A 55,126-nucleotide genomic window follows, 5' to 3' on the forward strand; every position below is an offset into this window, starting at 1 on the left:
GGATGCCCACCGCGTAGACGAGGAGCGCGTCCAGGCGCCAGGCGCCGTAGCGGCCCAGGGGGTCGAAGAGCGCGGGGATGTCGTACCGCTCCCGTGAGATCAGGTAGTAGTCGACGAGGTTGATCGCCGACCACGGCGTGAAGAACGTCAGCAGGAACAGCAGGAAGTCCTTGAAGGACGTCAGGAAACTGTCCTTGCCCAGGAGCGCCACCGCTGTCCCCGCCACCATGATCAGCGCGATGTACGCGGTCCTGCCGCGCTGCGACAGCGTCCTCTGGCCCCGGAATCCGCTGATGCCGGTCACCATCGACATGAAGCCGCCGTAGGTGTTCAGCACGTTGATGGTCAGCTTTCCGAGCGCGATCGAGAAGTAGAGGAACGAGGCGATCAGCCCCGCACCGCCCAGACCGACCACGTACCCGACCTGGTCCGCGAGGAAGGCCTCCCCCGAACTCGCCGCCACGAGCACCCCGAACGTCATCGACCACTGCGAGCCGACGGCCGACCCCGAGAGGGTCCACCAGAAGGTGGCCCGCCCCGACGTCGTACGCGGCAGATAGCGCGAGTAGTCCGCGACGTACGGCCCGAAGGCGAGCTGCCAGGATGCCGAGAGCGACACCGCGAGCAGGAACACCGGCAGGTCGAAGTGGGCGTCACCGAGCAGCGCCGACAGGTCCACGCGGTCCAGGAGGCGGATGCCCAGGTAGACGAAGGCGAGCGCGCAGACCACGCTGGCCACCCGTCCCAGGACGTGGATCACGCGGTAGCCCACGGCCGCCGCGACGGCGGTGACGAGGGCGAACGCGATGATGCCGGTGGCGTCGTCCGTGTGCGTGAGCCGGGCGGTCGCCTGGCCGGCGAGGACGCTGCCGCTCGCGAAGAAGCCCACGTACATGAGGATGACCAGGAGGAGCGGGACGACCGCGCCGCGCACCCCGAACTGGGCCCGGGACTGGATCATCTGGGGCAGGCCGAGCTTCGGACCCTGCGCGGAGTGCAGGGCCATGACGGCGCCGCCGAGCAGATTGCCCAGCAGCAGGCCCACCACCGACCACACCACGTCCCCGCCGAAGACGACGGCGAGGGCGCCCGTGACGACCGCGGTGATCTGGAGGTTGGCGCCGAGCCAGAGGGTGAACTGACTGAACGCGGACCCGTGCCGTTCGTCGTCCGGGACGACATCGATGGAGCGTCGCTCCACCAGGTCTTCAGCTGCCATGACTCGGTTACCCGGCCTCTCGGTGGTGTGTCGTGCCGTTCGGTCCTGCGGTGGCTACTTCTTCTTGATCCCGTGCTTCGCCGCCCAGTCGTACGCGACGTCCTCGGGGTCCTTGCGGTCCTTGTCCACCAGGCGGTTCAGCTCGGTGAGGTCCTTCGTCGTCAGCGCGTTGCCGAGCCCCGCCAGTGCCTTGCGGACCGTCGAGTCGGCCTTGCGGTCGGCGATGAGGGGGACGACGTGCTGGCCGGGGATCAGGTTCTTGGGGTCGGTGAGCACGACCCAGCCCTCGGCGACGATGTCGGTGTCGGTGGTGAAGAGGTTCGCGACGTCGACATCGCCCTTCTTCAGGGCGCCCTTGACCAGCGGCCCCGAGGAGTCGAGCGACTTGAACTCCTTGAACTCCACGCCGTACACGTCCTTGAGGCCCACCGCGCCCACCGCCCGCTTCTTGACCTCGGGCGCCGCGCCGATGACCAGCTTGCCGTTGTGCGCGGCCAGGTCGGCGAGGGACTTCAGGCCGTAGGCGTCGGCCGTCTTCCGGGTGACGACGAAGGCGTCGGAGTCCTCGGCCTCGCCGTAGGGGAGGATCTGGAGGCCGCGCGGCAGGGCCATGGCGAGGGCGTTCTGCATCGCGCCCTCCTCGGTGGCGGTGGCCTCGGCGTCGAGGTAGTGCAGCAGTGCGCCCTGGTATTCGGGCAGGAGGTCGATGTCGCCGCCCTTGAGAGCGGGGATGAGGATCTCGCGGGTGCCGAGATTGGGACGGACCGTGGTCTTCACCCCGGCCGCTTCGAGCGCGGCCGCGTAGAGGTACCCCAGCACCTGGTTCTCGGTGAAGTTGGCGGTGCCGATGGTGACACCGCTCTCGCTGGAGCCTCCGCCGCCGGCGCCGGAACCCTGCCCGTCCAGCGAGGTGATGCCGCTGCTGCAGGAGGCGAGGGCGGGGACGGTCGCGGCGGCGAGGAGTCCGCCGAGGAGGTTTCTGCGGTTCATCGTGCTTGCTCCTGGGCTTGCTGGGCGGGACGGTGCCGGAAGAGGACGCGCTGGAGTGCGGAGAGCGCGAGGTCGAGGACGACGGCGACGAGCGCCACGAGCACGGCACCGCCGAGCACCTGCACGAGGTCGCGCTGGGCGAGGCCGTCGAAGACGTACCGGCCGAGCCCTCCGAAGGAGACGTACGCGGCGATGGTGGCCGTCGCGACGACCTGGATGAGCGCGAGCCGGAGCCCGGTCATGATCAGGGGGAGCGCGAGGGGCAGTTCGACCTGGAGGAGCACCTGGTGCCAGCGCATCCCCTGGCCCCGGGCCGCGTCCCGCACCTCCGGGTCGACGGCGGTCATCCCGGCGTACGTGTTGGTGACGACGGAGGGCACGGCCAGCGCCACGAGCGCGATGTAGACGGGCCACATCGACAGTCCGCTCACGAGGAAGACCAGCACGACGAGACCGACCGTGGGCAGCGCCCGCCCGAAACTGGACAGATTGATCGCGAGGAACGCGCCGCGCCCGGTGTGCCCGATGAGCAGGCCGATGGGCAGCGCGATGGCGGCGGCCACGAGGGTGGCGAGCAGCGAGTACTGGAGGTGCTCGGCGAGACGGTGCCCGATGCCGTCGGGGCCGGCCCACTGCTCACCGCTGACCAGCCAGGCGCCGAGTCCCTTGAAGAGTTCGTACATGGTTCAGGCCCCCTGCTTCTGCCTGCGGGTCCAGGGAGTCAGGACGTACTGGAGGGTGACGAGCAGGGCGTCCGCGACGAGCGCGAGGAGCAGCGTCAGGACGACGCCGACGATGACGGGGGTGGGGAAGTTGCGCTGGAACCCGTCGGTGAAGAGCTGGCCCAGTCCGCCGTCGCCGATGTACGTGGCCACGGAGACCAGCGAGATGGCCATCACCGTCGCGATGCGCACGCCCGCCATGATCACCGGGAGGGCGAGGGGCAGTTCGACGGTGAGCAGGGTGCGCAGCGGCCGGGTGCCCATGGCCTTCGCGGCTTCCTTGGTCCTGGCGGGGACCGAGTCGAGGCCCTCGACCGTGTTCCGCAGGAGCACGACCAGCGTGTAGATCGTCAGCCCGATGACGGTGGTCGTGCGGGTGAGCCCGCTGACCGGGAGGAGGAGGACGAACACGGCGATGGACGGGATGGTGAACAGGACGTTCGACAGGCCGAGGAGGAACCCGCGCAGCGGTCGCACGCGGTGCGCGACCACGGCCAGGGGCAGTGAGATCACCAGCCCCAGGAGTACGGCGGTGAGGGCGGCCTGCAGGTGGGAGAGGGACAGGGAGGTGAGATCACCGGTGTGGTCGGCTATCCACGACCATTCGACGGTCATGCGGTCACCGTGCTTGCCTCGCCGTGCGGGTGGCCCGGGTGCCCCGCGTGCAGGTGCCCCGCGTGTACGTGTCCCGCACGGTCGTGGATGTCCTCGCGTGACGTCACGCCCGTGAGGACGCCGTCCGCGTCGACCCGCGCGACCAGGCCGCTGGGCGCGGCTACGGACTCGTTGAGCGCGGAGAGCAGGGAGTCCGTGTCCCGCAGCGCCCGGACGGGGGTCTCCAGGTCCGTCTCGGTGTCGCGCCAGGCCAGCGGCCTGCGGGCGGTGTCGAGGGTCAGCTGCCAGCGGCTGCCCTCGGGTGCGGGCGCCTGCGGGACCTCCGCGAGCGTCGTCAGGGACAGCAGCTTCAGGCCACGCTCCGCGCCGAGGAAGTCGGCCACGAAGGCGTCCGAGGGGCGGGCCAGGAGTTCGGCGGGGCCGGCGCACTGGACGAGATGGCCGCCGGTGCGGAAGACGGCTATGCGGTCCCCCAGCCGTACGGCTTCGTCGATGTCGTGCGTGACGAAGACGATGGTCTTGCTCAACTCCCTCTGGAGACGCAGCAGCTCGTCCTGGAGCTGGGTGCGGACGACGGGGTCGACGGCGCCGAAGGGCTCGTCCATCAGGAGGACCGGCGGGTCCGCGGCGAGCGCCCGGGCCACGCCGACGCGCTGCTGCTGACCGCCGGAGAGCTGATGCGGATAGCGCTTGCCGGCGTCCGCGGAGAGGCCGACCGTCTCCAGGAGCTCCGACGCCCGCGCCCGCGCCTTCCTGCGGCCCCAGCCGAGCAGCAGCGGCACGGTCGCGATGTTGTCCAGGACGGTGCGGTGCGGGAAGAGTCCGGACTGCTGGATCACATAGCCGATGGACCGGCGCAGTTCGGCGGCGTCCTGCTCCAGGACGTCCCTGCCGTTGACCCGGATCGTCCCGGAGGTCGGCTCGACCATCCGGTTGATCATGCGGAGCGTCGTCGTCTTGCCGCAACCGGAGGATCCGACGAGGACGGTCACGCCCCCTTCCGGCATCTCAAGGGTCAGGTCGTGCACCGCGGTTGTGCCGTTCGGGAAGCGCTTGTGGACCGTATCGAATTGGATCATGAGGAGTCCCTTGCCCGGCTGCATATCATCATGCAGAGTTCTCGGTGACTGAATAGGTTGTCAATAGGTGGTCGCCGCTCAGGCGTAAATCCCTGGTTACGAGTGGTCGCAGGGCAAGACGATGCGCCCGATTGAGGAGGGTTTACGAGTGATGTCGTCTCGTATGCTGAACATGGCGGTCGACGACAACGGCGCGGTCGTCGCCCTCGACGGTCGCGGACTGATGGTCGCAGATGTCGTACGCATGGCCGAATCCGCCGCCAGGCCCGTTGCCGCGGCTGACGGGATGAAGCGCGTGGAGGCCTCCTGGACCGCCGCGCGGGAGATCGCCTCGTGGGGCCGCGTCTACGGCCGCTCCACCGGCGTGGGCGCTAACCGGAATGAGTCCGTTCCGACGGAGGCGGCCGCCGACCACGGACTCCGGCTGCTGCGCAGCCACGCCGGAGCGATCGGCGAGGAGCTGCCCGCGCGACAGGTCCGGGCCATGCTCGCCGTCCGCGCCAACCAACTGCTCGCGGGCGGCGCCGGCCTGCGCCCGACCGTCGTCACGGCGCTCTGCGAGGCCCTGGGGACGGGCGCCTACCCGAAGGTCCACGAGTTCGGCTCGGTGGGCACCGGCGACATCGCCGCGCTCGCACAGATGGGACTCGCGCTGGCGGGCGAACACCCCTGGCAGGGCACGGGGGCGGCCCCCGACCCCCAGCCCCTGGACAACAACGACGCACTCGCCCTGATCAGCAGCAACGCTCTCACCCTCGGTCAGTCGGCGCTCGCGGTGCACGAACTCCGGGGGCTGATCGCCGCCACCCAGGTGGTGGCCGCGCTGTCCCTGATGGCGATCGACGGTTCGTACGAGGCGTACGCGCTGCCCGTGCACGAGGCGCGGCGGCACGCCGGTTCGTACGCCGTCGCGGAACGCATGCGGCTGCTGCTCGGCGCGCCCGACCGCCCCACGCCGCCGCTCGGCCGGATCCAGGACCCGTACGGCTTCCGCTGCCTCCCGCAGATCCACGGGCCCGCGCACGACGCGGCGGACGCGCTGGAGGACGTCCTCACGGTCGAGATGAACGCGGCGGCCGAGAATCCGCTGATCTCGGCGGACGACATGGCGGCCTACCACCACGGTGGCTTCTACCTCGCCCAACTCGCCCTGTCCCTGGACCATTTCAGGCTCGCCGTGTCGCAGGTGGCGCGTCTGTCGACCTCACGGCTGTCCTCGCTGAACGAACCGGGCTTCACCCGCCTGCGACCCTTCCTCGCGGACGGCGAGCCGGCGTCCTCGGGTGTGATGATCCTCGAATACGCGGCCGGGGCGGCACTCGGCGACCTGCGGGCCTTCTCCGCGCCCGCGTCGCTCGGTCACGCGGTGCTCTCGCGGGGCGTCGAGGAGCAGGCCAGCTTCGCCTCCCTGGCAGCACGCCAGACCTTGCGGGCCTGCGAGGCCTACCGGCTCGTCGTGGGTTGCGAACTCGTCGCCGCAGTACGTGCGTTGCGCCAGCGCGACATGCGGCTCGACCCCGGGCTGCCCGTCGGCCGCGCCTTCGAGCTGGCGGACGCGGTGCTCGACGCGGAGCTGGCCGACCGGCCGTTGACGGACGACGTGACGGCGGCGGCCGGACTGCTCGACCGGTTCACCGACCTGTGGCTGGGACTCGGATCCACGGATGGAACGGCCTTCGACGGCCGGGGCGCGGTGCGGGACACACTCCCGTAAGGCCCGCGTGTGCGCACGTGGCGGGTTCCGCGGGACGGAACGCCGCGGCGGGCACGGAGCGTGGGAGGCCGTCGGACACGACCGCCCCGGCAGCGCCGGTCCGGTGAGGGACCCGGGCGCGTCCGGGGCGGGGCCGCCGCGTCGGTCCCGTTCAGACGCCGGTCCGCCCGTCGACGAGTTCACGGACGACGTCGAGGTGACCGTTGTGGCGGGAGGTCTCCTCGATCATGTGGAGGATCACCCAGCGCAGGTCCACACGGCGGCCGTCGCCGATGGGACGCTCGGCCTTGGTGTCGAGGTCGGTCCCGGCCACCAGACGCCGGTAGCGGGCGCTCTGCTCCTCGTACTCCGCGAGCAACTGCGCCAACGGGATGTCGGTGGCCAGCCGCATCTCGGGGTCGGGGTCGTCATCGGTCGCCTCGGTGAGCGGACCCACCTGCTTCTCGCCCAGGAACATCACCTGGAACCAGTAGTTCTCGACCCATCGCAGATGGTTGATCAGCCCGCACACCGTCATCATCGGTGAGTCCGGCAGAGGGGCCTTGCGGGCGTTCTCCGCGGACACACCCTCACACTTCGCCCGTGCCGTGGCGCGGGCGTAGTCCAGGAAGGTGGCCAGTTGCGTACGCTCGTCCCACGTGGGAGGCGTATCGGTTCGTTGAGTCATCGCAGGTAGTCTCACCCAGCTCGGAGCAGGTGTCGAGGCATTACCCGAACGGGCCGTCGGGACGGCCCTCAGCGGGCCTGCCGGGTGATCATGGGCAGGGAGACGAAGTCCGCGAGTGCCTGCTGGCCGGCCACGTTGACGTGTATACCGTCACCGGTGTCGTAGGCCGGGTCGATGCTGTTGGGCTTCACCGGGTCCTTCAGCACCTGGTCGAAGTCGATCACACCGTCGCAGGTGCCGGAGCAGTCGCCGCCCTTCTTCACGAAGCCGGCCACCGTGTGCCGTTCCCGGTTCGCGGTGTCGCCGTAGCCCGGGCGCGGCGTTATCGGAGTGACGTACACCTTGATCCCGGCGGCGTGCAGGCGGGCGAACGTCTCGCGGTAGCTGCCGATGATCTGCGCGGCGTCGCATCCCGCCGCGAGGTCGTTGGTCCCGTAGTAGAAGAGCACGCCACGCACCCCGTGCAGGGACAGCACGTCCCGTTCGAGGCGGGCCAGCGAGTCCAGGCCGCGGAACTGGTCGGCGGTACCGGGGCAGTCGGCGTAGCTGGTGGTGCCGATGACGCCGGCGTTGGCGACGGCGAACCGCCGGTCCGCGGGAAGCTCCTGGCCGGCCCGCCGGGCCAGGTCGTCGGTCCAGCGCCGGTTGTTGCCCAGCTCGGTGCAGCCGGGCCCGCAGTTCGTACTCCCGGTGCCGTCCACCACGGAGCTGCCGTAGGCGACGAGCGTGCCCGCGAGCTCCTTGTTGCGTACGTCCACCGCGCTGACCAGATAGGTCGACTCGACCTTCTCGGTGTACGCCGCTCCGCTCTCGTCAGCGGTGCGGTCGCCGGATCCCGGCGCGGAGAGGTAGTTGGTGCGGAAGGCGGCCTCGTGGCGGCCCGCGCCCGCCTCGCCCGACACCGCGAGGGAGACCGCGACATCGCCCTGTGCCCGGGTCGTCAGGGCCACCGTGTCGCTCCAGACCTCACCCCCTGCCGGGACGGTCACCTTTCTCCGCCCGTCGAAGGTGACCGTTCTGGGTTCGCCCGTCAGCGCCGCGTTCGTACCGCTGCTCGGCGCGACCGTGGCGGCGTCCAGGGTCAGCGGGCTCGTGCCGAAGGTGTTCTGCACCCGGATCCGCAGAGCGTCCCCGCCCTGGCTGAGATGGCTGATCATCCGGACCGACTGGTCGCGCAGGGGCGTGGGTGCCAGGCCGTGCGGGGGATTGGCCCATGAGGTGTGCCAGGCGGCGCGCGGGGAGGTCTGAGGTGCGCGGGATTCCTGCGCCCCGGCTGCCGCGACGGTCGCGGTGCAGGTCAGAGCGGCTGCGAGGATCAGTGCCCACGAGGCTCGGGACATGGGTGCTCCTTCGGGGTGGGGTGGAATGGCGGTGGGGCCCGCCCGCCCGGCGCGGCGACCCGCCGGGCGGCGTCGGGACGGGCGGACCCCGGTCGGGTGGATCAGGGCTGCCAGGTGAACGTGGCCACCGCGCCCGCGGGCAGGGTGTACGTCAGCGAGCGGCCGTCGTCCGTGACCGAGAACTGCTGGGCGGACGAGCCCGTGTTCACGGCGTACAGGACGCGTTCGCCGTCCGGGTTCTGGAAGGCGACGTTCTGGATCGTGCCGTCGCCCGTGGAGCCGATGCGGCTCGCGCCCACGTCCACGAACTTCGACAGGTGGCCGAGGGTGTAGTACTCGGCGTTGAGCGTGACGTCACCGCCCGCGATCTCGACCACGCCGTTGCAACGGGTCGAGCAGTTGCCCTGGTGCGGGCCGCCGTTCGCGTCGAGAGCGAGGTTCCAGTCGACGACGGTCTCACCGCCGGAGCGCATGTTCCGTACGACCAGGTTCTCGGCGTGCCACTTCAGGGTGTCCTTGAAGGTGTCGGCGGTGTTCTCGGAGTCGGTGCCCGAGCACTCCGTGAAGAAGACGCGCTTGCCCGCGTCGTGGACCTGCTGCTGGGCCTCCGGGGTTCCTCCGTAGCAGTGGAAGGCGGCACCGATCAGCCGGGACATGCCGGACGTCCGGTCGAAGACGTCGAGCGGGTAGCCCGGGTGGTCCCAGTTGTGGTCGTAGGCCAGGAGGTTGGTGTCCAGACCGTTCTCCGTGAGGGTCCGGTCCAGGACCTTCAGGAAGTCCGCCTGCTCGGAGGAGGACATCGACATGGAGGGGTAACTCGTCTCCAGCTCCGGCTCGTTCTGCGTGGTGAGGTCGGTGAGCTCGATCCCCTCCGCGTCGTACGCCTTGACCGCCTTGACCAGGTAGTCGGCGTAGTCCTGGTAGTGGGCGGGGTCGAGCTTGCCGCCCTTGAGGTCCTTGCCGGTCTTCATCCAGGCCGGTGCGGACCACGGTGTACCCATGAAGCGGATCGAGGGGTTGACCGCCTGGGCCTGTCTGACGACGGGGATGGTCTCCTTCTTGTCGCGGTCGATGGAGAACGCCCCCTGGGTGTCCTCGTACGTCGTGAAGGTCCCGTCGGCGTTGAAGTCGCTGCTGCCGAGCGGCTGGCGCAGGTAATTCAGGCCGATCCCGTCGCCGTCCCGGGAGAAGAGCGACGCGAGCAGGGAGTCCCTCGTCCCGGCCGGAAGCTGCTGGATCAGATGGGCCGAGGCCTCCGTCACCGAGGCGCCCGCGCCGGTGAACCTCTGGCCCGTGGCGGACGGGTCGACCGTGATGTCCGTCGACTGCGGACTGCCGGTGAAGGGGGTGGTTCCGGCGTCCGCCAGCCTGCTGCTGCCGTCCGGAGTGGTGATCCACACATGGGCGGTCTCGGCTGCCGACGCCGGGGGATCGCCGTGGGCGGCGTAGGTCAGGCCCGTGCCGGTGAGGGCGAGAGCGGCCGCGGTGACCGCCGTCCTCGTGGCTCTCGACCGGATACGGGTGCGTGCGTGTGCTCTCATGGTGCGGCTCCTTCGACTGCGGTGGGGCGCGTACGGGCTGTGCCGCCAACTCCTGTCATCTCATGGGTGGTCGGTTCCGGAGGTCGCGATCGCTGCGGTGGGGCGCGTGATGTCCCGGACGCCGGTGATCGTCGGGGTGGAGCCCGACGGACAGAAGGTGCCCATCCTGAAGTGCCGTGCCCGGCAGGCCGGTTGAGGTCCGCCCAAGGCCGGATCTTCGTCCTGTACATGCAGAGTCAGGGACGTCATGGGCGGCATGTAAGCACGCTTACCGAGTACTTAGTAAGTAGGTGTGCACAACTTCTTCTGCCGGGAGCGGGTCCGGCCTAGACTCCGCCGGGTGAGCACCGACAAGGCGGCACCGACCGCACCCCGGGCCGGCCGCAACGGCCGTCGTGAACGCAGTCCCGCCGCACAGGAGCGTCACGACGAGATCCTCGGGATCGCCATGGAGACCTTCGCGGCCCGTGGGTACGGCAAGGCGTCCCTGGCGGAGATAGCCGACCGCGCGGGCCTGACCCAGGCCGGGGTCCTGCACTACTTCCACTCCAAGGCCAACCTGCTGACCGAGGTCCTCGACCTGCGCGACGCCACCGACATCGCCGACCTCGGCCCGGAGCGCCCCCGCGGCCTGGCGTTCCTCCGGCACCTGGTGGACACGGCACGCCGCAACGCCGAGCGTGAGGGCATCATCCGCCTGTACGCGGTGCTGTCGGCGGAGAGCGTCACCGACGACCACCCCGCCCAGTCCTACTTCCGCAACCGTTACGCCGGTCTGCGCGACCTCGTGGCCGAAGCGCTGACGGAGGCATGCGCACAGGGAGAGACCCGCGAGGACCTGGACGTCAGGGGGGCCGCGAGCGCGATCGTCGCCGTCATGGACGGCCTCCAGGTGCAGTGGCTGCTGGAGCCGGGGGCCGTGGACATGGCGGCGTCGACGGACCGGGTGATCGAAGCCCTGCTGGAGAGCATGCGGGAGGGGTGAACCAGGGCGGGTGTGCGGACGCACCGCGCACCCCACCGCCGTCGGAGCGGCTGACGAGGCGCGGTGAGAACGTCTTCTTCGAGCACCGACGGGCCGCCCGCCCGGGCCGTCGTGACGTACGGGCTGCGGCGTGCGCCCCGCGTCAGGCGGAGTCCCCGCGTGCCGCCAGCCAGTCCGCGTACCGGGTGGGGGCGAGCGAGGCGTCGTCCTTGCCCGTGAGGGCGTCCCCGCGCACCACGGCGAACATGCCGGCGGAGTCGTCCGTGACGACCGTACGGCGGTCGGAGCCGGCCGCGAGTGTGATCCTTCCGAGCTCGTCGAGAGGGAAGACCTCGGGGCCCGCGATGTTGTGGATCCCCTGCAGCGGAGGCCCCACGGCGACCTCGGCCACCGCGTCGGCGACCTCCTGGGCGGCGATCGGCTGCATCGGGGTGGCGGGCAGCCGCACGGTGTCACCCTCGGTGGTCCAGCTCATGACGGAGTCGATGAACTCCATGAACTGCGTGGCGCGGACGATGGAGTACGGGATCGGGCCCGCCGCGAGGATCTCCTCCTGGAGGACCTTCGCGCGGTAGTAGTCCAGTTCGGGCACCTGGTCCACGCCGACGATGGACAGGACGACGTAATGGCGCACCCCCGCCTTCCGGCCGGCGTCGAGCAGGTTGTCCATCGACTGCCGGAAGAAGGCGGGGGAGGCCTCGTCGAAGGTCGGCGAGTTGGTCACGTCCACGATGACGTCGACCCCGGCCACCGCGGAGTCCAGGCCCTCGCCGGTGATGATGTCCACGCCGGTCGACTTCGAGTGGGGCACCGCCTCGTGTCCGTCGGCGTCCAGTTCCCGGACGACCTTCGACCCGATCAGTCCTGTGCCGCCGATCACCGCGATCCTCATGACGACTGGTCCTTCCTCCGGGGGACGGCGTACGCGTCCCCGCTGCGGTTCACCCGTCCGTGCAGTCCACCGATCCACTGAAACACGGGCGTCCCCCGACCGCACACGCTCGGCCCTTCGCCCCTGCGGCCGGGCGGCCGACGGACCCGGCGCGCGGCGCACGGGCGCGGCGCCCTGTGACCGACGTCCGGCGGAGGGTGTGCGTGCGCCGCCGACTATCGGGTAGTCGGCAGCGCAAGGCGTAACCGAGCGAAAAGATAGGGGTTGTTCTCCATGTCCTCCTCCCTCGTCGAGACCGTCGACATCAAGGCGCCGGTCAGCGTCACCTGGGCCCTGTGGAGCGATGTGACGCAGTGGCCGAAGTTCCTGAGCCATGTGCGGCGCGTGGATCCGATGGACGAGCGCCGGTTCTCCTGGCAGCTGTCCCTGCCCGGCGCCGACAAGGGCTTCGTCGCGGAGCTCACCGAGGTCGTCCCGCAGGACCGGATCGCCTGGAAGACGATCGAGGGCGTGCACCACGCGGGCGTGGTCACCTTCCACCGGCTGGACGACACCTCCAGCCGGGTCGCCCTGCAGATCGAGTACGACCCCAGCGGGTTCGTGGAGCACCTGGGCGCCCTGACCAACCTCGACTCGGCCCTCGCCAACTACGACCTGGGCGAGTTCCAGAAGCTGGCCGAGACCACGGCGGCGGGCAACGGCCCTCGGGGGCTCTGACCGCGCCGCCCGTACACCGCGCACACGGGAACGGCCCGTACGCACCGTCGAGGTGCGTACGGGCCGTTCCCTTCCGCCGTCGCCGTGGAGCGCCCGGCAGGACGTCAGTGTCGCGACGGCGTGGTGGAGGCGGAGCGGTCGCCGGCGGGCTCGCCCTCGGCGTCCACTCCGCCTTCGTGCGGCGCCCCGTCCGTCCGGCCGGGCGCCTCGTCCGTCTCGCGGGCCTCCGCGGTCTCGCGTGCGGTGCGCAGCGGCGACTGGGTCCATTCGGCGAACCACCAGACGCCGGCCACCACGCACGCCCACAGGAGCCCGCCCCGCACCGCACTCGGCCACGGTGCCTGCTCCGCCCATCGCTCGACGGCGGTCAGCACCACCCAGCCGCTGAGCAGCACGGTCAGAACTCGTACACGCCTATACCTGAACATTCAGGCCCGCTACCCGGTCGGCGAGGGATTACGCAGCGTGATCCCGAAGGATTGTCTCTGCTCGTGGAACGGGGGTTGTCGGCAGTGCCGGGAGCAGGTGGGATGAAGCCATGAAGAAAGCGCTTTCACCGCTCTCCGCCGAACCCCTGGCGCCCTTCGACCACCTGGATCACCGCTACCGCGGCGAGAACCCGGTCCGCACCCTCGGCCATCTCTTCCGCCCCGACCGCGGCCGGCTGGCCCTGGCGGTCCTCATCTTCGTCGTGAAGCACAGCCCCATCTGGCTGCTGCCGCTGATCACCGCCACCGTCCTCGACGTGGTCGTCCAGCACGGTCCCGAATCGGGGATCTGGAAGTCCACCGGCGTCCTGCTGTTCATCCTCGTGATCAACTACCCGCTCCACCAGGTGTACGTGAGGTTCCTCGGCGGCAGCATCCGCCGCATGGGCACGACCCTGCGCTCGGCGCTCTGCCGCCGCATGCAGCAGCTCTCCATCGGCTACCACGCGCGGGTCAGTTCGAGCGTCCTCCAGGCCAAGGTGGTCCGTGACGTCGAGGCCGTGGAACAGATGGTCCAGCAGAGCTCCGACATGGGCCTCGGAGCCGTCGTCACCCTGATCGGCGGACTCGTCGTCATCGGCGTACGGGTGCCCGAGTTCCTGCCGCTCTTCCTCGTCGTGGTGCCCGCGGCCGGTTTCCTCGTGATGAAGCTGCGCAGCCGGCTCCGCAGCCACAACGAGTCCTTCCGCCGCGAGGTCGAGCATCTCTCCTCCCGCGTCGGGGAGATGACCACCCTGATCCCCATCACCCGGGCCCACGGCCTGGAGCGGACCGCGCTCGGCCGGGTCGACGGATCGCTGCGCCAGGTCTTCGCGGCCGGACTGCGGCTCGACATGATCAACGGCCGTTTCGGGTCGCTGGCCTGGGTCATCCTCAACACGCTCGGAGTCCTCTGTCTCTCGGGCTCGGCGCTCGTCGCCTACCACGGCTGGATGCCCATCACCGCCGGGGACGTCGTGATGCTCAGCGCCTTCTTCACCGTGCTGACCGGTTCCGTGACGACCCTGCTGGGCCTGGCCCCCGTCCTCACCAAGGGCCTGGAGTCGGTGCGTTCGGCGGGCGAGGTGCTGCAGGCGCCCGACCTGGAGAACAACTCCGGCAAGGCGCGGGTCGAGCAGGTCGTCGGCCGTATCGACTTCGAGGACGTCGGGTTCGCGTACGAGAACGGGGAGCCGGCGGTCGACGGGTTCACCCTCTCCGCGCGCCCGGGCGAGACCATCGCGCTCGTCGGGGCCTCGGGCGCCGGCAAGTCCACGGTGCTCAACCTGCTCATCGGGTTCATCAGGCCCACCTCGGGCCGCATCCTGCTCGACGGCACCGACATGGCCGGGCTCGATCTGCGGACCTACCGGCGCTTCCTGTCGGTGGTGCCCCAGGAGTCGATCCTCTTCGAGGGCAGCATCCGCGACAACGTCACGTACGGCATGGGGGACACGGACGAGGAGACGCTGATGCGCGCTCTCCGGGACGCCAACGCGCTGGAATTCGTGAACGGTCTGCCGCGCGGACTGGACACGGTCATCGGGGAGCGCGGCGCGCAGCTGTCGGGCGGCCAGAAGCAGCGGCTCGCCATCGCCAGGGCGCTGATCCGCGATCCCAGGGTGCTGGTCCTGGACGAGGCGACCTCCGCGCTGGACAACCGCTCCGAGGCCCTGGTGCAGGAGGCCCTCACCCGGCTCGTGCACGGCCGGACCGTCTTCGTCGTCGCCCACCGGCTCTCCACGATCCAGGGCGCCGACCGCATCGTGGCCATGGAGGGCGGCAGGATCGCCGAGGTGGGGACGCACGAGGAACTGCTGGGCGCGGACGGCGTGTACGCGGGGCTCCAGCCCGCCCGCCCGAGGTGACCCGGCCGCCCGCGACAGGGCGGCCGGAAGGAGCGGGGAGCACCGGAACACCCGGCGCTCCCCGCTTCTTCCGCTCCGTACGCGCCCTCCCTCGGGCCCGCCGGCCCACCCGGCTGATTCGAGCACCTGGACGATGCCCGGTCGTACGTACGGAGTTGGTGGTGGGCGGATTCGGCTGCCCGTGCGAGGCCTCATACCAGAGCGGGACGCCTGGCGGGCAACTTCGACAACTGCACGCCGAGCGCGGGCGATTGACGACTACCGTGTGTGTCCGGTGATCAACGGTGGGCTCATATCGGTCGGGCCTGCTCCAACCGTTGACCCGGGCCTGACCGACCACCGTAGGTGTCACCACACGAATGCCGATTCCTGGTGCCCCACGTACCGAGGACGATGATGTCTCAACTTCGCGCACCCACCGCGCGACCGGAACGCCGCGAAGGCGGGCGGCACGGCCGTCCGGGTGGCCGTTCGCACTCGGCCGCGAGCCGGCCGCGTGCCGCGCAGCCCGCCCCCGACAGCCGGCTGCGACCACAACTGCTGCGTACCGCCCTCCTGCCGACCGTGGCCGCGCTCCTCAGCGGAGCCGCGGCCGTCCTCTTCACCATCCGGTCCTCCGGGGTGCGCCCGTCCGGCAGTCTCCTGGCGGCGCTCGGCGGATCCGGGGCCCTGGCCGTGGCGGCCGTGGCGGCGGCCTTCCTCGGCGCCGGCCGGGTCGCCACCGGGGTGCACGACCGCACGCTCGCGCTCCGGCGCACCGGCGCACAGCACCGGGCCGAGCTCCAGCGCGTGGTGGAGCAACTCCGCGACGGAGAGCCCCTGCCCGCCCGGCCGTCCGCACCGGCGGCCGCCGGCGACGCCGACGCCTTCGACCTCCTCGCCCAGGAGATGGCCCGCTCGCAGGACGACGCGGTGGCGGCCGTCGTCCAGGCCTCGCAGCTGTTCCGCGGCAACGGCAACGAACAGAAGGTCGAGGTCTTCGTCAACCTCGCCCGCCGGCTGCAATCCCTCGTGCACCGCGAGATCCAGATCCTCGACGAGCTGGAGCACGAGGTCGAGGATCCCGACCTGCTCAAGGGCCTCTTCCATGTGGACCACCTCGCCACCCGCATCCGCAGGCACGCCGAGAACCTCGCCGTGCTCGGCGGCGCCGTCTCACGGAGGCAGTGGAGCAACCCCGTCACCGTGACCGAGGTGCTGCGCTCGGCGATCGCCGAGGTCGAGCAGTACCCCCGGGTCAAACTGGTCCCGCCGATCGACGGCACCCTGCGCGGGCACGCGGTCGCCGACGTGATCCACCTCCTCGCCGAACTCGTCGAGAACGCCACGGTGTTCTCCGCCCCGCACACCCAGGTCCTGCTGCGCGCCCAGCGCGTCACCGCCGGGCTCGCCCTGGAGGTGGAGGACCGCGGGCTGGGCATGCCAGGCCCCGAGCAGAAGCGCATGAACACGCTGCTCGCCGACCCCGACCAGGTCAACGTCGCCCACCTGCTGCAGGACGGGCGGATCGGACTGTTCGTGGTCGCCTCGCTGGCCCGGAGACACGGCATCGCCGTACGGCTCCAGAGCAACATCTACGGGGGCACCCAGGCGGTCCTCGTGCTGCCCGAGATCCTGCTGGGCATCGACATCGATGCCACGACGGCTCCCGCCGCGGAGACGGCCCCGCCGGCCGGGGCCCACGGCACACCGCCCGGCGTCCCGCCGCAGGCAGCGGGCCGGCCCCCGCTGCGGCTGGACCGGCCGCCCCGGCAGGACCTGCCGCAGGGCGAGGCCCCGCCGCTCCCGCTCCGTGCCGAACGGGTCGACCGTCCGAACCCGGCCGCGTCCCCGCCCGTCACGGCCGCCGCTCCCGCTCCGCCGGCCGCACCCGCCCCCTCGGTCGAACCCGCCCCGGCCGCCGGGTCCGTCGCGTTCGTCCGGTCCGCCGCCGACGCCGGAGCCCCCGCCGAGGAACCCCCGGCAGCCGTGGCCGGCCCCGAGCGCCCCCAGCTGCCGAGGCGCAGCAACCAGGAGCACCTGGTCCCACAGCTCAGGGAGGCCCCGGTCCCGCGCGCCGAGGACGACAACGCCCTGCACGACCCGGGGCTGATGGCCGCCTTCCGGCGCGGGGTCGACCTCGCCGAGGCGCAGACCGCGGAGGAGCCGGAGACACCGGACGCGTACGGCGCACCGGATGCCGCCGAGCCCGCTCCCCCCGGACCCGCCGTCACCGTCGGGCCGCAGCGGTCACACGGTCTCGCCCCGCTGCCCTTCCGCGGCTCCACGACCACCGCGACAGCCGGTACCGAGCAGGTGGACCCGGGGCACCTGGGCCCGCAGACGCCCGAACCGGATCCACGTACCGAGAACATGTTCAAGGAGTAGATGCACCATGACGACCGAAATGCCGTCCGGTCAGGTCTCGGACCTCGACTGGCTGCTCAGCGGCCTGGTCCAACGCGTGCCCTACACGCGCAGCGCCGTCCTCCTCTCGGCGGACGGCCTGGTGAAATCCGTGCACGGCATGGACGCCGACAGCGCCGATCACATGGCGGCCCTCGCCGCCGGCCTGTACTCGCTCGGCCGGAGCGCCGGTGCCCGGTTCGGTGACAACGGCGACGTACGACAGGTCGTGGTCGAGCTCGACTCGACCCTCCTGTTCGTCTCCACCGCCGGCTCCGGCACCTGTCTCGCCGTCCTCGCGGGCCGCGAGGCCGATGCCGCCGTCCTGGGCTACGAGATGGCCATGCTCGTCAAGAGCGTGCGCCCCTACCTGATGACGCCGCTCCGGCAGCCGGCCGGAGCGCCGTTCACCCCGGGGCTGTGAGGATGCCGGCCCCGCAGGACGGGCCGTTGCTCGACGACGCGGCAGGCCGGCTCATCCGCCCGTACACCGTGAGCAACGGCCGGACCAGGCCGACCACCGTGCTCGACCTGCTCTCCCTGGTGATGGCCACGGGGAGCGAGCCCCAGGTCCACCTCGGCCCGGAACACACCGTGGCCCTGGAGCTCTGCGGCGGACCCACGTCCGTGGCGGAGATCGCCGCCCATCTCCGGCTGCCCGCCGTCATCACCAAGGTCCTCCTGTCCGACCTGGTCGACTGCGGGGCGGTCACCGCGCACGCCCCCGCGTTCCATGACATGCCAACCGACCGATCCCTGCTGGAGGCAGTGCTCGATGGTCTACGACGACAGCTCTGACAGCTCCGGAAGCTCCGAATACTTTCCCGTGGCCCTCAAGGTCCTGGTCGCGGGCGGATTCGGCGTCGGAAAGACGACGTTCGTGGGCGCCGTCAGCGAGATCGCACCGCTGAGCACCGAGGAGCTCCTGACCCAGGTCAGCGCGGCGACCGACAGCCTCGAAGGCATCGAGTCCAAGTCGGCCACCACCGTGGCCATGGACTTCGGCCGGATCACCCTGTCCGAGCAGCATGTGCTCTACCTCTTCGGCACCCCCGGCCAGGAGCGCTTCTGGTTCATGTGGGACGAGCTGTCCAAGGGGGCCCTCGGAGCGATCGTGCTGGCCGACACCCGCCGGCTGGCCGAATGCTTCGCGGCCGTCGACTTCTTCGAGCGCCGTGGCATCGGATTCGTCGTGGCGGTCAACGAGTTCGACGGCGCCTACCGCTACGAACCGGAAGAGGTGCGGGCGGCCCTCGACCTCGGACGCGAGGTGCCGGTCGTCCTCTGCGACGCGAGGATCGCCAGTTCGGGCACCGGGGCACTGGTCACCCTCGTCCAGCACCTCATCAACGCCACGGCCCCGGCGCCGCTCTCGGGTTTCGGAGCCCATCCGTGATCCCGCACGGGACGGGACGGCCGCTGCTCACCCCCGTCGGCCGGGACGGCTCCGGCCGGACCGCACGGCTGCGGAGACTCGGCCGGGGGAGCGGCGCGACGCCTGGTTCGAGCACCATCGAGCTGCCGGCCCGGGAGTCCGTCGTACAGATCGAGTGCCGGGAGGGCCTGCGCCCCTGACCCCGGAGCGCTTCGGAGCGCGTGTTCAGTCCAGCGCGAACGCGTCCGCGAGCAGGTGCAGTTGTGTCGCGAGCAGGGTGTCGCCCCGGTGTCCCATCCCGGCGAACTGTCCCGCCGTCTCCAGCCCGACCGACCCGTGCAGCTGCGCCCATACGAGCACGGCGCCCGCCAGTCCGTACGCCGCGCGGCGCGTGTCCGAGGCGGTGCGCGGGGCATAGCGGGCGACCCACTCGCGGACCCCCGCGTCCGCCGCGAGCCAGGCCTCCATCTCGGCCACCAGCGCGGACACGCTCGCTCCGGGCGATCCGTCCGCGAACAGCGGCAGGAACGGGCCGAGCACCGCCCGGGCACGGTCCCGGGTGTCGTCGGGGGCGACATACCCCGGCACGGGAGCGCCCTGAATCAGCAGGTAGCGGTGCGGCTCCGCAGCCGCCCAGACACGGTAGGCACCGCCCAGCGCGTGCAGCCGGTCGCGTGCGCTCCGCCCCGCCTCCTCCGCTGCCGCCGCCGCATCGGCGACCGCGGTGGCCGCGTCGTCGTACGCGTCCCTGATCAAGGCGCTCAGCAGATCGTCCCGGCCGGCGAAGTACCGGTAGAGCGCCGGGCCCGAGAGGCCCATCTCCTTGGCGATGCGGGTCAGCGCGAGGGCTCCGGCTCCCGATTCGGCCAGCTGCCGCAGAGCCGTGTCCTTGATCTCGGACCGGGTCTGCTCCCGGTACCTGGCGCGGGGGCCTTCCTGGGCCGGTGCCATCGCGGGCTCCTCTTCTCGCTGGGTTCGTTCGGTTCGTCCCGTACGACGGGCGGCCGGCTCGACGACCGCCTGCTAGACGCGCTCACTTCCGTTACGGAGCCTAACAAGGGTGGCCGGAGCGCATTGCTATGGATCATCGCAAGAGTTACTGTCTCTAACAAAAGTAAGGGCGTGTAATTCTCGCTGAGTCGAAGGGGCACACCATGACCACCGCACCCGCACTCCACACCGTTCTCGGCGCCGGACCGGCCGGCACCACGCTGGCCGGGGAGCTCGCCGCCCGCGGCCACCGGGTCCGCCTCGTCGACAGGAAGGGGGAGGGCCCCGAGGTCGGGGGCGTCACCCGGTTCGCGGCGGACGTGGCCACCTTCGAGGGCGCGCGCGAGGCCGTCGAGGGAGCGGCCGTCGTGTACCACTGCGTCAACGTCGGATACCACCTGCAGGTCGAGGTGATGCCCCGCATCCAGGAGGCCGTCCTCGCGGCGGTCGGGGCAGCGGGCGCCCGGCTGGTCGTCCTCGACACGCTCTACCCGTACGGAGAGACGCACGGCGCCGTGATGACCGAGGACACCCCGTGGAACGCGACCAGCAGCAAGGGCGTGATGCGCGCGGAGCTGGACGCCCGCTATCTCGCCGCGCACGCGGAGGGGCGGGTCCGCGTCGTCCTGGGCCGCTCCGCCGACTTCGTCGGACCCGGGGTGCTCAACTCCACGCTGGGCGGTGCCGTCTTCCCCGCGGCGCTCACCGGGGGCCGGGTTCCGGCCCTCGGCGACATCGATCTGCCGCACAGCTACACGTACATCGGTGACGTCGCGGCCGGACTCGCCACCCTCGGCGAGCACCCGGACGGCGACGGACGCGTCTGGCACCTTCCCACGGCTCCCGCGCTCACCACACGGCAGATCCTCGCGATGATCGAGGAGCGGGTCGGCCGCCCCCTGGACCTCACGGTCATCGCCGAGCCGCGCCCGTTCGGCCCCTTCGACGACGTGTTCATGGCGGCGTACGCCGAGATGTTCTACCAGCACACCGAAGGCCAGACCGTCGACTCCTCGGCGATGGAGAAGGCCTACGGACTGGCGCCCACCCCGCTCTCCGACACCCTGGATGCCACCCTCGCCTGGTACCGGGCCTTCCTCGCCGCGCACTGAGCGCCCTCGCCGCCACCGTCAGGGGGATGCGGCGCCCCCGATGCCCGGCCCGTCGAAGCGCAGCCAGTCCACCGTGAACAGATCCGGCCTCTCGCTGCTCCACGCCGGGTTGGTGAACACCACGTACAGCGGCGCGCCGCCGGCGCGGTTCTTCAGCGCGGCCGTCGGTGACACGGCCGCCGCGCGTCCCGTCGCCCGTCCGTCGGCGCCCGGGACGGTCAGCGAGCCGAGGAGGGTGCCGTCAGGGGAGCCGGCTCGGAACTCGACCGTCCCGCCGGTCCCGCAGGGCGTGGCTCCGACCGTCACCGACCGGATGTCCCTCAGGTCCACCGGCTCGAACGCGACCCAGTCCCCGTCCTCGATCTCGGTCAGCGTCCTGCCGCCCGAAGCCCCCGGACGGCTGCCCGTCACCACTCCGCCGTGGGCACCCCCGGTCGAGGTGAACCGCTCCGCCTCCTGGAAGGCCGGACGCAGGGTGAGAGAGGCTGAGCCGGTCAGCTCCGGGACGCCCGGGGCGCCCTTGTCCGTGTACCGCACCGTGACCCGTCGGGGGCCGGACCGGGAGGCGTTGCCGACGGGCGCCATGGTGATCGAGCCCCGGCAGCCCGGTGAGCCGGCGAGGGGGTGCAGCACACCGGTGTCGCCGGTCTGCGAGCGCACGACGATCCGGGAGCAGTCGACCGGGGTGTCCCTCCCGTCCTCGGCGTCCGCCACCTCCACAGTGAAGGCGAGGGCCCCGCCCGGCCGGAAGAAGCCGCCGTCCTGAAGGTGGCGGACCGTGAGCCGGGGCCGGGAGTTGCCGACCGTGATCTCCTGGCCGGCCGTGGCCGTCGTGCCTCCGGGACCGGACACCGTGAGGCGGGCGGTGAACCGCCCTCTCGTGCGATAGGTGTACGAGGGGTTCGCCTCGGTGGAGTCGGTGGCGCCGTCACCGTCGAAGTCCCAGGCGTAGCCGACCGGGCCGCCATGGGGGATCCCGGAGCCGGCCCCGCTGAAGGACACGGTCAGCGGGGCGGGCCCGTTGTCGCGGTCGGTGGCGACGGCGGCGCCGGGCAGCCGGCCGCGGAAGGAGTCGGCCGGGCCCCTCGGGAACGAGGCGGCCGTGACCGAGCCGATGATCAGTGCGAGAAGAGCGACGAGGGCCATGAGGGCGATCGACGCCGGGGGAGCGGCGTGGGACTCGGGGCTCCTGCGTAACGGGCGGCTGCTCATGAGGGCGCTCCCGGTGCGGTGGGGGGGGGGCCGGGCAGGGTAGAAAGCGCTTTCTGATGTGCGTGGTTCAGGTTAGGTACGCGGCAATGCCGGGTCAATGGGCAGGGCGCGGGAATCGGGTTCGTGAGCACCCGGGTAAGTGCGGTATTGTTCTCATGCGCGTTCGGCCAGGGGAAACCCCAGGTCAGACGGGCACCGGGACGTGGCGCAGCTTGGTAGCGCACTTGACTGGGGGTCAAGGGGTCGCAGGTTCAAATCCTGTCGTCCCGACTGGAGACAGTCGTGGCTCAGGGCCGGTATCGGAGCAATCCGATACCGGCCCTGAGTCGTTTCTGGGGGCCAGCGGGGGGCCAGCCTCCTTGACCGGCGTCAGCGGGGTCATGGCGACCGGGCTCGGCGGGGGGCCCGGTGTGCGGAGCGCCGCTGCCGACCTGATCGCCCAGGAGCATGAGGGCGAGGCGGGTCTTCGTCGTCAGGCCGCCACGGGGCCGTCCGGGGGCATGGTCGTCCGGCAGCCGGCAAGGAGTCGGACGACCATGGTCCGCGCGTGCTCACGGTCGTATCCCGGGCCCAGGATGCACAGGTTGCCGACCGCTCGCATCAGTGTGTACGCGGTGACGTCCGGGTCGAGCTCGCCCCGGGCCGTCGCGGCGTCGAGGAGCGAGGCGCAGGCCGGGACCAGTGTGTCGAGCATCAAGGAGTGCAGGCTCTGCAGGCTGGGGTCCTCGGACTGGAGTGCCGCCCCCAGTCCGTGCTTCGTGACGAGGAACTCCACGAACGCGTCCATCCATCGCGACAGGGCCTCGCCCGGCCTCGGCGACCCTGCGAGTTCGGCGGCGAGTTGCGCGCACTCGTCCACCTGGTGCCGGTAGACGGCGACGACCAGCTCCGCCCGGGTGGGGAAGTGGCGGTACACGGTGCCCAGGCCCACGCCGGCCCGGCCGGCGATGTCGCGGATGGGTGCCTGGACGCCTTGCTCGACGAACACCTGCGCCGCGGCCGCGAGCAGGGACTGGCGAGTGCGCTCGGCGCCCGCCGCTCTGGAGCTGGCCGACCGGGACAAGATCTCACCTCTGGTTCGCGGAACGTTGTTCCGCTAATGTGGGCGGAACGTTGTTCCGCCAAGTATGCGGCACGCGCCTTTCCCACAGAAAGTCCGCACATGTTGACTCCTGCGCAATCCCGGACGAAGACCGTCGCGATCAAGCCCATCACCGTTCCCACCGGTGACCGGTCGGTGCCCCTGCAGGTCAAGGTGACCGCACCGGCCGAGGGCCGCGGCCTTCCGGTCATCGTGTTCTCCCACGGCAACGCGTGGTCGATGGACGGCTACGAGCCGCTGGTCGACCGCTGGGCCGCCGCCGGCTTCGTCGTGGTGCAGCCGACCCACCTGGACTCGCGCCGCAACGCCATAGGGTTCGACGATCCGCGCTTCGGCACCATCTGGCGCGTGCGCATCGATGACCTCCACGCGGTGCTGGACCACCTCGACGCCATCCTGGCCGAGGCGGACGACCTGATCGACCGCGCCGACCGGACGAGCGTCGCCCTCGTCGGACACTCCTGGGGAGCCCAGACCGTCGGCACCCTGCTGGGCGCCCGCGTGTTCGACGCCCAGGGCACGGCGGGCGAGGACTTCTCCCACGGCGGAGCGAAGGCGGGTGTGCTCATCGCGGCGACCGGCACGGGCGACTCGCTCACGCCGTTCGCCGCCGGGCACCTGCCCTTCATGAGGCCGGGCTACTCCACCATGACCACGCCGGCACTCGTCATCGCGGGCGACAAGGACCAGTCGACGATGTCCACGCGGGGACCGGACTGGTTCCTCGACGCCTTCGACCTCAGCCCCGCCCCCAAGCGCCTCCTCGTCGTCCCCGGCGGAGAGCACACCCTGGGCGGCATCGCCGGGGAGGCCGTGAGCGAGACCACCGACACGGACGCCGGCCGGGTCGCCCTCGTCGCCGACGCCGTCACCGCGTACCTCCTCGACGCTCTCGACCGCGACCCCGATGCGTGGTCCCGCTTCCGTACCGACACCGAAGCCGTCGAGAAGGCGTCCTTCCAGCACAAGGACTGACCCGGCCCGGTACTGCCCCGGCCCGTCCCGTCGCGCGCCGCACGGCAGCGGCGGGCCGGGAGGCCTCTCGCACGCACCGTGCCGGTAAGAGCTCGTCACGCGATGGTGGTGGGGCGCGGTCTACCCTTGTCGGGGTGTCGTCCCTCGCTGCTGGCCGAGGCTTTTCATGCCCGGAAGCAGATCGTCCCGGGCTGAAGCCGACCACCCTCACCACGGAGTCTCGTGCCAGACATCTCCCTGCGTCGCGCAGACCTTGCCGACAAGCCCACAATTGAACGCCTGTGGCTGATGTTCCGTCATGACATGTCGGAGTTGGAGGGCGACCTGCCCAACCCTGACGGATCCTTCCCGGACGAATGGCTTCACATGGCCTTCTCCGAACCCGATCGGGCCCCGTATCTCCTGACGAGCGGTGACCGGCCCATCGGGTTCGCGTTCGTCCGCGGTCTGAATGGTCCGACGCGCGTGATGAACAGCTTCTTCGTGGTGCGCGGGGCACGACGGGCGGGGACCGGGATGCACGCTGCTCGGGGCATCGTGGCTCGGCATCCGGGGCCGTGGGAGATCGCGTTCCAGGATGCCAACCCGGGCGCGGTGTCGTTCTGGCGTCGCGTCGCCACAGAGATCACCGGCGACGACTGGACCGAGGAGCGCAGACCGGTACCGAACCGGCCTGACCTGGCACCTGACGTCTGGATCTCGTTCCGTACCAAGGCGGGATCAAGCAACGGTCGCCCTGGCGACGACGGCGCGTAGGCGCTTGTCGTCGGCAGGGCGGTTGCACCAGGTGATGTGGCGGCGTCCACGCGCCATCGCCAGCAGGGCAAACGTTGCTCGATGCGGCACTAGCGCTTGATGCCCACGCCCGCCAGCAGGCTGATCTCCGCGTCCGGGATCTCCTCCCCGCCCTCGCCGCGCCAGCGGTGGCAGCAGCAGATGCCGGGCTCGATCAGGTCGAGCCCGTCGAAGAAGCGGCGGACATCGCTGTGCGAGCGGAACTGCACCGGAGTGCCGGAGTTGGTGTAGGCCTCCGCGACGTTGTTCCAGGTCTCGGGGTCGAAGTCGGGCGTGCAGTGGTTCATGGCGAGTGTGCTGCCCGCCGGGAGCGGGTCGAGCAGCCGACGCACGATGGCGTACGGATCGTGAGGGTCGGTGACGAAGTGCATGAGCGCGTTGAGGGTGAGGGCGATGGGCTGGTCGAAGTCCAGGACCTCGGAGTCCTCCACGGCGCTCATCAGCGCGTCGGGGTCGGTGACGTCGGCCTCGATGTAGGCGGTGCGGCCCTGCGTCGTGCTGCGCATCAGGCGCTCGGCGTACTTGAGGACGAGAGGGTCGTTGTCTGCGTACACGACGCGGGCGTCACCGGCGACGGACTGGGCGACCTGGTGCAGGTTGGGCTCGGTCGGGATGCCCGTGCCGATGTCGAGCCACTGGCGGATGCCGTGCTCCTGCGCCAGCACGCGGGTGGCCCGGTGCATGAACGCGCGGTTCTCGCGGGCGGTCACCGGAAGGCCGGGGTGCGCCTTGGCGGCGAGCAGGGCCGCCTCCTTGTCTACCTCGAAGTGGTCCTTGCCACCGAGGAAGTAGTCGTACATCCGGGCCGAGTGCGCCCTGCTCGTGTCGAGATCCCGGCCGGCCTGCCTGGTGCTCATGTTCTCCCCTTCACGTGTGCGTCTGTCGGCCCGCGGGCCTGTACGGGGCCGGTATCCCCGGCCCGTTCCCTGCTGCTCGCCGCCGGTTCACCCGGCGGCCAAGTGATCGGCCAGGCCCTCTTTGACCCCGCGGACGAACGCGGCGATCTCCTCCGGCGTGTAGATCAGCGCCGGTCCTGCCGGGTCGGTGGACTGCCGTATGGCCACGCGGCCGTCGGCGAGTTGTTTCGTCTCGACGCACTGACCGCCGTTCGGCCCGCTCCAGGGGCGCTCCCAGCCCTGCTCCCCGAGGTTGTGGGCCGGCATGCCGTTGTAGACGCCCTCGTCGATGATCGTCATGTGTACTCCTTGCGCATGCGGTTCAAGAGCGCCCTGCTGTCCTCGGACGAGGTCAGGAGCGACATGCGGGTGTGTGCCTCGAGATGGGAGACGACGTCCGCGCGCTGGTCCAGGTAGACGGAGGCGGAGAGGAGTTCGCTGTAGACGATGTCGGGCAGTTCGGGTTCCTCGAACCGGAAGTAGGTGAACGGGGCACACGCTCCGACGTGCGCGCCCGCGGTGAAGGGCACGATGTCGAGGCTGATGTGGGCGAGCTCGGAGACGTCCAGGAGCCGTTCGAGCTGCTCCCGCATCACGTGAGGGCCGCCCACCACCCGGTGCAGGACGGCTTCCTCCATGACCACCCACAACGTGGGCGCGTCCTCCCGCTCCAGCAGGCTCTGACGGCGCAGCCGCAGCTCCACGCGGCGTGCGAGCTCGTCCTCGGTGCCGTTCGGTAGTCCGCCGCGCAGTACGGCGTGTGCGTAGTCAGGGGTCTGCAGAAGGCCGGTGACGTACTGGGGTTCATAGGTGCGAAGGGTCCTGGCGCCGGCCTCCAGGCTGACATAGGCCGTGAACCAGCTGGGGACGGCGTCGCGGTAGGAGTGCCACCAGCCGGGCTTGTTGGCCTGCTCGGCCAGGTCGACGAACTCGTCGATCTCACGGCGGTCGGCCCCGAAGGTCTCCAGGAGCTTCTCCACGTAGAGAGGCTTCAGCGCGACCTCGGCCTTCTCCAGCCGACGGATCGTCAGGGTCTGGACGCGCAGCGCCTTCGCCGCGTCCTCCAGCGTGGCACCGGCGCTCAGCCGCATCTCCTGCAGCCGACGGCCGAGGATCATGCGCAGGACGGTCGGCGCGCTGGTGCCAGACCGGGCTTCGCTCACGCCCAACCTCCTGATGGGTCATCAATAGCGCCATTCTTACAGCGATTTGATGTCGTCGCCAGGGTGATACCCGCTCTTCTGAAATTATCAGGGAGTCGGTTGCAGCGTGTGCCCTATCACGCGCATAGTGGTCGCGTGAGCGGTCAAGGCACAGCGAGGACACACGATCCGGCGCGAGGCGAGCGCGCGATGCCGCTGCCGCCGTCGGCGCCCCGTCGCTGGGCGCTCGCCTCGGCGTATGCCACTCACCGCTCGAGTTGCAGCCCCGAATCCCCCCACCGCGCCCCGCCCCCCTACGGCGCTGGAAGGCGACACCCGTGACTCTGTCCCCGCACTCGACCCCGGCCTCGACCCCCGCTTTAGCCGAGGCCGCCCCCCGCCGGGAGTACTGGTTCGGCCTGCCCGCCCTGCGTACGAGCGCGAGATCCGCCCGCGACACCGTGCGCGACCTGCTCCGCGTGTGGAGGCTGCCCGGCGACACCTGCTGCGACGCGGTGCTGCTGGTCTCCGAGCTGACCACGAACGCAGTGCTCCACACCGGCAGCGGTCATGTCCTCTGCGGCCTCACGCTGACCGGCGGGGGGCGGCGCCTGCGCATCGAACTCCACGACGAGGGCAGCACCCCGGTCCGCCTGCCCGAGCACCCTGCCGGCCCCGATGCGGAGAGCGGCCGTGGGCTGCTGCTCGTCCAGCAACTCGCGGACAGCTGGGGCTCCGCACGCTCGACACGGGCCGAAGGCAAGGTCGTCTGGGCGGAGTTGGCGGCCCACTCCGGAAGTCGCCCATGACCGCGCCCGGGGGATCCGTCACTCCCGTCGTGCTGTACGTGTGCGCCGACCGGGCCACGGAGGTGCCCGGGGACGCCACGCAGCGCGCGCAGAGGGAAGGCCGCGCGTTCGCCCGGGAGCGCGGGCTGACGATCGCCGAGGTCGTCACCGACACGTACGGTGAGCCCGATCCGGCACGGCGCAGAGGGTGGCGGCGGGTGAGGGAGCTCGCCCAGTCGGGCCACCTCGCGGCTGTGCTCGTCCGCTGGCCCAGCGCCATCGCCCCGGAGTCGGCGCGTGAACTCCGGCATCGCGAGGCGGCCTGGCTCCACGACCAGGGCGTGAGCGTCCGGTACACCTGGGCGCCCTTGTCGTCGGGGGGCTGAGGGCGGACCCGCTGCGCTCACGGCGGCCAAGCCCCCGGCATGCCGGTCCGGCTACGCGGGACGGTTCGCCGCCCCGGTGCCCCGGGCCGACAGCCAGGCACGGTAGCGGCGCAGGGACCCGCGCTGCTTCCACTGGTCGGCGAGCAGGGTGTACGCGGGATGGATCCGGGGCCTGGCGTCGACTCCACGCGCGAGGCGGCCCAGCTGGTGGCGGACCTGCGCCATTCCCGCGGCCGAGGCGAGGGCCTTGTCGGACCAGGTCACCGGCGCCAGCTGCCGGTCGGCTTCCCGGCGGGTCCTCCAGCGGTCGGGCAGGTCAGGGGTGACGGCGAGGGCGGTGCCCATGCCGACGACCGCCACACCGCTGTCCAGGACCCGCTCCGCGGTGGCGCGCCGGGTGATACCGCCGGTGAGCATCAGCGGGAGAGGGCTGGTCCTGACCAGGTCCTTCGCCAGGTCCAGGAAGTAGGCCTCCCGCGCCTGGGTGCGTGCGTCGGCCGAGCGGCCGGTCATCGCCGGGCTTTCGTAGCTCCCGCCCGACAGCTCGACCAGGTCGACGCCGAGGGGGTCGAGCATCTCGATGACCTGACGGGCGTCGTCGGCGTCGAACCCGCCGCGCTGGAAGTCGGCGGAATTGAGCTTGACGGCGACCGCGAAGGACGGTGAGACGGCGGCACGGACGGCGCGCACGACGTCGAGCAGCATCCGCGCGCGGTTCTCCAGCGACCCGCCCCACTGATCGGTGCGCGTGTTGACCAGGGGGGAGAGGAACTGGGACAGCAGATAGCCATGGGCGGCGTGGACCTCCACACCGTCGAAGCCCGCCTTCTCGGCACGGTGCGCGGTGACGGCGAACCGGGTGACCGTCGCATCGATCTGTGCGGGGGTCATGGCGGTCGGACGGCCGAACCGGCCGCTGTGCCGGCCGAGGTCGACACCGACGTCGGAGGGCCCCCACACGACGCCGGGCATGCCGGACGCCACCTGGCGGCCGGGGTGGTTGATCTGCATCCACAGCCTGCCGCCGCCGGACCTGCCGGCCTCGGCCCACTCGGTGAACGGCTTCAGCGGCGCGTTCTCGTCGAGCACGACCCCGCCGGGGCCCGTCAGCGCCTCGGCGTGCACCATGACGTTCCCCGTGATCAGCAGCCCGGTGCCGCCGGCGGCCCAGCGCCGGTAGAGGGTCAGCAACCTCTGACCGGGCAACTGGCCCTCGCCCGCCATGTTCTCCTCCATCGCCGCCTTGGCGATCCGGTTGTCCAGCACCTGGCCGGAGCGCAGGTGCAGCGTCGAGAACAGCTCGCTGGTCATCCCGGTCCTCCCGTTCGTCTCTGTCGCGCACGATGTATGCATCGCTCACATTAGACGAGGATGTAAGCATTGTGAACATGAGGGAGTGTGACCTGTGCCGCAGGCCGGGACGTACCACCACGGCGATCCGCGCACCACCTGCCTGCGTGTCGCGACGGTCCCCTGTCACCCCTGCGCCGGCCGAATGGATCGAGGCCGTACCGGACGCGTCCGGTACGGCCTCGATTCGTGGGCGGAATGTTCAGGCGGTCTCGCCCGTGCCGGAGCCCGAACCTGACCCGGCCGATTCCTTGATGCCCTTGGTGATGTCGTCCAGGACGGAGAGCTTCGGGGCCTTGGCGTTGACGTCGAAGCCCGAACGGACCATCACCAGCATGCTCTTGACGTTGGGGGACGGGAACGCGAGCGACTCGACGTATCCGTCGTCGCCGTTCTTCGTCACCACCTTCCAGCGCACCAGGTAGCCCTTCTGCCCGGCGACCGTGACGGCCTCGGACTTGAGCTCCTCGTGCGACGTGATGCCGCCGTAGATCTCCTCGCCGTACGACTCCTCGGCGTTGGCCTTGATGTCGGCCTCCGCCGCGGCCTTCGCCGTGGTCGCCTCGATCTTCAGGGCCTGGGCCGGAGCGGAGAACACCCCGCCGCGCACGCACGTCTGGGACTCGTCGCCGGGGCAGGTGTACTCGCCGGTCGTCACCCCGGCGCCGACCGGCCCGGACTGACCGGTCCAGCCGTCCGGCACGGGGATGCTGATGCCGCTGGCCGCGTCGGTGGCGTAGCCGTCCTCGGTCTGCGGCAGCTGCTGGTCGGGGCTCTGGCCGCCGTCCTCCCCGCCGCTCCCGCCGCCGTTCCGGCCGCCGCCGTCCTGCCCGCCGTCGTCCGGTGCGCCCGGGAGGCGTGGGCTCTCCGACGGGGCGGGGGCCGTGGCGGACGTGTCTCCGCCGCCCGAACTGTCGCCCAGCAGGTACGCGCCGCCACCGACGGCCGCGAGTACGACGATGCCGGCGGCGATGCCCGCGCCGATGCGTATGCGGCGCTTCCGGACCGTCGCGGGAGGTATCCGGAGCTGGTCGGTCCAGTGGCTCCCGTCCCACCAGCGTTCGTGAAGGGGGCCGATTCCTGAGTGCCCGGGGTCTGGATGCCAGCCGGGCGGGGTCGTCTGGGTCACGCGAGAACCCTAGGCGCCCTGGCTGAGAATCCTATGAAACGCACAGCCTATGGTTCGATCAGTCCCGCCCGGATCGCGTACCGGGTGAGTTCCAGGCGGTCGCGGAGTCCCAGCTTCTGCAGCAGATTGGCCCGGTGCCGCTCGACGGTCTTGACGCTGATCACGAGCATCCCCGCGATCTCCTTCGACGAGTGCCCCTCGGCGACCAGCTTGAGGATCTCCTCCTCGCGCTCGGTGATCGCCCGGTCGGGGACGTCGCCGCCGTCCCTGGCCCGGTCCAGGTAGTTCCGGATGAGGGCGGTGACCGCGCCCGGGTAGAGGAACGGCTCGTCGCGCATGGCCGCGCGGCACGCCTCGACGAGGTCCCGGTCGGCGACGGACTTCAGCACGAAGCCCGAGGCCCCGGCCTTCAGCGCCTCGAAGAAGTACTGCTCGTTGTCGTACATGGTGAGCATCAGGATGCGCAGTTCCGGCATGACCCGGGACAGCTCGCGCGCTGCCTGAAGACCCGTCAGGCGGGGCATCGCGATGTCGAGTACGGCCAGGTCGGGCCGCTCCGCGCGTGCCATCTCGATGGCCTCGGCGCCGTCGCCCGCCTCGGCGACGACCTGGAGGTCCGGCTCACCGTCGAGGATCAGCCGTACGCCGCGCCGGACGAGGGCGTGGTCGTCGGCGAGCAGGATGCGGGTCTTTCCGGACCCGGCGGGGGAGGGGGACATGATCAGGCGTTTCCGTTCCGTACGGGCACATCGAGGCGTACGTCCGTGCCGCCCGCGGCACCGGTACCGAGGGTGAGTGTGGCACCGATGAGCAGGGCGCGTTCGCGCATGCCGCGCAGGCCCGCGCCCTCCGGGGCGTCCCCGAGGCCGCGGCCGTCGTCCCGGATGCGCAGCTCCACCCCGCCGGGGCTGCGGCGCAGGGAGAGTTCGAGCAGGGTGGCCCCGGCGTGCCGGACGGTGTTCGTGACCGCTTCCTGGGCGATGCGGTAGACGACGAGCTCCGCCTCCTCGCCGAGCGGCGGCAGATCCTTCTCCGTCTGCCGCCTGATCGTCAGCCCCTTCGGCGTCGGCGTCTCGGTGGTCAGCGCCGTCAGGGCGCTGACCAGCCCCAGTTCCTCCAGTACCCCGGGGCGCAGCCGCCGAGCGATCCGGCGGATCTCGTCCAGGCTGCCCCGGGTGATCTCCTGGACATGGGTGAGCTCCTCGCGCAGAGGTTCGGGGGCGTGACCGGTGACCCTCTTCAGCTCCAGCAGGACCGCCGTCAGGGTCTGGCCCACCTCGTCATGCAACTCCTGCGCGACCCGGCGGCGCTCGGCCTCCTGCGCCCCGAGCGCCCGGGCACTGCTCGTCGCCCGCTCGGCCTCCAGCCGGTCGAGCATGCTGTTGAACGTCTCGATCAGAGCCGCGACCTCGCCCTCGCCGGCCACCTCGGGGCGCGGCCGCGGGCTCAGCAGGTCGATGGTGGTCATCGCCTTGGTGACCCGTTGCAGAGGGGCGAGCCCCAGGCGCAGCAGCAGTGCGTTCGCGCCCAGCATCAAGGCCATTCCGCCGGCCAGGATGAGGGCCTCGGTCAGCACCACCGGGGCGGACACGGTGATCGGGCCGAGGAGCAGCAGAGCCCCGGCGGCGACCAGGACCGCCGCGTTGAGCAGGAAGATGCGCCAGAACAGGGACACGGCCGGCCGGGCCTCCTTCGTACGCTCGGGGAGTGACTCCACTATGGCCGGTCGGCGGCCGATCCCACGCACAGGGCCGTCGTCCGTGCCGCGTCTGCATGGTGTCCCTCCCCGAAGATGGGTGCCGGCCCTGATGGACCGGGCCGTCCCCTTCGTAAGACGATCGGAGTCCGGTGCACCGGCCGGACCGGGGACGCGGCGAGGACTTGCCGAAGACCAGGACCTGCCGAAGATCCGGAATCGTCGAGGGAGGGAGACATCATGACTCACCAGGACGACCGGCTCCGCGACACCAGGACCGTGCCGGCCCAGGACGGTGGATCCGTTCCGGCCCGGGACAACGGGACCGTTCCGGCGCGGGATTACGGGACCGTGCCGGCGCGGGACCCCGGAGCCCCGCTCCTCCGCGACCAGGGGCCCGGCGCTCCGCGACCGGCACCTCGGCGTCGTACCGGCGTGGCCTGGGTGTGGCTGGTGGTGGGCGTGGGAGGACTGATGACCGGCATCGTCGTCGGCCACGGCCTGCTCATCGCCGCCGGGCTCGTCGCCGCCGGAGTGGGCGGCCAGCTCTTCGACCCGGACCAGCGGCGCAGGCGCCGCCCCGGTCACCGGACTGCGCTCTGACCAGCCTCCCGCTTTCTGGTCCGACCACACGGTGTGTGTGACATAGTCGAGTCATGTATATCGGCCGGAACGGGGAGTAGCGGATGCCTGTTGAGTGGCAGCCCGTGCGTCAGTCCCGCACTCATGAACTCGTCCTGCAGAGCATCGAGGAGCAGGTCTTCGCCGGGAAACTCCGGGCCGGCGACCGGCTGCCGCCCGAGCGGGAGCTGGCACCGGTCTTCGGGGTGAGCCGTTCCGCGCTGCGGGAGGCCCTCAGGGTGCTGGAGACGATCGGTGTCCTGGTCGCCCAGCCCGGCCGGGGACCGGACTCCGGGGCCCGCATCGTGCGCAACCCGGACGACGCGCTCGGCCGTCTGCTGCGCCTGCACTTCGCGCTGGGTAGCTACAGCCTGCACGACGTGATGGAGGCCCGGGTGGCCCTGGAGCGTTCCAGCTTCGCCGCCGCCGCGAAGCACGCCGTCGACCGGGACCTGGACGAGGCGGGCGCGGTGGTGCACCGGATGTCGCAACCGGGCATTCTGCCGGAGGAGTTCAACGAACTCGACACCCGGTTCCACGTCATGGTGGCGAGCAGCTCGGGCAACGCGCTCACCTCCACCCTGACCTCGGCGGTACGGGAGTCCGTGCGGCCTCTCATCCTCCGGGCCCTCGAAGAGGTCGACGACTGGTCGGCCACCCGGGAGCATCTCAACGCGCAGCACACCGAGTTGCTGCGGCTGGTGCGCACCGGCCACGGCGAGGAGGCGGCCGATCTGGCCGAGCTCCACATCCGGGGCTTCCACGGGACGCTGGTCGACGAGGACCGGCCCGCAGGCGAGGACCGGCCCACAGACGGCGACGAGGAGCGGACCGCGGCCGACGAGGGGCCCTCCGACGAGGACCGGCCCGGCGCGTAGCAGCGGACGAGCAACGGCGTGGGGCCGGTGGGCCGCCCGGGAAACCGGGCGGCCCACCGGCCCCATGTGCGTCCGCCCGCCGGACGGAAGGGACTTCCGGAACACGCCCTACGGCAGCATCCAGGAGAGCGCCGGCGTGGACTGGAGGTAGACCAGCACGCAGAGGATCGCCAGCATGCCCACGCTGTACCCGGCCACCTTGCGCAGCAGGATGCGCTCCGAACCGGGCATCCCCACGGCCGTGGCCGCGATGGTCAGGTTCTGCGGGCTCACCAGCTTGGCGACCACACCGCCCGAGGTGTTGGCGGCGACCAGCAGGGTCGGATCGATCCCCGCGGCCTGACCCGCCGTCTGCTGAAGGTTGGCGAACAGCGCGTTGGCCGAGGTGTCGGAGCCGGTCACCGCGGTACCCAGCCAGCCGAGGGTGGGGGAGAGCAGGGCGAAGAGCCCGCCCGCCGTGGCCAGCCAGGTGCCGATGGCGACGGTCTGACCCGACTGGTTCATCACGTAGCTGAGGGCCAGCACCGTGGCGACCGTCATGATGGCGCCGCGCATGTTCCGCAGCGTGCGGCCGGCCGCGGAGACCGCCGTCGACGCGCTCAGCGGGTAGGCGTCGCCGTCCTTGGCGTACCGGTAGATCAGCGTCACCAGGATGCCGGAGATGATCAGCAGGGTGCCCGGGTTGCCCAGGACCTCCAGCTTGTAGATCGCGCTGGACGAGGGGTCGCCGCCGGGGGTCAGCAGCTCGCCGTACAGCCCGGGCCACTCGACGCTGATGTTCAGACGGCCGAGGAGCTTCGGTACGTCGATGGCTCCGACGTCCAGCTTGGCGAGGGCGAAGACCGCGATGACCAGGACGTACGGCAGCACCGCGTAGGTGACCCGGCGCCGCGTCAGCGGTTCGTTCTCGACCTGCGAGCGCTGGTCCTCGGGGGTGGACGGCTTCCAGAAGCGCAGCATCAGCACGGCGGCGCCGAAGCCGGCGAGCGAGGCGACCACATCGGTGAGTTCGTACGCGAAGTGGCTGGAGCACCAGTACTGGGCCACGGCGAAGACGGCCCCGGTGACCAGCGCGATCGGCCACAGCTGACGGATTCCGCGGGTGCCGTCCACGACGAACAGCAGCAGCAGGGGCACGAAGAGCGCCAGCAGCGGGGACTGGCGGCCGATGACCGCGGCGATGTCCTCGGCCGGGATGCCGGTCAGGTTGCCGGCCGTGGTGACCGGGATGGCCATGGCACCGAACGCGACCGGAGCGGTGTTGGCGAGCAGGACCGTCACGGCCGCCTTGACCGGCGGCAGGCCGAGCGCCATCAGCATCACGGCGGTGATGGCGACGGGAGCGCCGAAGCCGGCGAGGGCCTCGAGGAGGCCGCCGAAACAGAAGGCGATGAGCATCGCCTGGACGCGCAGGTCCCCCCGGCCTACGGCGCTGAACGAACGGCGCAGATCCTCGAACCTGCCACTGACGACCGTGAGTTCGTAGAACCAGATGGCCGCCACGACGATCAGCATCACCGGGAACAGGCCGAAGACGAGGCCCTGGGACGCCGAGAGCAGGCCGAGCTCCACCGGCATCCCGAACCCGATCACCGCGACGAGGAGCGCCGTGAGCACCGAGCCCAGTGCGGAGACCAGTGCCGAGCGCTTCGCCACCATCAGCAGAAGGAAGAACACCGCCAGGGGGATCAGGCTGACCAGGGCGGTCGCCGGAAGGCTGTCCGCGATGGCGCGTACATCCGGTGTGTACGAAGCAAGCACGGCGGCGGGTGGTGCGGTAGCCACGAAATTACTCCTCGTTGAGCGGTACGGGGCAGGGCGAACCGGGACGTAAGCCGTGGGCCGCCTTATCTTGGCCTCGGGCGGCGCAGGTGCGGATGCCGATGCGGGTGCGAGAAGCAGGAGCGGGCAGCTGGTTCGAGCGATCAGTAGGACACTGCATATGTCGTATGTCAATAAGGTCGGACCAAGTTGCTGCGCAGGTCACTCCGTGGAGGAACCCGGTGTGAGTGGAGAGGAAAGCGCTTACGCCCTTGTGTTCACTTGCCTGGGTGCGTCCAGATCGATGGGTGGGCGACCGATGCGCGACCTCTTTCCAAAATGGACAGAGGGTAGTATGGTCTGACCACAAATTGCGACCGGGGAGGCCCCATGCGTATCGGACTCTTCGCCACCTGTCTGGGAGACACACTCTTCCCGGAGGCGGTGAAATCCACCGCGGTGCTGCTCGCCCGCCTTGGCCACGAGGTGGTCTTCCCGCCGGACCAGACCTGCTGCGGCCAGATGCACGTCAACACCGGCTACCAGCGCGAACCCGTCCCGCTGGTCCGCAACTTCGCCACGCAGTTCGGGGACGCCTCGATCGACGCCGTCGTCATGCCGTCCGGATCGTGCGCAGGCTCCGTCCGCCACCAGCACGAGATCGTCGCCGAGCGCTACGGCGACGCCGCACTGCGCGCCGGGGTCGCCACCGTCAAGGCCAAGACGTACGAGCTCTCCGAGCTGCTCGTCGACGTTCTCGGTGTCACCCAGGTCGGCGCGTACTTCCCGCACCGGGTCACCTACCACCCCACCTGCCACTCGCTGCGCATGCTCCGGGTCGGGGACAAGCCGCTGAAGCTGCTGCGCGCCGTCGAGGACATCGACCTGGTCGAGCTCCCCGAGGCCGACGCCTGCTGCGGATTCGGCGGCACCTTCGCCGTCAAGAACGCCGAGACCTCCACCGCGATGCTCCAGGACAAGATGCGCAACATCGCCGACACGAAGGCCGATGTGTGCTCCGCGGGCGACTCCTCCTGCCTGATGCACATCGGCGGCGGGCTCTCCCGCATCAAGTCCGGTACGCGCACCCTGCATCTCGCCCAGATCCTCGGATCCACCCGCACCGCGCCGTACGCCCTGATGGAGGCCGCCCGATGAGCACGTTCCTCGGCATGCCCGCCGCCCCGCCCCGCTCCCCGTACGGGACAGGGAACCTGCGCGGCGACCGGAAGTTCCCCGCTGCGGCCCACGACGAACTGCGCAACGACCAGCTGCGCCGCAACCTCGGCCGGGCCACCCACACCATCCGTGCCAAGCGCATCGCCGTCACCGGCGAACTCCCGGACTGGGAAGAGCTGCGCGACGCCGGGTCCGCCATCAAGACCGACACCATGAACCGCCTCCCCGAGCTGCTCGAACAGCTGGAAGCGAAGGTCACCGAGCGCGGCGGCACCGTCCACTGGGCGCGTGACGGCGTCGAGGCCAACGAGATCGTCACCCGGCTGGTCAGGGAGACGGGCAGCAGCGACGTCATCAAGGTCAAGTCGATGGCCACACAGGAGATCGGCCTCAACGAACACCTCGAGGCCGAGGGCATCACGCCTTACGAGACCGACCTCGCCGAACTCATCGTGCAGCTCGCCCACGACAAGCCCTCGCACATCCTGGTCCCCGCGATCCACCGCAACCGCGACGAGATCCGGGAGATCTTCCTCAAGGAGATCCCCGGTGTCGACCCCGCCCTCGACAACGTGCCCGCGCATCTGGCCGCCGCCGCACGCGCCTATCTGCGCGAGAAGTTCATGACGACCAAGGTGGCCGTCTCCGGCGCCAACTTCGGCATCGCCGAGACCGGCACCCTCTCCGTCGTCGAGTCCGAGGGCAACGGGCGGATGTGCCTGACGCTGCCCGACACCCTGATCACCGTCATGGGCATCGAGAAGGTCCTGCCGCGCTACCAGGACCTGGAGGTCTTCTTCCAGCTGCTGCCGCGTTCCTCCACCGGTGAGCGGATGAACCCGTACACCTCGATGTGGACCGGCGTGACCCCCGGCGACGGGCCGCAGGACTTCCACCTCGTCCTCCTCGACAACGGCCGCACCGCCGCGCTCGCCGACAAGGTGGGCCGTGAGGCCCTCAACTGCATCCGCTGCTCGGCCTGCCTCAACGTCTGCCCGGTGTACGAACGGGCCGGCGGGCACGCGTACGGATCGACGTACCCCGGTCCGATCGGAGCGGTCCTCACGCCGCAGCTCGCCGGGATGCACGCCGCGAAGGACGACCCCAACAGCTCGCTCCCGTACGCCTCCAGCCTCTGCGGTGCCTGCTTCGACGCCTGCCCCGTCAAGATCGACATCCCGTCGCTGCTGGTCGAACTGCGCCACCAGAGCACCGAACAGGCCGGTGCCACGGCGGAGAAGCTGGCGATGAAGGCAGCCGCCGGCGTGATGAAGTCGCCCAGGATCTACACGGCCGCCCAGAAGGCCGCCTCCCTCAGCCGCTCCGTCGGTGTCGGCGGTCGCGACCGCACCATCTCGCACCTGCCCGCGCCTTTCGACGGCTGGAGCGACAGCCGGGACACCGCCGCCCCGCCCAAGCAGTCCTTCCGCTCCTGGCTGGCATCCGCCGAGGGCGCGGCGACGATGCGGGCAGCGGCCGAGGAGGGCGCCGCCCACCCCACCGGGAGCGACGCGGGCCCCGGACGCACCACCGAGAGTCCCGGCGCAGGCCCCGGACGCACCACCGAGAGCCCCGAGGGGGACCAGTGACCACTCCCACCGCACGCGACACGGTGCTCGGCCGGATCAGGGACGCCCTGGCGCTCGCCCCCACCCCCGCCGCCGAGATCCCCCGCGCCTACCGCACGGGCCGCACCCTCCCGGACGGTGAACGTCTGGCGCTGCTGACCGACCGGCTCGTCGACTACAAGGCGGAGGTCCACCCCTGCACCGGCGACCGCACGGCCGAAGTGATCGCCGGGATCCTGCGCGAGCACGACGCCCGGCGGATCGGCGTGCCGGACGGGCTGGACGAGCGGTGGCTCAGCGCCTACGACGGCGAGGTCCAGCGGGACTCGGCGGACATCCCCGCCCCGAGCCTCGACGCCTTGGACGGTGTGGTCACCGCCTCCGCCGTCAGCTGCGCCGAGACCGGCACGATCTTCCTGGACGGCTCCTCCGGCCAGGGCCGGCGCGCCCTCTCGCTCGTCCCCGACCTCCATGTCTGCGTCGTCGACCTGTCCTCGGTCGTGGTGGGCGTCCCGGAGGCGGTCGCCCGGCTGGTGCCGGAGAGGCCGACGACCCTGATCAGCGGGCCGTCGGCCACCTCCGACATCGAACTGGAGCGTGTGGAAGGCGTCCACGGCCCCCGCAACCTCGCCGTGGTGATCCGCACCGACGCCTGACGACCCTGGGGCGGCGGTCCGCGCCCGCGCCCAGGGCCGGACGAGCCGGACGTCAGGGTGTGTGGACGACCTCCAGCGGCGCGAAGCCGACGCGGGTCGTCGCGCCGTCGTCGGCCCAACGCACCGTGACCGTCTCGCCGTTCACGTCCACCCCGCTCACCACGTCCCCGAGCGGGGCGGCGTCCGTCTCGGCGGTGAGCGAGGCCAGCGCCACCAGCACCTCCGTGCCCTCCACGTCCGTGGCCAGCCGGGGGAGCACCGCCCAGCGGGTGAACGCCGTGCCCTGCGGCGCCCGTACGTCCCCCTGTTCCGGCCAGCCGTGCAGGCCCAGCAGCGCCGAACGCACCGTGCCGCCCGGATCCGTCGCCCAGCCCGTCAGTTCGGCCCGTGCCCCGGCGGGCGCCCCCAGGATCCGGTGCACCCTCAGCTCGTACCGGCCCCGGACGACCGTGACGCTCTCCACCCGCAGCCCCGGCACCATCGGCGCGCCCTCGGGGAAGGCCGGCCGGTGCCAGGACGCGGCCCAGCCCCAGCCCTCCCCGTGCCCCGCGCCCATCGGACGGATACGGGCGCGGCTGCTGCGGGACCCTCCGATCCCTATCGACAGATGGTTGTCCGCGGCGTTGGCGGACGCCGTGGGACCGGTGGCCGTCGAGTACGCGAGGCGCGCGTACAGCGGGTCGGACAGATCCGCCGAGTCCCCCTCGTGCGGCCTGAGATGGTCACTGCCGTGATTGTGCAGCCGGACGATGCCGTCCGCCCGCGTCGACTGCACCAGCAGTCCCGGCGACGGCAGCGACAGCACCCGGTCCGGGCCCTCGCTCGGCGCCGGCTCCTCCTCGGCCGTCCACAACGGGTGCTCCGGCGGGGCGAGCAGGGCCACGAAGGCCTTGGACGCCCAGTAGGGCGACGCCGGACCGGAGTACACCTGGAGCGTCGCGTCGTGCGGGCCGTGCCAGCCCAGGCTCAGCAGACCGTCGTCCCCGGCCGAACCGCGCTCCAGGAAGTACCGCAGCGAGCCGCTGATCAACCGCCGTGACACACCCGGAGCCAGCGGGGTGTGCCCGGACACGGCGCCCATCCCGACGGCCGCGCCCGCCGCGAACCGGTAGGTGAGGGAGCGCCCGAAGTGCAGCGGGGCACCGTCCGCGCCGAACATCAGCGAGAAGCTCTCCAGATGCTCGCTCAGCCGTGCCCCGTAGTGCGCGGACAGCTCCGCGTCGCCCGACAGGTACGCGTCGAGCACGGGATACAGGTGCAGCGCCCAGCCGTTGTAGTGGTCGAAGGCGCGCGCGTCCCCGTCGGCGTACCAGCCCTCACCGCGGTACCAGCCCTCCAGCAGGTCGAGCGCCCGCTGCCGGGCCCGGGCGGTCTCCGCGTCGCCCCGGCCGACCGACTCCAGGAAGCCGGCGACGGAGAACGGGAAGAGGTACCAGTTGTTGGGCGCGGGCGTGTGCCGCAGCGCGCCGCGCAGCCACTGCTCCGCGCGGTCCTGGGTGGCGGCGTCCAGCCGGTCCCAGAGCCAGGGGCGGGTCAGCCGCAGTCCGATCGCCACCGATGCGGACTCCACCATCGGCTGGCCGAAGACGGTGTGGTCCAGGATCAGCGGCCAGGACTCGGCGTCGTCCCGCCCCGGTGAGCGGGTCCCGGAGGTGAGCCCGTCGGCGTACCGCTCCAGCCAGTTGTGCGGATCCTCGCCCTCCGCGCCGGCGACCCGGAACGCGGCGGTCAGGAACGTACGGGCGTAACCCTCCAGGCCGTCGGAGCGGACCCCGGAGCGGGAGGGGCGGCCCGGCAGGTCGAGCAGGGCCCGGCCGGGGGTGGCCCACTTCCAGGCGGCGGCCAGCAGTCCGTCCGCCGCCGCTTCCCAGTGGGCCCGGGTGTAGCCGGTGTACGGGCTCAGGGCGCGGTCTTCGGAGGGGAGTCGGAAGGGAGGAGGCGTCATGCGAGGAAGGCCAGCCTTTCGCGTCGTACGGGATGGGTGAAGCCGTCACCCGCGGCCCAGCGGGCGACCTCGCCGACCGCCAGATCGGCCAGCCGGCGCAGTTCGTTGCCCTGGGAGCCCGCGAGATGCGGGGTGATGGTCGCGTTGTCGCAGTCCCACAGCGGATGGCCGGCGGGCAGCGGATCGGGGTCGGTGACGTCGAGCACCGCGCGGATCCGGTCGGCACGCAGTACGTCGGTGAGGGCGTCCTGGTCGACGACCGCACCCCGGGAGGTGTTGATGAGGACGGCGTCCGGTCGCATCGAGGCGAGCAGGCCGCGGCTGACCAGTCCGGTGGTCGCGGGCAGCAGCGGCGTATGGACGCTGACCACGTCGCTCTCCACGAAGAGCCCGGCCAGGGTGACGGGCCGGACGCCGAGCCCGGCGGCCTCCTCGTCCGTGACGTACGGGTCGTGGAGCAGCACCTCCAGGTCGTACGGGCGCAGCAGCTCGATCACCCGGCGGCCGATCAGGGAGGCGGACAGAATGCCCACCGTGCGGCGGTAGTTGCCCACGTCGGGCGGTGTGGCGAGCCAGGCGTCGCGCACCCGGTGGGCCCGGAACTCCCGGGCCCGCTCCAGGACCCGCTTGCCGGACAGCAGGATCATCGCGACGGTGTACTCGGCGACCGGCAGCGCGTTGGCCGCCGCGGCCGAGGACACCTCGATGCCCCGGTCCCAGCAGGCGTCGGTGACATGGCCGCGTACCGTGCCCGCCGTGTGGACGACGGCCCGAAGGCCGGGCGCGGCGGCCAGGACGCCCGCGTGGATCGGCGGGCAGCCCCAGCCGGTGATCAGGACCTCCGTGTCCGCGAGGACGCGTCGCGCCCGGTCGGTCGTGAAGTCGTCGAGCGCGGGCAGCGGCGCGAGGTCGCACACCTCGGCCAGCGCCGCCAGGGAGTCGGGGGAGAGCACCGCGGCCGCGGCGTCCGCTCCCATGGCGAGGGCGGCGCGCGGCCGGCGGTGGGCGGGGGGAGTGCTGGGCATGGTTCTCCTGTGCGGTGGTCCGGGCTGTGGTGGTCCGGGCGGGCGGCTACTTGACGGCGCCCGCCGTCAGTCCGGACCGCCAGAAGCGCTGGAGCAGGGCGAAGGCGAGGATCAGGGGCAGCACCGCGAGCAGCGAGCCCATGATGACCACGGGGTAGTACTCGGGCGACACGGACGCGGAGCTGTTCCAGGTGTACAGGCCGAGGCTGACCGGATACAGGTCCTGGTCGGACAGCATCACCATGGGCAGGAAGAAGTTGTTCCAGATGGCCGTGAGCTGGAAGAGGAAGACGGTGACCAGTCCCGGCCCGAGCATGCGGAGCGCCACCCGGAAGTAGGCGGCCAGTTCACCCGCGCCGTCCATCCGCGCGGCCTCCAGCACCTCGTCAGGCACGTATCCCTGGCTGAAGATCCGGCCGAGGTAGACCCCGAAAGGATTGAACAGGACCGGGATGAACACCGCCCAGAAGGTGTTCACCAGGCCGGCGCCGGAGGCCATCAGGTAGAGCGGCAGGGCGAGCACGGTCTGCGGCACCATGACGGCGGCCAGCACCAGGCCGAACAGCTTCTCCTTGTGGGCGAAGCGGTACTTGTCGAAGGCGTAGCCGCAGGCGACGCTGATCAGCGCGCCGAGGGCCGCGCCGAGCACCGCGTACAGCAGGCTGTTGCCGTACCAACGGCCGTACAGTCCGCCGTCCATGGCGAAGAGGTCCTTCATGTTCCGGAGGAAGGAGAAGTCGCTCAGCGACAGGATGTTGCTGCTGAACAGGGCGTCCCTGTTCTTGGCGGAGGCGAGCACCAGCCACAGCACCGGCAGCAGGGTGTACATCGCGGAGACCAGGACCACCAGATTGACGACCGAGCGTCCGAGGAGCCGGGGACGCAGGGCGGAGGCGGTGCGGGTTGCGGTCGACGCGCTCATCGGACGCCCTCCTCGGCGGAGCCGGCACGGTTGGTCCAGCGGGTGACGCCGTAGGACAGGGCGATCGTGCACAGGAGCAGGATCACCGAAGAGGCGGCCGCCAGGCCGTAGTTGTTGCGGGTGAAGGCCGCGTCGTAGATGTACATGCTGGGGGAGAAGCGCGAGTTGATCATCGGTGTGGACTGGCTGAGCAGCATCGGCTCGGTGAAGAGCTGGAGCGCGAAGATGAGCGTGAACATCGCGACCATGACGATCGACGACCGGACCAGTGGGGCCTTGACCTGGAGGGCCGTGCGGACGGCGCCCGCGCCGTCGACGACGGATGCCTCGATCACCTCGCGGGGGACCGCCTGCAGGGCGGCGTAGAACACGACCATGTTGTAGCCGAGGTTGCTCCACAGCGCGATGTTCACGATGGACGGCAGCACCGTGTGCACCCCGAGGAAGTCCACGGTGATGTCGGCCCTGCCGAGCAGGTCGATGACCGGGCTGATCCCGGGGGTGTAGAGGTACAGCCAGATCAGGGCCGCGATGATGCCCGGCACCGCGTGCGGCAGGAACAGCGCGAGCTGGACGGTGCCCCGCAGGCGGACCACCCCGGAGTCCAGCAGCAGCGCCAGCGCGAGGGCGCCGATCACCATCAGCGGGATGTAGATCACGCAGTACAGGGCGACGGTGCCGAGACCGCCGAGGAAGGTCGGGTCCGCCAGGACCGCGCTGTAGTTGCGGAGCCCGGCGAACACCGTCCGCTCGGGGCCGAAGCCCAGCCCGGGCTGGTCGTCGCTGAAGAAGCTCAGATAGACGGCGGTGCCGACCGGGATCAGGAAGACGGCCGTCAGAAGGACGAAGAACGGTGTCATCAGGACGCCGCAGGCGCCGAGTTCACGCCGGCGGGCGGACCTGCGGGTCGTGGGCGCCGGGGCGGCGGCGGCCGGGCTCTTCGGTGACGGGCGGGCGGGGGCGTCCGTCGGTACGGACACGGGGGTGGCGCTGGTCATGGGTGTCACCTGCCTCTCTGCTGAGGGGAACGGATAGGGGTCGCCGGTCAGGTGGAGCGCCGGGTGGTGGAGAGACCGAGCGCCTTGAGGTCCGGCATGGTGCCGTCCTGCGCCGCGCGGATCGCCCCGAGGATGGAGCCCTGGCCCCCGCTCGCCCGCGCCAGCCCGTCCTTCATGATCCTTCCGGTGGCCGTCATCCGGGGGCCCCAGACCCAGCCCGGGCGGATCTTGTGGGCCTCCTGCTCGAACAGGGTGTAGATGTCCTGGCCGCCGTAGTAGGCGCGGTCGAAGGCCCTGCGGCCCACGGAGACGAGGTCCGGCGCGGCGGGGTACTGACTGCTGGCGCCGCTGGAGAGCCGGGCCCGCAGCGCGTCCGGATGCGAGACCTGCCACTCGATGAACTCCATCGCGGCCTCCGGATGCGCGCAGTCCCTGGTGACCGCGAAGGTCGAGCCGCCATGGGTCCCGACACCGGGGTCGGCCGGGTCCCACTGGGGGGACGGCGCGATCGCCCACTGCCCCTTCTGGCCCGGCCGGGCCTTCATCTGGGCGCCGGCGTCCCACGCGCCGCTGAGCCGGCTGAGCACGAGGCCGCTGCCGATCTGGACGTCGCTCTGCCGGCTCTCCACCGCGTTCATGAAGACCAGGTCCTGGTCGGTCAGCCGCTGCCAGTACGCGGCCACGCGACGGGTGGGCGCGTCGGCGAGCGAGACGTTCCAGGCACCGCCCGCCGTGTCGAACCACTGCGCCCCGGCCTGCCACGCGAACGCCGCGACATGGCTGTCGCCGTCCGTCGGGAACAGCGCCATCCGGCGGTCACCGCTCCTGGCGCGTACGGTCCTCGCCGCGTCCTCGAAGTCGTCCCAGGTGCGAGGGACGGTCAGCCCGTACCGCTCGAAGAGGTCGGTGCGGTAGTGCAGCACCATCGGTTCCACGTCGAGCGGGACGCTGAACACCCGCTTCTCGAAGGTGGTCAGCCCCAGTGCCTGCGGCAGGAGCTTCGCCCGCAGCCCCTCACCGACCAGGTCCGTGATGTCCCGGCAGACCCCGTCGATGGCGAAGCCCGGGACCTGGGGGTATTCGAGGGTGGCGATGTCCGGGGCGTTCCCGGCCCGTGCCGCGTTGCTGAGCTTGGCGTAACCGCCCTGTGCGCCCGCCGGGATCTGCTGGAAATCGACCTGAATGGTGTCGTGGCCGCGGTTGAACGCGTCCACGACCTCCTGGCTGCCCCGCAGGGCGGACCAGAAGGTGATCCGCGTCTTCCTGCCGGTCCTGCTGCTTACGGTCCTGCCGGTACTGCTCGTACCGCCCGATCGTGTGGTTCCGCCGCCACCTCCGCAGGCGCTGAGCGCGCCCGTCAGAGGCAGTGCGGTGATCGTGGCGAGCACGGATCGACGGCTTTGTCGACCAGGCATGTGCGCCTCCCGCGGCTCCTGATTCGAGACACGGGGAATACTGATCGGCTGATCGATAGCGGTCAATAGATCGATCAAAAGAAGCTTGAAGTGTTCAAACGATCAGTCCGTCGAACGGATCAACCCCTGGGTCGATCCGCGCACTTCGAGGCGGGGGAGCAGCTCCACCCGGCGCACCGGACCGGGGGCACCGGCCGGGTGCGCCAGCCGGTGCAGCAGCAGCTCGGCCGCCGCCCTCCCGATCTCGGCCCTCGGCGGGGCGACCGCGGTGAGGGCGGTGCTGCCCAGCGCGGCGACGACATCGTCGTACGCCACCACGGAGCAGTCCCTCGGCACCCGGATCCCGCTCTCCGCCATCCGCTGGACCAGCATCAGGGCGTCCTCGTCGCCGTGCAGGACCGCGCCGGTGACGCCGCGCTCCCGCAGCAGCGCCGTGAGGTCGGGCACCGGTTCCCGTGTGCCGGGCTCCCCGGGACCCGCGTTCGGCGAGGAGAGCACCACGGACCAGTCCTCCACCTCGGGCCGGGAGGCGGCGATCTCGGAGAACGCGGCACGGATGGAGCGGGCCGTGGGGCTGTCGTTCCTGGCGGCCAGCACCAGCCGTCGGTGGCCGAGCGATATCAGGTGGTCCACGGCCAGATGGATCCCGTACCAGTGGTCGGAGCAGACCGAGTCCAGGGCGTGCAGCGCGCTGCCGGGCCGTGGCCGCCGCTCCATCATGACCGTCGGCACCTCCACCTCGGAGAGCCAGCCGTAGTCCGCCTCCTCGCCCGCGGCGCTCCGCCACCGGGGGGAGATGAGCAGGCCGCGCGCCCCCGCCGCCAGCGCCCGCTCCACCTGCGGCCGTTCGGCGCCGGCCGCCTGCGGGGCGATGTGCAGGGTGATCCGCGCACCGGCCTCCTCCAGGGCGGTCCTGGCGCCGTGCAGCGTCTCGTACAGATAGGAGTGCCGCTCCGGGACGACCAGGGCGATGGCCGCCCCGTCCCCGGCCGCCTCCCCGCTCCGGGCGGCGGGCACCGCCTTGGCCGGTACGTCGTCCGCGACCGGCCGGACCACCCCGTGCCCGCGCCGCAGCATCCCCGTCCTCGCCAGCTCCTCCACGTCCCGGCGCAGCGTGACCGCCGAGACGTCCAGCTCGGTCGCGAGCGAACTCACCTTGACCGCGCCGCGCGCGTGCACCACCGCGAGAATGCGCTTGCGCCTCAGCTCAACCGGCTCCCGCATGCTGGCCCCCTTGCCTACCGCCGTGCGATGTTCGTTTGAACGTTTGCCTGAGTGATCGCAGCATAGCGAGCGGCCGGGGGCTCCGGGCGGGTCACAGGACGGAACGATGATCCGCCGAACGGAAGATGTGTCTACCATCTGATCCGCAATGGACACCATCACCCTGTGGCCGCTGGCCGCACTCGCGGCGGCATCCCTGCTCGTCGGCTTCTCCAAGACCGCCGTCAGCGGCGCCAACACGATCAGCCTCGCGGTCTTCGCGGCCGTCCTGCCGGCCCGCGAATCGACCGGAGTGCTGCTCCCGATCCTCATCGCGGGCGACATCCTCGCCGTGCTGGTCTACCGCCGGCACGCCCACTGGCCCACGCTGCTACGGCTCTTCCCGGCCGTCGCCGTGGGCGTGGTGGCGGGCACCGTCTTCATGCTGTGGGCCGACGACGAGGCCGTGGCCCGGTCGATCGGCGCGATCCTCCTCCTCATGGCGGGCGTCACCCTCTGGCGCAGGCGAGCGCGCCCCGAGCCGCCCCCGGAGGACGAGGACACCGAGGGGCCCTCGCGCGGCGGCCGCCTCAAGGCCCGGTCGTACGGGGTGCTCGGCGGCTTCACGACCATGGTCGCCAACGCGGGCGGCCCCGTGATGTCGCTCTATCTGCTCTCCGCGGGGTTCCGCAAACTCGGCTTCCTGGGAACCTCCGCGTGGTTCTTCCTGATCGTCAACACGTCCAAGGTGCCGTTCAGCGTGGGCCTGGGCCTCATCGACGCGCGATCGCTGATGCTGGACGCCGCCCTCGTGCTGTTCGTCGTCCCGGGTGCCTACCTCGGCCGCGTCTGCGTCGGCCGCATCAACCAGAAGCTCTTCGACCGCGTCGTCATCGGGGCGACCGTCCTGGGCGGCCTCCAGCTGCTGCTGCGCTGAAGACCGCCCGGGGAAGCGGGTGTCAGACGATGCCCTCGGCGATCTCCGCCTGCTCACGGGCGTTCCCGTACGCGGCCGGGGTGCTGTACGAACGGCGGGCGACGAACCACCAGACCGTGGCCAGGACCAGCACCGCGACCAGGGCGATCGACGCGTAGTTCATCGAGTCGATCGTCACCGGCGAGGACTGCGGCAGCAGGAACAGCACGGTCACGGCGGCGACCCACGCCACCGCGATCCAGCCGATCGCCTTCGACCAGCGGCCCAGGTGCCACGGGCCGCGCTGGAAGCGGTCCCCGGCGCGCAGCTTCAGATAGATCGGGATGGCGTACGCGGGCGTGATCCCGATGACGTTGATCGCCGTGACCGCTCCGTACGCGGTCGCGGAGTACAGCGAGGGCACCGCCAGCAGCGCGGCGACACCGACCGAGAGCCACACCGCGGGCACCGGCGTCTGCGTACGCGCGCTGACCTTGCGCCACAGCGCGGAGCCCGGCAGCGCGTTGTCACGGCTGAAGGCGAAGACCATCCGGCTCGCGGCCGCCACCTCGGCGTTGCCGCAGAACAGCTGGGCGGCGATGACGATCAGCAGCATGGCGGTCGCGCCCGCCGTGCCCAGCGCGTCGATGAGGATCTGGGCGGGCGGGACCCCGGTGGCACTGTTCTGCGTACCGGCGTAGTCCTGGATGGCGAAGGTCAGTCCGGCCAGCAGGACGAAACCGGCGACCCACGAGACCCAGATGGCCCGGACGATGCCCTTGGCCGCCGTCACCGACGCGTTGGACGTCTCCTCGGACAGATGGGCGGAGGCGTCGTAACCGCAGAAGGTGTACTGCGCCAGCAGCAGACCGATCGCCGCCACGTAGATCGGGTTCTCCCAGCCGGTGTCGTTGACGAACTCGGTGAAGACGAACGACGGCGACTGGTGGTGCGAGGGCACGATCGCCAGCACCGTCACGATCACCGCGACACCGGCCAGATGCCACCAGACGCTGATCGAGTTGAGCACGCTGACCAGGCGTACGCCGAAGAGGTTCAGCACGGCGTGCAGCAGCAGGATGCAGAGGAAGATCACCATCGTGGAACCGGGAGTCGGGTCGAAACCCCACTGCAGATTGAGCAGCGCGCCCGTGAACAGGGCGGCGCCGTAGTCGATCCCGGCGATGGCGCCCAGCAGACCGAGCAGATTCAGCCAGCCGGTGTACCAGCCCCACTTACGGCCGCCGAGCCGGTCGGCCATGTAGTAGAGGGCCCCCGACGTGGGGTACGCGCTGGTGACCTCGGCCAGCGCCATGCCCACGCAGAGCACGAACAGGCCGACGCCCGCCCAGCCCCAGAGCATCACGGAGGGGCCGCCGGTCGACATGCCGAAGCCGTACAGCGTCATGCAGCCGGACAGGATCGAGATGACGGAGAAGCTGATCGCGAAGTTGCCGAAGCCGCCCATGCGACGGGCCAGCACGGGCTGGTAGCCGAGCTCGCGCAACCGCTGCTCTTCGTCCGTGTGCGGCGTGGGCTCCGTGCTCGACGGGGTCGAGGCGGATATGGACATGGAGACGACCTCCAGGTGGGGGACGGGGACGGGAAAGTTCGTGGAGGGCGCGGCCGACCGGGCCGGCGCCCCTCCCGGGAGGCGGTGCCCGCCGGTTCAGCCGTGCGGCTCCCTCCCGGGCTCGTGACCGGCGCCCAGACAGCGGTTCCGGGCCCGGAGGAACACCTCCTCGGCGCCGGCCGGATCCTGGGGCGAACGGGTGCGGTGGGCCCAGGGGACCGACGTGTAGTACGGGCCCATCGCCCGGAACACCGGGGCGGCGTCGGCGAACCGGAGCGACCCCCACAGCGCGTGCGCCAGATGGTTGAGATCGAGCAGGGACCGGGTGGCCGGGTCCGCCTCCTCGAACCAGACGCGCAGGGCACGCCGGGCGTCGCGCTCGCCGTCCTCGGTGACCCAGTGCAGGTCGAGCGCCCGCTCGTTGCCGTGCTCACGGCGGTACCGCTCCACCCGGACGTACAGCGGCAGCACATGGAGAGCGGATCCCTCCGGTGCCGAAGAGGCCGCCCACTGGACGAAGTTGACCGCTTCGGAGAGCGTGCCGCTCGTCTGCCTCGCGTAGACGAACTGCAGCATCCGGTGGTACGCCTCGCGGTTGAACGGATCGCGCTTGTCCGCCTCCGCCAGCAGCCCCCACGGCCCCGGGAACAGCATCGGCCCGGGCGGAAGCAGCCGGTGCTCCTCCAGACGCTGCCCCTCGTCGAGCTGGGACAGCGCGAGCAGGCAGATCCAGGGCACCGGGTCCGCGGGCGACGCGTGCGCGGCTGAGCGGCACCCCTCCCACGCCTCCTGCCACAGCTCCTGGGCCTTCGGATGCTTCTCCCGGCGGGCGCGTACGGCGCGTTCCACGGCGACCCGGGCGCGCATCACCGTCGCCGCGACGCTCCGCGGCTCCTCGGCGAGCCAGGCGTGCACCGCGTCGGAGCCGGCCGCCACCGCCGCGAGGACCTGGGTCCGCTGGGTCCACAGCGCCCAGTCAGGAGTGCTCTCCAGCAGATTCCGCATGGCGAGCCAACGGCCGGTGCGCAGGTCCTGTAACGCCACCCGCAACGGGTGGTCGTGCCCCGCGGGGTGGTAGACCGGCCGGAAGTCACCGGGAGCCATGTACGCGCCCCGCCCCTGAACATGTGGTGAGGGCGGGGCGGTGAGCCGGGCACAGGGGCACGGCGCATGTTCTTCTCGTCATGAATCCTCATGGAACGTGGGGGGCTGGGCCGTTCAGGTCATGAACCACCGGTGGTCATCGTCCGGTTGTCCACACGGCGAGGAGTGTAGAGCCCAGCGCCCCCAGCTTCCGGCGACTCTGCGGATCTTTCTCAAGTAGCCTTCACATACCGCACGTTGATCTCCCGGAGCGGCCCCCGGCGGGATGTTCCGGTGAGGGTTGACGCGGGGCGTGGTCTGCACGACTGTGGGCGAGAGGACCAGATGATCACGATTCCGCCCGGGTACGGGCGGTCCGCACGACTGGAGCACGCAGTGACAGGACCGGTACTGGCCATCGACCAGGGGACGTCCGGGACCAAGGCACTGGTGATCTGTCCCGAGCGCGGGGTGATCGGTTCCGGTTCCGCGCCCGTACGCCCGCGGTACGGCGCCGGGGGCCTCGTGGAGGCGGATCCCGCCGAACTGATCGGCTCGGTGCTCGACGCCGGCCGGCAGGCGGTCGCGGACGCCGCCGAGCCCGTGGCGGCCGTGGGCCTGGCCAACCAGGGCGAGACCGTGCTGGCCTGGGACCCCGCCACCGGCAGCCCGCTCACCGACGCCGTCGTCTGGCAGGACCGGCGCGCGGAGGGCCTCTGCGGCGAGCTCGCCGGACACGCGGAGGAGCTGAAGCGGCTCACCGGCCTGCCGCTCGACCCGTACTTCGCCGCGCCCAAGATGGCGTGGCTACGCCGTGAACACACCCGGGAGGGGGTCGTTACCACCAGCGACTCCTGGCTGGTCCACCAGCTCACCGGGGCCTTCGTCACCGACGCCGCCACCGCCGGACGCACACAGCTGCTCGGCCTCCACGACGTCGCCTGGTCGCCCGCCGCCCTGGAGATCTTCGGCCTGGCCGACGAGCGGCTTCCCACCGTCGTCGACTGCGCGGGACCGGTGGGCACCACCACCGCGTTCGGCGGGGAGATCCCCCTCACCGGTCTCCTCGTGGACCAGCAGGCCGCCCTGCTGGCGCAGAACGCCCTGGCACCGGGCCAGGCCAAATGCACCTACGGCACCGGGGCGTTCCTCCTCGCCCAGACCGGCGGCCGGCCCGGCACCGGCTCCGGCGGACTGGTCAGCTGTGTCGCCTGGCGCCTCGGCGGACGTACCGACTACTGCCTGGACGGCCAGGTCTACACGGCCGCGTCGGCCGTGCGCTGGCTCACCGACCTCGGGGTGATCTCCGGAGCCGGTGACCTCGACCCGGTGGGTGCCTCGGTCCCCGACACCGGCGGGGTCACCTTCGTCCCCGCGCTCGCGGGCCTCGCCGCCCCGTGGTGGCGCAGCGATCTGCGCGGATCGGTGACCGGCCTCGGCCTCGACACCACCGCGGGCCACCTGGTCCGCGCCCTCTGCGAGGGCATCGCCGCCCAGGTCGTCGCCCTGGCCGACGCCGTCGCCTCCGACCTCGGGGCGCCGCTGCCCACGCTGCGCGTCGACGGCGGCCTGACCCGCTCCGCCCTGCTCATGCAGACCCAGGCGGACCTGCTGCAACGGCCGGTCGAGGTCTCGGCGCTGCCCGATGTGACCGCCCTCGGCGCCGGTGTGGTGGCCAGACTCGGCCTCGACCCCAAGCTGTCACCGGACCTGGCGACCCCCGAGTGGCGGCCCTCCGCCGTGTACGAACCACGGATCGGCCCCGACGAGGCGGCGGAGCGCCTCGCGGGCTTCCGTACCGCGGTCGACAGCCTGCTGGAGCGCGCATGACCGTCACCGTCACCACCACCGGCCCGCTCTCCCCGGGGAAGGACGCCACGGGGGACGCGGAGGACACGTACGACGTCATCGTGATCGGCGCCGGCGTCGTGGGGACGGCCATCGCCCGCGAACTGGCCCGCCACCCCCTGCGCACCGCCCTGATCGACGCCGCCGACGACATCGGCAGCGGCACGTCGAAGGCCAACACGGCCATCCTGCACACCGGTTTCGACGCCGACCCCGGCTCGCTGGAAGCCCGCCTCGTACGCGAGGGACGGGATCTCCTGGCCGACTACGCCGCGGAGACCGGCATCCCCGTCGAGCGCGTCGGCGCCCTCCTGGTGGCCTGGGACGAGGACCAGCTCGCCGCCCTGCCCCGGCTGCGGGCCAAGGCCGAACGCAACGGCTACCACGCGTCCCGCATCATCGACGCCGGCGAACTGCGCTCCCGCGAACCGCGTCTGGGGCCGGGCGCGCTCGGCGCCCTCCACGTCCCCGACGAGAGCGTCATCTGCCCCTGGACCACCCCGCTCGCCTTCGCCACCCAGGCCGTCCGCGCCGGCGTGCACCTGCACCTGAACTGCCGGGTGCGGGACATCGGCAGCGACGCCGACGGCCATACGCTCACCACCTCGCGCGGCCCGCTGCGCACCCGCCACCTGGTCAACGCCGCCGGTCTGTACGCCGACGAGATCGACCGGCTCCTCGGCCACGAGGTGTTCACCGTGACCCCGCGCCGCGGTCAGCTCATCGTCTTCGACAAGCTCGCCCGCGACCTCGTCGGCCACATCCTCCTGCCGGTCCCCGGCCCGGCCGGCAAGGGCGTTCTGGTGGCACCGACCGTGTTCGGCAACGTCCTCCTCGGTCCCACCGCCGAGGAACTCGACGACAAGACCGCCACCGGCTCCACCGCCGACGGCCTGCACCAACTGCGCGAGAAGGGCCGCCGGATCCTGCCCGCGCTCCTCGACGAGGAGGTCACCGCCGTCTACGCGGGCCTGCGCGCCGCCACCGGACAGGAGGACTACCGCATCCAGGAGTACCCCGCACTGCGCTACGTCGCCGTCGGCGGCATCCGCTCCACCGGCCTCACCGCGTCCATGGCCATCGGCCGCCACGTCATGGAACTGCTCGCCGCCACCGGCCTGGAGACCGCCGGACCCCGCCCGCTCCCGCCCCTCAGGATGCCCAACCTCGGCGAGACCTTCCCCCGCCCCTACCGGAACGCCGAGATGATCGCCGGGGACCCGGCGTACGGCACCCTCGTCTGCCACTGCGAACAGGTCACACTCGGAGAGATCCGGGACGCCCTGTCCGCGACGGTCCCGCCGCACTCCCTGGACGGCCTGCGGCGCCGCACCCGCGCCCGGGGCGGCCGCTGCCAGGGCTTCTACTGCGGCGCCGCCGTCCGCGCCCTGTTCGAGGAGGCGCGACCGTGACCCGGAACGCACGCGAGGCCGACGTCCTGATCGTCGGCGGAGGCCCCGCGGGCCTCGCCGCCGGAGCCGAACTCGCCGCGGCGGGCGCCGGCCGGGTGGAGATCCTGGAACGCGAGCAGGAGGCGGGTGGGATCCCCCGCCACTGCCACCACGGCGGATTCGGCGGGCGCCTCACCCGGTCCCTGTACGCGTGGACGTCCGCGGCCGGCTCCTCGTACGCCCGGGAAGGGACGGACGGGCCCGCCTACGCCCGGCGGAGCGTGGCCGCCGCCCTCGACGCGGGTGCCACGCTGCGCACCGGAGTCACCGTCACCGGCTGGGCGGGGCCCCTCACCGTCGAGACCACCGGACCCACCGGGCTCGAACGGATCACCGCCGGAGCCGTCGTCCTCGCCACCGGCGCCCGCGAACGGCCGCGCAGCGCCCGCCTGATCCCCGGCACCCGGCCGCCCGGCGTCTACACCACCGGGGAACTCCAGCAGGCCGTCCACCTGTACGGACAGCGGATCGGCAGCCGGGCCGTCGTCGTCGGGGACGAGCCCGTCGGCCACGCGGCCGCCGCCACCCTGCGCGCCGCCGGCGTCCACGTCGTCGCCATGGTCACCGACCGTCAGCCCCGCCCGGTCCGGCCGAGGCACCGGCGCACCCCGCTGCTCACCGGCACCACCGTCACCGGGCTCACCGGCAGAGCCCGGCTGTCCGGGGTGGACCTGCGCCACGAGGACGGCCGCACCACCACGCTGCGCTGCGACACCGTCGTCCTCACCGGCGACTTCGTGCCCGACCACGAACTGGCCAGGCGCGGTGGGCTCCTGCTCGACCCCGGCACCCGGGGACCCGCCTACGACGCGGCGTTCCGCACCTCGCGGCCGGGCGTCTTCGCCGCCGGCAACGTGCTGCACGCCGTCGAACACGCCGAGTTCGCCGCGCAGGAGGGCCGCGCCGTGGCCGTCCCCGTACTGCACCGCCTCTCCGGCACCGAGGAAGCCCCGGGAGGCGGACCACGCCTGGTCGTCGACGCACCCCTGCGATGGATCGCCCCCAACGTGACGGGGCCGGACGGCGCCCGCCCGCAGGGCGACCGGTTCGTGCTGCGCACCGCGCGGCGGCTGTCCAGGCCGCTGCTCGTCGTCTCGCAGGACGGGCGCGAACTCCTCCGGCAGCGGCTGTTTTCGGCCGCCGTGCCGGGCCGGCCGTTCCATCTGGCGGCCGACTGGACCGACCGGGTCGACCCGCAGGGCGCGTCCGTACGGATCAGCGCGTTCTGACGGGCGGGGGTGGCCGTCGGACCGGCTCAGGGAATGAGCAGCCAGTCGGCGCCGACGGCCGCCACGAGACCCACCCCCAGCAGCCAACTGCCCAGCCGGGTGCGGCCGTTCCTGCTGAGCTCGATCACCACGCCGCAGAGGATGAGCGCGAGCCCGTAGACCCCGACGACCAGGACCGAGGAACGGCTGGCTATCCGCAGGGCCAGGACGACGCCCATGGCCGCCATGCCCACCGAGGAGAGGACGATGCGCAGACGCCGCGCCTGACGCGGGGTGAGTCTGCGCTCCGGAGCGTCCGGCTCCGGTACGTCGTCCCCCGATGTCGCCACGGGTATCGCCGCCGGGCTCCCGCCCGGCTCGTCCTGCTCCTGCTCCCGCTCTAGCTGTCGGTCCTGGTCCTGGTCCTGGTCAGAAGTGGTCATGACGCCGGATCGTAATGGCTGTGCACGGTGATGTTCGCCGGACCGGTGATCCCGGGGGCGGTCAGGCGATCGACGCCGACACGATGGCGGACACCGCCAGGTTGCAGGCGCCCGTCACCCACACCGCCGGATGGGGCTCCCGCTCCACCAGCGTGGCCCCCAGCTTTCCGGGCGTGACCAGGTCCACGACCAGGAAGGCCACGGCCATCATGACCAGACCGAGCAGCCCGAACACGGCCGTCGAGACGAGCCCCTTGCCGAAGTCGTCGTACGTCGTCCAGATC

The 55,126-nt window shown here is 71.4% G+C and carries 53 protein-coding genes, 1 tRNA gene and 1 pseudogene (2 of these 55 cut by a window edge); 24 read left to right on the forward strand and 31 right to left on the reverse strand.

Annotation, left to right across the window (positions count from 1 at the left end; translation table 11 throughout):
* The 5 genes in view from ACZ607_RS32385 to ACZ607_RS32405 are tightly spaced (at most 54 nt apart) and all read right to left on the reverse strand, a layout consistent with a single transcriptional unit that may run on beyond the window.
* Positions 1-1,219, reverse strand: the 5' portion of a protein-coding gene (locus ACZ607_RS32385) for a purine-cytosine permease family protein (protein WP_469740865.1). Its footprint begins 191 nt before the window's first position; the window shows 1,219 of its 1,410 coding nt (coding positions 1-1,219); the start codon lies at positions 1,217-1,219; its stop codon lies off the left edge, out of view.
* Positions 1,220-1,273: 54 nt separating this feature from the next.
* Positions 1,274-2,209, reverse strand: coding sequence for an ABC transporter substrate-binding protein (locus ACZ607_RS32390; RefSeq protein WP_469740866.1), 936 nt, complete (start codon positions 2,207-2,209; stop codon positions 1,274-1,276).
* A complete protein-coding gene (locus ACZ607_RS32395; RefSeq protein WP_469740867.1) occupies positions 2,206-2,892 on the reverse strand; it encodes an ABC transporter permease in 687 nt (228 codons plus the stop codon). The genes ACZ607_RS32390 and ACZ607_RS32395 overlap by 4 nt, the downstream gene beginning before the upstream one ends.
* Before the next feature lie 3 nt (positions 2,893-2,895).
* Positions 2,896-3,546, reverse strand: a complete 651-nt coding sequence (locus ACZ607_RS32400) for an ABC transporter permease (protein ID WP_469740868.1) — start codon at positions 3,544-3,546, stop codon at positions 2,896-2,898.
* A complete protein-coding gene (locus ACZ607_RS32405; protein WP_469740869.1) occupies positions 3,543-4,625 on the reverse strand; it encodes an ABC transporter ATP-binding protein in 1,083 nt (360 codons plus the stop codon). The genes ACZ607_RS32400 and ACZ607_RS32405 overlap by 4 nt, the downstream gene beginning before the upstream one ends.
* 151 nt (positions 4,626-4,776) lie before the next feature.
* On the opposite strand from ACZ607_RS32405, the gene ACZ607_RS32410 reads away from it, so the two are divergent.
* Positions 4,777-6,339, forward strand: a complete 1,563-nt coding sequence (locus tag ACZ607_RS32410) for an aromatic amino acid ammonia-lyase (RefSeq protein WP_469740870.1) — start codon at positions 4,777-4,779, stop codon at positions 6,337-6,339.
* A 151-nt stretch (positions 6,340-6,490) separates the two neighbouring features.
* On the opposite strand, the gene ACZ607_RS32415 is transcribed toward ACZ607_RS32410, so the two are convergent.
* From ACZ607_RS32415 to ACZ607_RS32425, 3 genes and pseudogenes are all read right to left on the reverse strand, one after another.
* Entirely contained in the window at positions 6,491-7,006 is a 516-nt protein-coding gene (locus tag ACZ607_RS32415) for a DinB family protein (RefSeq protein WP_469740871.1), read from the reverse strand.
* Positions 7,007-7,074: 68 nt separating this feature from the next.
* Positions 7,075-8,346, reverse strand: coding sequence for a GDSL-type esterase/lipase family protein (locus ACZ607_RS32420; RefSeq protein ID WP_469740872.1), 1,272 nt, complete (start codon positions 8,344-8,346; stop codon positions 7,075-7,077).
* Between the two features lie 110 nt (positions 8,347-8,456).
* Positions 8,457-9,887 (reverse strand): annotated as a pseudogene (locus ACZ607_RS32425) (glycoside hydrolase family 30 protein); the annotation flags it as partial.
* 442 nt (positions 9,888-10,329) lie between these two features.
* On the opposite strand from ACZ607_RS32425, the gene ACZ607_RS32430 reads away from it, so the two are divergent.
* On the forward strand, positions 10,330-10,872 hold the full coding sequence (locus tag ACZ607_RS32430; RefSeq protein ID WP_469741035.1) for a TetR family transcriptional regulator: 543 nt from the start codon (positions 10,330-10,332) through the stop codon (positions 10,870-10,872).
* Between the two features lie 142 nt (positions 10,873-11,014).
* On the opposite strand, the gene ACZ607_RS32435 is transcribed toward ACZ607_RS32430, so the two are convergent.
* Positions 11,015-11,764 (reverse strand): SDR family oxidoreductase, encoded by a 750-nt coding sequence (locus ACZ607_RS32435; RefSeq protein ID WP_469740874.1) that lies wholly within the window; start codon positions 11,762-11,764, stop codon positions 11,015-11,017.
* Positions 11,765-12,037: 273 nt separating this feature from the next.
* On the opposite strand from ACZ607_RS32435, the gene ACZ607_RS32440 reads away from it, so the two are divergent.
* A complete protein-coding gene (locus tag ACZ607_RS32440; RefSeq protein WP_469740876.1) occupies positions 12,038-12,481 on the forward strand; it encodes an SRPBCC family protein in 444 nt (147 codons plus the stop codon).
* Between the two features lie 104 nt (positions 12,482-12,585).
* On the opposite strand, the gene ACZ607_RS32445 is transcribed toward ACZ607_RS32440, so the two are convergent.
* Positions 12,586-12,876, reverse strand: a complete 291-nt coding sequence (locus ACZ607_RS32445) for a hypothetical protein (protein WP_469740878.1) — start codon at positions 12,874-12,876, stop codon at positions 12,586-12,588.
* A 143-nt stretch (positions 12,877-13,019) separates the two neighbouring features.
* On the opposite strand from ACZ607_RS32445, the gene ACZ607_RS32450 reads away from it, so the two are divergent.
* From ACZ607_RS32450 to ACZ607_RS32475, 6 genes are all read left to right on the forward strand, one after another.
* Positions 13,020-14,816 carry an ABC transporter ATP-binding protein gene (locus tag ACZ607_RS32450; protein WP_469740880.1) on the forward strand — a complete coding sequence of 599 codons (1,797 nt, stop codon included), beginning with the start codon at positions 13,020-13,022 and terminating at the stop codon, positions 14,814-14,816.
* A 396-nt stretch (positions 14,817-15,212) separates the two neighbouring features.
* A complete protein-coding gene (locus tag ACZ607_RS32455) occupies positions 15,213-17,183 on the forward strand; it encodes a sensor histidine kinase (RefSeq protein ID WP_469740882.1) in 1,971 nt (656 codons plus the stop codon).
* Positions 17,184-17,190: 7 nt separating this feature from the next.
* Positions 17,191-17,625 (forward strand): roadblock/LC7 domain-containing protein, encoded by a 435-nt coding sequence (locus ACZ607_RS32460; protein WP_099175471.1) that lies wholly within the window; start codon positions 17,191-17,193, stop codon positions 17,623-17,625.
* A gap of 2 nt (positions 17,626-17,627) precedes the next feature.
* On the forward strand, positions 17,628-17,999 hold the full coding sequence (locus ACZ607_RS32465) for a DUF742 domain-containing protein (RefSeq protein WP_099175472.1): 372 nt from the start codon (positions 17,628-17,630) through the stop codon (positions 17,997-17,999).
* Positions 17,977-18,597: a GTP-binding protein gene (locus ACZ607_RS32470; protein WP_469740886.1), complete on the forward strand. Its 621-nt coding sequence runs from the start codon at positions 17,977-17,979 to the stop codon at positions 18,595-18,597. The genes ACZ607_RS32465 and ACZ607_RS32470 overlap by 23 nt, the downstream gene beginning before the upstream one ends.
* Positions 18,594-18,776, forward strand: a complete 183-nt coding sequence (locus tag ACZ607_RS32475) for a hypothetical protein (RefSeq protein ID WP_469740888.1) — start codon at positions 18,594-18,596, stop codon at positions 18,774-18,776. Before ACZ607_RS32470 ends, ACZ607_RS32475 begins: the two co-directional genes overlap by 4 nt.
* Before the next feature lie 25 nt (positions 18,777-18,801).
* Here the strand turns inward: ACZ607_RS32475 and ACZ607_RS32480 are convergent, their stop codons facing one another.
* The gene (locus tag ACZ607_RS32480) at positions 18,802-19,527 is read right to left on the reverse strand and encodes a TetR/AcrR family transcriptional regulator (RefSeq protein WP_469740890.1); all 726 of its coding nucleotides are present in this window, start codon (positions 19,525-19,527) and stop codon (positions 18,802-18,804) included.
* A 203-nt stretch (positions 19,528-19,730) separates the two neighbouring features.
* Here ACZ607_RS32480 and ACZ607_RS32485 point away from each other — a divergent pair, with 203 nt between their 5' ends.
* Complete coding sequence (locus ACZ607_RS32485) at positions 19,731-20,678, forward strand: NAD-dependent epimerase/dehydratase family protein (RefSeq protein ID WP_469740893.1); 948 nt, start codon at positions 19,731-19,733, stop codon at positions 20,676-20,678.
* A gap of 18 nt (positions 20,679-20,696) precedes the next feature.
* On the opposite strand, the gene ACZ607_RS32490 is transcribed toward ACZ607_RS32485, so the two are convergent.
* On the reverse strand, positions 20,697-21,890 hold the full coding sequence (locus ACZ607_RS32490; RefSeq protein ID WP_469740895.1) for a carbohydrate-binding protein: 1,194 nt from the start codon (positions 21,888-21,890) through the stop codon (positions 20,697-20,699).
* Between the two features lie 196 nt (positions 21,891-22,086).
* Between ACZ607_RS32490 and ACZ607_RS32495 the strand changes: the two genes are divergently transcribed.
* Positions 22,087-22,160, forward strand: a tRNA-Pro gene (locus tag ACZ607_RS32495).
* A 202-nt stretch (positions 22,161-22,362) separates the two neighbouring features.
* On the opposite strand, the gene ACZ607_RS32500 is transcribed toward ACZ607_RS32495, so the two are convergent.
* Positions 22,363-22,953 (reverse strand): TetR/AcrR family transcriptional regulator, encoded by a 591-nt coding sequence (locus ACZ607_RS32500; protein ID WP_469740897.1) that lies wholly within the window; start codon positions 22,951-22,953, stop codon positions 22,363-22,365.
* A 99-nt stretch (positions 22,954-23,052) separates the two neighbouring features.
* Here ACZ607_RS32500 and ACZ607_RS32505 point away from each other — a divergent pair, with 99 nt between their 5' ends.
* Both ACZ607_RS32505 and ACZ607_RS32510 read left to right on the forward strand, forming a co-directional pair.
* Positions 23,053-23,967, forward strand: a complete 915-nt coding sequence (locus ACZ607_RS32505) for an alpha/beta hydrolase family protein (RefSeq protein WP_469740899.1) — start codon at positions 23,053-23,055, stop codon at positions 23,965-23,967.
* Between the two features lie 222 nt (positions 23,968-24,189).
* Positions 24,190-24,723, forward strand: a complete 534-nt coding sequence (locus ACZ607_RS32510) for a GNAT family N-acetyltransferase (protein ID WP_469740901.1) — start codon at positions 24,190-24,192, stop codon at positions 24,721-24,723.
* 89 nt (positions 24,724-24,812) lie between these two features.
* Here the strand turns inward: ACZ607_RS32510 and ACZ607_RS32515 are convergent, their stop codons facing one another.
* From ACZ607_RS32515 to ACZ607_RS32525, 3 genes are all read right to left on the reverse strand, one after another.
* A complete protein-coding gene (locus tag ACZ607_RS32515; RefSeq protein ID WP_469740903.1) occupies positions 24,813-25,619 on the reverse strand; it encodes an SAM-dependent methyltransferase in 807 nt (268 codons plus the stop codon).
* Between the two features lie 87 nt (positions 25,620-25,706).
* The gene (locus ACZ607_RS32520; RefSeq protein WP_469740905.1) at positions 25,707-25,958 is read right to left on the reverse strand and encodes a DUF397 domain-containing protein; all 252 of its coding nucleotides are present in this window, start codon (positions 25,956-25,958) and stop codon (positions 25,707-25,709) included.
* The gene (locus ACZ607_RS32525; RefSeq protein ID WP_469740908.1) at positions 25,955-26,821 is read right to left on the reverse strand and encodes a helix-turn-helix domain-containing protein; all 867 of its coding nucleotides are present in this window, start codon (positions 26,819-26,821) and stop codon (positions 25,955-25,957) included. Before ACZ607_RS32525 ends, ACZ607_RS32520 begins: the two co-directional genes overlap by 4 nt.
* 407 nt (positions 26,822-27,228) lie before the next feature.
* Between ACZ607_RS32525 and ACZ607_RS32530 the strand changes: the two genes are divergently transcribed.
* Together ACZ607_RS32530 and ACZ607_RS32535 are read left to right on the forward strand one after the other, a co-directional pair.
* Positions 27,229-27,609, forward strand: a complete 381-nt coding sequence (locus ACZ607_RS32530; protein WP_469741037.1) for an ATP-binding protein — start codon at positions 27,229-27,231, stop codon at positions 27,607-27,609.
* A complete protein-coding gene (locus tag ACZ607_RS32535; protein WP_469740910.1) occupies positions 27,606-27,974 on the forward strand; it encodes a hypothetical protein in 369 nt (122 codons plus the stop codon). The genes ACZ607_RS32530 and ACZ607_RS32535 overlap by 4 nt, the downstream gene beginning before the upstream one ends.
* 51 nt (positions 27,975-28,025) lie before the next feature.
* Here the strand turns inward: ACZ607_RS32535 and ACZ607_RS32540 are convergent, their stop codons facing one another.
* The 4 genes from ACZ607_RS32540 to ACZ607_RS32555 form a co-directional block, all read right to left on the reverse strand.
* Positions 28,026-29,285, reverse strand: coding sequence for an NADH:flavin oxidoreductase/NADH oxidase family protein (locus tag ACZ607_RS32540; RefSeq protein ID WP_469740912.1), 1,260 nt, complete (start codon positions 29,283-29,285; stop codon positions 28,026-28,028).
* Between the two features lie 241 nt (positions 29,286-29,526).
* A complete protein-coding gene (locus ACZ607_RS32545) occupies positions 29,527-30,453 on the reverse strand; it encodes a DUF2510 domain-containing protein (RefSeq protein ID WP_469740914.1) in 927 nt (308 codons plus the stop codon).
* A 47-nt stretch (positions 30,454-30,500) separates the two neighbouring features.
* A complete protein-coding gene (locus ACZ607_RS32550; RefSeq protein WP_469740917.1) occupies positions 30,501-31,172 on the reverse strand; it encodes a response regulator in 672 nt (223 codons plus the stop codon).
* Positions 31,173-31,174: 2 nt separating this feature from the next.
* Positions 31,175-32,128 carry a HAMP domain-containing sensor histidine kinase gene (locus ACZ607_RS32555; protein ID WP_469740919.1) on the reverse strand — a complete coding sequence of 318 codons (954 nt, stop codon included), beginning with the start codon at positions 32,126-32,128 and terminating at the stop codon, positions 31,175-31,177.
* Between the two features lie 261 nt (positions 32,129-32,389).
* Here ACZ607_RS32555 and ACZ607_RS32560 point away from each other — a divergent pair, with 261 nt between their 5' ends.
* On the forward strand, positions 32,390-32,752 hold the full coding sequence (locus ACZ607_RS32560; protein WP_469740921.1) for a hypothetical protein: 363 nt from the start codon (positions 32,390-32,392) through the stop codon (positions 32,750-32,752).
* Positions 32,753-32,835: 83 nt separating this feature from the next.
* A complete protein-coding gene (locus ACZ607_RS32565) occupies positions 32,836-33,648 on the forward strand; it encodes a FadR/GntR family transcriptional regulator (RefSeq protein ID WP_469740924.1) in 813 nt (270 codons plus the stop codon).
* A gap of 108 nt (positions 33,649-33,756) precedes the next feature.
* Here ACZ607_RS32565 and ACZ607_RS32570 read toward each other — a convergent pair whose 3' ends face one another.
* Positions 33,757-35,433, reverse strand: coding sequence for an L-lactate permease (locus ACZ607_RS32570; RefSeq protein ID WP_469740926.1), 1,677 nt, complete (start codon positions 35,431-35,433; stop codon positions 33,757-33,759).
* 366 nt (positions 35,434-35,799) lie between these two features.
* On the opposite strand from ACZ607_RS32570, the gene ACZ607_RS32575 reads away from it, so the two are divergent.
* The 3 genes from ACZ607_RS32575 to ACZ607_RS32585 are packed head-to-tail and all read left to right on the forward strand — an operon-like array spanning position 35,800 to position 38,812.
* Entirely contained in the window at positions 35,800-36,567 is a 768-nt protein-coding gene (locus tag ACZ607_RS32575; protein ID WP_469740928.1) for a (Fe-S)-binding protein, read from the forward strand.
* Positions 36,564-38,177 (forward strand): lactate utilization protein B, encoded by a 1,614-nt coding sequence (locus tag ACZ607_RS32580; protein WP_469740930.1) that lies wholly within the window; start codon positions 36,564-36,566, stop codon positions 38,175-38,177. Before ACZ607_RS32575 ends, ACZ607_RS32580 begins: the two co-directional genes overlap by 4 nt.
* Complete coding sequence (locus ACZ607_RS32585; protein WP_469740932.1) at positions 38,174-38,812, forward strand: LutC/YkgG family protein; 639 nt, start codon at positions 38,174-38,176, stop codon at positions 38,810-38,812. The genes ACZ607_RS32580 and ACZ607_RS32585 overlap by 4 nt, the downstream gene beginning before the upstream one ends.
* A 52-nt stretch (positions 38,813-38,864) precedes the next feature.
* Here the strand turns inward: ACZ607_RS32585 and ACZ607_RS32590 are convergent, their stop codons facing one another.
* The 6 genes from ACZ607_RS32590 to ACZ607_RS32615 all read right to left on the reverse strand — a co-directional run bounded on the left by ACZ607_RS32590 (position 38,865) and on the right by ACZ607_RS32615 (position 46,341).
* Positions 38,865-40,757, reverse strand: coding sequence for a DUF2264 domain-containing protein (locus tag ACZ607_RS32590; protein ID WP_469740933.1), 1,893 nt, complete (start codon positions 40,755-40,757; stop codon positions 38,865-38,867).
* Positions 40,754-41,782, reverse strand: a complete 1,029-nt coding sequence (locus tag ACZ607_RS32595; protein ID WP_469740935.1) for a hydroxyacid dehydrogenase — start codon at positions 41,780-41,782, stop codon at positions 40,754-40,756. The genes ACZ607_RS32590 and ACZ607_RS32595 overlap by 4 nt, the downstream gene beginning before the upstream one ends.
* Positions 41,783-41,828: 46 nt before the next feature.
* Positions 41,829-42,704 (reverse strand): carbohydrate ABC transporter permease, encoded by an 876-nt coding sequence (locus tag ACZ607_RS32600; RefSeq protein ID WP_469740938.1) that lies wholly within the window; start codon positions 42,702-42,704, stop codon positions 41,829-41,831.
* Complete coding sequence (locus tag ACZ607_RS32605) at positions 42,701-43,702, reverse strand: carbohydrate ABC transporter permease (protein WP_469740941.1); 1,002 nt, start codon at positions 43,700-43,702, stop codon at positions 42,701-42,703. The genes ACZ607_RS32600 and ACZ607_RS32605 overlap by 4 nt, the downstream gene beginning before the upstream one ends.
* Positions 43,703-43,749: 47 nt before the next feature.
* On the reverse strand, positions 43,750-45,117 hold the full coding sequence (locus ACZ607_RS32610; protein ID WP_469740943.1) for an ABC transporter substrate-binding protein: 1,368 nt from the start codon (positions 45,115-45,117) through the stop codon (positions 43,750-43,752).
* A 102-nt stretch (positions 45,118-45,219) separates the two neighbouring features.
* A complete protein-coding gene (locus ACZ607_RS32615; protein ID WP_469740946.1) occupies positions 45,220-46,341 on the reverse strand; it encodes a substrate-binding domain-containing protein in 1,122 nt (373 codons plus the stop codon).
* Positions 46,342-46,489: 148 nt separating this feature from the next.
* On the opposite strand from ACZ607_RS32615, the gene ACZ607_RS32620 reads away from it, so the two are divergent.
* Positions 46,490-47,257 carry a sulfite exporter TauE/SafE family protein gene (locus ACZ607_RS32620; RefSeq protein WP_469740949.1) on the forward strand — a complete coding sequence of 256 codons (768 nt, stop codon included), beginning with the start codon at positions 46,490-46,492 and terminating at the stop codon, positions 47,255-47,257.
* Between the two features lie 22 nt (positions 47,258-47,279).
* On the opposite strand, the gene ACZ607_RS32625 is transcribed toward ACZ607_RS32620, so the two are convergent.
* Entirely contained in the window at positions 47,280-48,809 is a 1,530-nt protein-coding gene (locus ACZ607_RS32625; RefSeq protein WP_469740952.1) for an amino acid permease, read from the reverse strand.
* Between the two features lie 96 nt (positions 48,810-48,905).
* Complete coding sequence (locus tag ACZ607_RS32630) at positions 48,906-49,913, reverse strand: hypothetical protein (RefSeq protein ID WP_469740955.1); 1,008 nt, start codon at positions 49,911-49,913, stop codon at positions 48,906-48,908.
* A 375-nt stretch (positions 49,914-50,288) separates the two neighbouring features.
* On the opposite strand from ACZ607_RS32630, the gene ACZ607_RS32635 reads away from it, so the two are divergent.
* Genes ACZ607_RS32635 through ACZ607_RS32645 form a run of 3 tightly spaced genes read left to right on the forward strand, consistent with a single transcriptional unit; the run spans position 50,289 to position 54,420 of the window.
* Positions 50,289-51,722, forward strand: a complete 1,434-nt coding sequence (locus tag ACZ607_RS32635) for an FGGY family carbohydrate kinase (protein WP_469740957.1) — start codon at positions 50,289-50,291, stop codon at positions 51,720-51,722.
* Complete coding sequence (locus tag ACZ607_RS32640; RefSeq protein WP_469740961.1) at positions 51,719-53,152, forward strand: FAD-dependent oxidoreductase; 1,434 nt, start codon at positions 51,719-51,721, stop codon at positions 53,150-53,152. The genes ACZ607_RS32635 and ACZ607_RS32640 overlap by 4 nt, the downstream gene beginning before the upstream one ends.
* Positions 53,149-54,420: an FAD-dependent oxidoreductase gene (locus tag ACZ607_RS32645; RefSeq protein ID WP_469740964.1), complete on the forward strand. Its 1,272-nt coding sequence runs from the start codon at positions 53,149-53,151 to the stop codon at positions 54,418-54,420. Before ACZ607_RS32640 ends, ACZ607_RS32645 begins: the two co-directional genes overlap by 4 nt.
* 26 nt (positions 54,421-54,446) lie before the next feature.
* Here the strand turns inward: ACZ607_RS32645 and ACZ607_RS32650 are convergent, their stop codons facing one another.
* Positions 54,447-54,842, reverse strand: a complete 396-nt coding sequence (locus ACZ607_RS32650; RefSeq protein ID WP_469740966.1) for a hypothetical protein — start codon at positions 54,840-54,842, stop codon at positions 54,447-54,449.
* A 61-nt stretch (positions 54,843-54,903) separates the two neighbouring features.
* A protein-coding gene (locus tag ACZ607_RS32655) for a DUF350 domain-containing protein (RefSeq protein ID WP_469740970.1) crosses the window boundary here: on the reverse strand, positions 54,904-55,126 show its 3' portion. The gene runs 200 nt beyond the window's last position; the window shows 223 of its 423 coding nt (coding positions 201-423); its start codon lies off the right edge, out of view — the gene reads right to left on this strand; its stop codon occupies positions 54,904-54,906.

The sequence above is a fragment of the Streptomyces sp. NPDC104381 genome, from assembly GCF_055583745.1.

Bases quoted from the DNA above. Each gene is read 5' to 3' on its own strand.
- ACZ607_RS32485 (WP_469740893.1), top strand. From the start codon at position 19,731: ATGACCACCGCACCCGCACTCCACACCGTTCTCGGCGCCGGACCGGCC.
- ACZ607_RS32620 (WP_469740949.1), top strand. From the start codon at position 46,490: ATGGACACCATCACCCTGTGGCCGCTGGCCGCACTCGCGGCGGCATCC.
- ACZ607_RS32415 (WP_469740871.1), bottom strand. From the start codon at position 7,006: ATGACTCAACGAACCGATACGCCTCCCACGTGGGACGAGCGTACGCAA.
- ACZ607_RS32395 (WP_469740867.1), bottom strand. From the start codon at position 2,892: ATGTACGAACTCTTCAAGGGACTCGGCGCCTGGCTGGTCAGCGGTGAG.
- ACZ607_RS32520 (WP_469740905.1), bottom strand. From the start codon at position 25,958: ATGACGATCATCGACGAGGGCGTCTACAACGGCATGCCGGCCCACAAC.
- ACZ607_RS32625 (WP_469740952.1), bottom strand. From the start codon at position 48,809: ATGTCCATATCCGCCTCGACCCCGTCGAGCACGGAGCCCACGCCGCAC.
- ACZ607_RS32550 (WP_469740917.1), bottom strand. From the start codon at position 31,172: ATGTCCCCCTCCCCCGCCGGGTCCGGAAAGACCCGCATCCTGCTCGCC.
- ACZ607_RS32490 (WP_469740895.1), bottom strand. From the start codon at position 21,890: ATGAGCAGCCGCCCGTTACGCAGGAGCCCCGAGTCCCACGCCGCTCCC.
- ACZ607_RS32440 (WP_469740876.1), top strand. From the start codon at position 12,038: ATGTCCTCCTCCCTCGTCGAGACCGTCGACATCAAGGCGCCGGTCAGC.
- ACZ607_RS32590 (WP_469740933.1), bottom strand. From the start codon at position 40,757: ATGACGCCTCCTCCCTTCCGACTCCCCTCCGAAGACCGCGCCCTGAGC.
- ACZ607_RS32460 (WP_099175471.1), top strand. From the start codon at position 17,191: ATGACGACCGAAATGCCGTCCGGTCAGGTCTCGGACCTCGACTGGCTG.
- ACZ607_RS32615 (WP_469740946.1), bottom strand. From the start codon at position 46,341: ATGCGGGAGCCGGTTGAGCTGAGGCGCAAGCGCATTCTCGCGGTGGTG.
- ACZ607_RS32455 (WP_469740882.1), top strand. From the start codon at position 15,213: ATGTCTCAACTTCGCGCACCCACCGCGCGACCGGAACGCCGCGAAGGC.
- ACZ607_RS32575 (WP_469740928.1), top strand. From the start codon at position 35,800: ATGCGTATCGGACTCTTCGCCACCTGTCTGGGAGACACACTCTTCCCG.
- ACZ607_RS32535 (WP_469740910.1), top strand. From the start codon at position 27,606: ATGACCGCGCCCGGGGGATCCGTCACTCCCGTCGTGCTGTACGTGTGC.
- ACZ607_RS32610 (WP_469740943.1), bottom strand. From the start codon at position 45,117: ATGCCTGGTCGACAAAGCCGTCGATCCGTGCTCGCCACGATCACCGCA.
- ACZ607_RS32470 (WP_469740886.1), top strand. From the start codon at position 17,977: ATGGTCTACGACGACAGCTCTGACAGCTCCGGAAGCTCCGAATACTTT.
- ACZ607_RS32515 (WP_469740903.1), bottom strand. From the start codon at position 25,619: ATGAGCACCAGGCAGGCCGGCCGGGATCTCGACACGAGCAGGGCGCAC.
- ACZ607_RS32605 (WP_469740941.1), bottom strand. From the start codon at position 43,702: ATGACCAGCGCCACCCCCGTGTCCGTACCGACGGACGCCCCCGCCCGC.
- ACZ607_RS32480 (WP_469740890.1), bottom strand. From the start codon at position 19,527: ATGGCACCGGCCCAGGAAGGCCCCCGCGCCAGGTACCGGGAGCAGACC.
- ACZ607_RS32400 (WP_469740868.1), bottom strand. From the start codon at position 3,546: ATGACCGTCGAATGGTCGTGGATAGCCGACCACACCGGTGATCTCACC.
- ACZ607_RS32640 (WP_469740961.1), top strand. From the start codon at position 51,719: ATGACCGTCACCGTCACCACCACCGGCCCGCTCTCCCCGGGGAAGGAC.
- ACZ607_RS32420 (WP_469740872.1), bottom strand. From the start codon at position 8,346: ATGTCCCGAGCCTCGTGGGCACTGATCCTCGCAGCCGCTCTGACCTGC.
- ACZ607_RS32600 (WP_469740938.1), bottom strand. From the start codon at position 42,704: ATGAGCGCGTCGACCGCAACCCGCACCGCCTCCGCCCTGCGTCCCCGG.
- ACZ607_RS32505 (WP_469740899.1), top strand. From the start codon at position 23,053: ATGTTGACTCCTGCGCAATCCCGGACGAAGACCGTCGCGATCAAGCCC.
- ACZ607_RS32465 (WP_099175472.1), top strand. From the start codon at position 17,628: ATGCCGGCCCCGCAGGACGGGCCGTTGCTCGACGACGCGGCAGGCCGG.
- ACZ607_RS32560 (WP_469740921.1), top strand. From the start codon at position 32,390: ATGACTCACCAGGACGACCGGCTCCGCGACACCAGGACCGTGCCGGCC.
- ACZ607_RS32595 (WP_469740935.1), bottom strand. From the start codon at position 41,782: ATGCCCAGCACTCCCCCCGCCCACCGCCGGCCGCGCGCCGCCCTCGCC.
- ACZ607_RS32650 (WP_469740966.1), bottom strand. From the start codon at position 54,842: ATGACCACTTCTGACCAGGACCAGGACCAGGACCGACAGCTAGAGCGG.
- ACZ607_RS32630 (WP_469740955.1), bottom strand. From the start codon at position 49,913: ATGGCTCCCGGTGACTTCCGGCCGGTCTACCACCCCGCGGGGCACGAC.
- ACZ607_RS32410 (WP_469740870.1), top strand. From the start codon at position 4,777: ATGTCGTCTCGTATGCTGAACATGGCGGTCGACGACAACGGCGCGGTC.
- ACZ607_RS32390 (WP_469740866.1), bottom strand. From the start codon at position 2,209: ATGAACCGCAGAAACCTCCTCGGCGGACTCCTCGCCGCCGCGACCGTC.
- ACZ607_RS32450 (WP_469740880.1), top strand. From the start codon at position 13,020: ATGAAGAAAGCGCTTTCACCGCTCTCCGCCGAACCCCTGGCGCCCTTC.
- ACZ607_RS32435 (WP_469740874.1), bottom strand. From the start codon at position 11,764: ATGAGGATCGCGGTGATCGGCGGCACAGGACTGATCGGGTCGAAGGTC.
- ACZ607_RS32580 (WP_469740930.1), top strand. From the start codon at position 36,564: ATGAGCACGTTCCTCGGCATGCCCGCCGCCCCGCCCCGCTCCCCGTAC.
- ACZ607_RS32565 (WP_469740924.1), top strand. From the start codon at position 32,836: ATGCCTGTTGAGTGGCAGCCCGTGCGTCAGTCCCGCACTCATGAACTC.
- ACZ607_RS32405 (WP_469740869.1), bottom strand. From the start codon at position 4,625: ATGATCCAATTCGATACGGTCCACAAGCGCTTCCCGAACGGCACAACC.
- ACZ607_RS32540 (WP_469740912.1), bottom strand. From the start codon at position 29,285: ATGACCAGCGAGCTGTTCTCGACGCTGCACCTGCGCTCCGGCCAGGTG.